53 protein-coding genes (1 of these 53 running past the window's edge) are annotated in these 56,726 nt (G+C 71.1%); 33 read left to right on the top strand and 20 right to left on the bottom strand.

All coding sequences use genetic code 11. From position 1 onward, the window contains the following. The 8 genes from map to truA form a co-directional block, all read left to right on the top strand. Positions 1-580: the 3' portion of a type I methionyl aminopeptidase gene (gene map, locus ABZX40_RS23910; protein WP_355741612.1), read on the top strand. 257 nt of this gene lie to the left of the window's left edge; 580 of the gene's 837 nt are visible here — the last part of the coding sequence; its start codon lies beyond the left edge, outside the window; the stop codon is at positions 578-580. Positions 581-744: 164 nt separating this feature from the next. Next, positions 745-966, top strand: coding sequence for a translation initiation factor IF-1 (infA, locus tag ABZX40_RS23905; RefSeq protein WP_003948620.1), 222 nt, complete (start codon positions 745-747; stop codon positions 964-966). A 65-nt stretch (positions 967-1,031) separates the two neighbouring features. Then, positions 1,032-1,145 (top strand): 50S ribosomal protein L36, encoded by a 114-nt coding sequence (gene rpmJ / locus ABZX40_RS23900; protein WP_003998809.1) that lies wholly within the window; start codon positions 1,032-1,034, stop codon positions 1,143-1,145. A gap of 220 nt (positions 1,146-1,365) precedes the next feature. Next, entirely contained in the window at positions 1,366-1,746 is a 381-nt protein-coding gene (gene rpsM / locus ABZX40_RS23895) for a 30S ribosomal protein S13 (protein ID WP_355741614.1), read from the top strand. 65 nt (positions 1,747-1,811) lie between these two features. Beyond that, on the top strand, positions 1,812-2,216 hold the full coding sequence (gene rpsK / locus ABZX40_RS23890) for a 30S ribosomal protein S11 (RefSeq protein WP_003956432.1): 405 nt from the start codon (positions 1,812-1,814) through the stop codon (positions 2,214-2,216). 118 nt (positions 2,217-2,334) lie between these two features. Further along, positions 2,335-3,357 carry a DNA-directed RNA polymerase subunit alpha gene (locus ABZX40_RS23885; RefSeq protein ID WP_003966937.1) on the top strand — a complete coding sequence of 341 codons (1,023 nt, stop codon included), beginning with the start codon at positions 2,335-2,337 and terminating at the stop codon, positions 3,355-3,357. Positions 3,358-3,527: 170 nt separating this feature from the next. Further along, a complete protein-coding gene (gene rplQ / locus ABZX40_RS23880; RefSeq protein WP_355741617.1) occupies positions 3,528-4,067 on the top strand; it encodes a 50S ribosomal protein L17 in 540 nt (179 codons plus the stop codon). A gap of 70 nt (positions 4,068-4,137) precedes the next feature. Then, positions 4,138-4,983: a tRNA pseudouridine(38-40) synthase TruA gene (truA, locus tag ABZX40_RS23875; protein WP_355741619.1), complete on the top strand. Its 846-nt coding sequence runs from the start codon at positions 4,138-4,140 to the stop codon at positions 4,981-4,983. A gap of 44 nt (positions 4,984-5,027) precedes the next feature. On the opposite strand, the gene ABZX40_RS23870 is transcribed toward truA, so the two are convergent. The 5 genes from ABZX40_RS23870 to ABZX40_RS23850 all read right to left on the bottom strand — a co-directional run bounded on the left by ABZX40_RS23870 (position 5,028) and on the right by ABZX40_RS23850 (position 12,537). Beyond that, entirely contained in the window at positions 5,028-7,061 is a 2,034-nt protein-coding gene (locus ABZX40_RS23870; RefSeq protein WP_355741621.1) for an acyltransferase family protein, read from the bottom strand. Positions 7,062-7,111: 50 nt separating this feature from the next. Continuing rightward, positions 7,112-8,209 (bottom strand): NDP-sugar synthase, encoded by a 1,098-nt coding sequence (locus ABZX40_RS23865; RefSeq protein ID WP_355741623.1) that lies wholly within the window; start codon positions 8,207-8,209, stop codon positions 7,112-7,114. 11 nt (positions 8,210-8,220) lie between these two features. Continuing rightward, positions 8,221-9,459, bottom strand: a complete 1,239-nt coding sequence (locus tag ABZX40_RS23860; RefSeq protein ID WP_355741625.1) for a hypothetical protein — start codon at positions 9,457-9,459, stop codon at positions 8,221-8,223. Positions 9,460-9,491: 32 nt separating this feature from the next. After that, a complete protein-coding gene (locus ABZX40_RS23855) occupies positions 9,492-10,943 on the bottom strand; it encodes a glycosyltransferase family 2 protein (protein WP_355741627.1) in 1,452 nt (483 codons plus the stop codon). A 709-nt stretch (positions 10,944-11,652) separates the two neighbouring features. Further along, positions 11,653-12,537 carry a hypothetical protein gene (locus tag ABZX40_RS23850; protein WP_355741629.1) on the bottom strand — a complete coding sequence of 295 codons (885 nt, stop codon included), beginning with the start codon at positions 12,535-12,537 and terminating at the stop codon, positions 11,653-11,655. 419 nt (positions 12,538-12,956) lie between these two features. Here ABZX40_RS23850 and rplM point away from each other — a divergent pair, with 419 nt between their 5' ends. The 3 genes from rplM to glmM all read left to right on the top strand — a co-directional run bounded on the left by rplM (position 12,957) and on the right by glmM (position 15,601). Continuing rightward, a complete protein-coding gene (gene rplM / locus ABZX40_RS23845; RefSeq protein WP_355741631.1) occupies positions 12,957-13,400 on the top strand; it encodes a 50S ribosomal protein L13 in 444 nt (147 codons plus the stop codon). Between the two features lie 42 nt (positions 13,401-13,442). Continuing rightward, entirely contained in the window at positions 13,443-13,955 is a 513-nt protein-coding gene (gene rpsI, locus ABZX40_RS23840) for a 30S ribosomal protein S9 (RefSeq protein WP_355741633.1), read from the top strand. Positions 13,956-14,242: 287 nt separating this feature from the next. Beyond that, the gene (gene glmM, locus ABZX40_RS23835; RefSeq protein ID WP_355741635.1) at positions 14,243-15,601 is read left to right on the top strand and encodes a phosphoglucosamine mutase; all 1,359 of its coding nucleotides are present in this window, start codon (positions 14,243-14,245) and stop codon (positions 15,599-15,601) included. Between the two features lie 89 nt (positions 15,602-15,690). Here glmM and ABZX40_RS23830 read toward each other — a convergent pair whose 3' ends face one another. The 3 genes from ABZX40_RS23830 to coaA all read right to left on the bottom strand — a co-directional run bounded on the left by ABZX40_RS23830 (position 15,691) and on the right by coaA (position 19,342). Beyond that, positions 15,691-17,160, bottom strand: a complete 1,470-nt coding sequence (locus ABZX40_RS23830; protein WP_355741637.1) for an FG-GAP and VCBS repeat-containing protein — start codon at positions 17,158-17,160, stop codon at positions 15,691-15,693. A gap of 202 nt (positions 17,161-17,362) precedes the next feature. After that, positions 17,363-18,298, bottom strand: coding sequence for a DUF389 domain-containing protein (locus ABZX40_RS23825; protein WP_355741729.1), 936 nt, complete (start codon positions 18,296-18,298; stop codon positions 17,363-17,365). A gap of 36 nt (positions 18,299-18,334) precedes the next feature. Next, entirely contained in the window at positions 18,335-19,342 is a 1,008-nt protein-coding gene (gene coaA / locus ABZX40_RS23820) for a type I pantothenate kinase (RefSeq protein ID WP_355741638.1), read from the bottom strand. Positions 19,343-19,570: 228 nt separating this feature from the next. Here coaA and glmS point away from each other — a divergent pair, with 228 nt between their 5' ends. Continuing rightward, positions 19,571-21,418, top strand: coding sequence for a glutamine--fructose-6-phosphate transaminase (isomerizing) (gene glmS, locus ABZX40_RS23815; protein WP_355741640.1), 1,848 nt, complete (start codon positions 19,571-19,573; stop codon positions 21,416-21,418). Here glmS and ABZX40_RS23810 read toward each other — a convergent pair. Further along, positions 21,379-21,609: a DUF397 domain-containing protein gene (locus tag ABZX40_RS23810; protein ID WP_355741642.1), complete on the bottom strand. Its 231-nt coding sequence runs from the start codon at positions 21,607-21,609 to the stop codon at positions 21,379-21,381. The two genes, glmS and ABZX40_RS23810, sit on opposite strands and share 40 nt — an antisense overlap. Before the next feature lie 8 nt (positions 21,610-21,617). Continuing rightward, complete coding sequence (locus ABZX40_RS23805) at positions 21,618-22,472, bottom strand: helix-turn-helix transcriptional regulator (RefSeq protein WP_355741644.1); 855 nt, start codon at positions 22,470-22,472, stop codon at positions 21,618-21,620. Between the two features lie 232 nt (positions 22,473-22,704). On the opposite strand from ABZX40_RS23805, the gene ABZX40_RS23800 reads away from it, so the two are divergent. The 8 genes from ABZX40_RS23800 (at position 22,705) to ABZX40_RS23765 (ending at position 29,377) form a co-directional block, all read left to right on the top strand. Then, positions 22,705-23,115: an ATP-binding protein gene (locus ABZX40_RS23800; protein WP_355741646.1), complete on the top strand. Its 411-nt coding sequence runs from the start codon at positions 22,705-22,707 to the stop codon at positions 23,113-23,115. Positions 23,116-23,194: 79 nt separating this feature from the next. Then, entirely contained in the window at positions 23,195-24,085 is an 891-nt protein-coding gene (locus ABZX40_RS23795) for a hypothetical protein (RefSeq protein ID WP_356008940.1), read from the top strand. A 9-nt stretch (positions 24,086-24,094) separates the two neighbouring features. Then, complete coding sequence (locus tag ABZX40_RS23790) at positions 24,095-24,466, top strand: holo-ACP synthase (RefSeq protein WP_355741648.1); 372 nt, start codon at positions 24,095-24,097, stop codon at positions 24,464-24,466. Positions 24,467-24,548: 82 nt separating this feature from the next. Continuing rightward, on the top strand, positions 24,549-26,003 hold the full coding sequence (locus tag ABZX40_RS23785) for an NAD(P)H-hydrate dehydratase (RefSeq protein WP_355741650.1): 1,455 nt from the start codon (positions 24,549-24,551) through the stop codon (positions 26,001-26,003). 49 nt (positions 26,004-26,052) lie between these two features. Continuing rightward, positions 26,053-27,219, top strand: coding sequence for an alanine racemase (gene alr, locus ABZX40_RS23780; protein WP_355741651.1), 1,167 nt, complete (start codon positions 26,053-26,055; stop codon positions 27,217-27,219). Next, entirely contained in the window at positions 27,216-28,415 is a 1,200-nt protein-coding gene (locus tag ABZX40_RS23775) for an alpha/beta hydrolase (RefSeq protein ID WP_355741653.1), read from the top strand. The genes alr and ABZX40_RS23775 overlap by 4 nt, the downstream gene beginning before the upstream one ends. Further along, positions 28,384-28,905: a tRNA (adenosine(37)-N6)-threonylcarbamoyltransferase complex ATPase subunit type 1 TsaE gene (gene tsaE / locus ABZX40_RS23770; protein WP_355741654.1), complete on the top strand. Its 522-nt coding sequence runs from the start codon at positions 28,384-28,386 to the stop codon at positions 28,903-28,905. The genes ABZX40_RS23775 and tsaE overlap by 32 nt, the downstream gene beginning before the upstream one ends. Positions 28,906-29,185: 280 nt before the next feature. Continuing rightward, a complete protein-coding gene (locus ABZX40_RS23765) occupies positions 29,186-29,377 on the top strand; it encodes a hypothetical protein (protein WP_355741656.1) in 192 nt (63 codons plus the stop codon). A gap of 73 nt (positions 29,378-29,450) precedes the next feature. Here ABZX40_RS23765 and ABZX40_RS23760 read toward each other — a convergent pair whose 3' ends face one another. Next, entirely contained in the window at positions 29,451-29,999 is a 549-nt protein-coding gene (locus ABZX40_RS23760; protein ID WP_355741658.1) for a hypothetical protein, read from the bottom strand. Between the two features lie 147 nt (positions 30,000-30,146). Between ABZX40_RS23760 and tsaB the strand changes: the two genes are divergently transcribed. The 9 genes from tsaB to ABZX40_RS23715 all read left to right on the top strand — a co-directional run bounded on the left by tsaB (position 30,147) and on the right by ABZX40_RS23715 (position 38,514). Beyond that, positions 30,147-30,800 (top strand): tRNA (adenosine(37)-N6)-threonylcarbamoyltransferase complex dimerization subunit type 1 TsaB, encoded by a 654-nt coding sequence (gene tsaB / locus ABZX40_RS23755; RefSeq protein WP_355741660.1) that lies wholly within the window; start codon positions 30,147-30,149, stop codon positions 30,798-30,800. A 77-nt stretch (positions 30,801-30,877) separates the two neighbouring features. Continuing rightward, complete coding sequence (rimI, locus tag ABZX40_RS23750; protein ID WP_355741735.1) at positions 30,878-31,486, top strand: ribosomal protein S18-alanine N-acetyltransferase; 609 nt, start codon at positions 30,878-30,880, stop codon at positions 31,484-31,486. Further along, on the top strand, positions 31,479-32,576 hold the full coding sequence (tsaD, locus tag ABZX40_RS23745; protein ID WP_355741662.1) for a tRNA (adenosine(37)-N6)-threonylcarbamoyltransferase complex transferase subunit TsaD: 1,098 nt from the start codon (positions 31,479-31,481) through the stop codon (positions 32,574-32,576). The genes rimI and tsaD overlap by 8 nt, the downstream gene beginning before the upstream one ends. Before the next feature lie 17 nt (positions 32,577-32,593). Then, positions 32,594-32,860: a hypothetical protein gene (locus tag ABZX40_RS23740; RefSeq protein WP_355741738.1), complete on the top strand. Its 267-nt coding sequence runs from the start codon at positions 32,594-32,596 to the stop codon at positions 32,858-32,860. Beyond that, complete coding sequence (locus tag ABZX40_RS23735; protein WP_355741664.1) at positions 32,847-33,614, top strand: DUF2071 domain-containing protein; 768 nt, start codon at positions 32,847-32,849, stop codon at positions 33,612-33,614. The genes ABZX40_RS23740 and ABZX40_RS23735 overlap by 14 nt, the downstream gene beginning before the upstream one ends. 99 nt (positions 33,615-33,713) lie before the next feature. Continuing rightward, positions 33,714-35,480 (top strand): MFS transporter, encoded by a 1,767-nt coding sequence (locus ABZX40_RS23730; protein WP_355741667.1) that lies wholly within the window; start codon positions 33,714-33,716, stop codon positions 35,478-35,480. 195 nt (positions 35,481-35,675) lie between these two features. Beyond that, a complete protein-coding gene (locus ABZX40_RS23725; RefSeq protein ID WP_355741741.1) occupies positions 35,676-36,671 on the top strand; it encodes an LCP family protein in 996 nt (331 codons plus the stop codon). A gap of 140 nt (positions 36,672-36,811) precedes the next feature. Continuing rightward, positions 36,812-37,168 (top strand): YciI family protein, encoded by a 357-nt coding sequence (locus ABZX40_RS23720; RefSeq protein ID WP_355741670.1) that lies wholly within the window; start codon positions 36,812-36,814, stop codon positions 37,166-37,168. Positions 37,169-37,287: 119 nt separating this feature from the next. After that, positions 37,288-38,514, top strand: a complete 1,227-nt coding sequence (locus ABZX40_RS23715) for a sigma-70 family RNA polymerase sigma factor (RefSeq protein ID WP_355741744.1) — start codon at positions 37,288-37,290, stop codon at positions 38,512-38,514. Positions 38,515-38,631: 117 nt separating this feature from the next. Here ABZX40_RS23715 and ABZX40_RS23710 read toward each other — a convergent pair whose 3' ends face one another. Further along, positions 38,632-39,801: a methyltransferase domain-containing protein gene (locus ABZX40_RS23710; RefSeq protein WP_355741673.1), complete on the bottom strand. Its 1,170-nt coding sequence runs from the start codon at positions 39,799-39,801 to the stop codon at positions 38,632-38,634. A gap of 126 nt (positions 39,802-39,927) precedes the next feature. On the opposite strand from ABZX40_RS23710, the gene ABZX40_RS23705 reads away from it, so the two are divergent. Further along, positions 39,928-40,821 carry a polysaccharide deacetylase family protein gene (locus tag ABZX40_RS23705; RefSeq protein WP_355741676.1) on the top strand — a complete coding sequence of 298 codons (894 nt, stop codon included), beginning with the start codon at positions 39,928-39,930 and terminating at the stop codon, positions 40,819-40,821. Further along, positions 40,818-41,603, top strand: coding sequence for a polysaccharide deacetylase family protein (locus tag ABZX40_RS23700; protein ID WP_355741679.1), 786 nt, complete (start codon positions 40,818-40,820; stop codon positions 41,601-41,603). The genes ABZX40_RS23705 and ABZX40_RS23700 overlap by 4 nt, the downstream gene beginning before the upstream one ends. Positions 41,604-41,646: 43 nt before the next feature. Here ABZX40_RS23700 and ABZX40_RS23695 read toward each other — a convergent pair whose 3' ends face one another. Continuing rightward, positions 41,647-42,276 carry a DUF4232 domain-containing protein gene (locus ABZX40_RS23695; RefSeq protein WP_355741682.1) on the bottom strand — a complete coding sequence of 210 codons (630 nt, stop codon included), beginning with the start codon at positions 42,274-42,276 and terminating at the stop codon, positions 41,647-41,649. Between the two features lie 545 nt (positions 42,277-42,821). On the opposite strand from ABZX40_RS23695, the gene groES reads away from it, so the two are divergent. Then, a complete protein-coding gene (gene groES, locus ABZX40_RS23690) occupies positions 42,822-43,130 on the top strand; it encodes a co-chaperone GroES (protein WP_055493212.1) in 309 nt (102 codons plus the stop codon). Positions 43,131-43,247: 117 nt separating this feature from the next. Then, a complete protein-coding gene (gene groL, locus ABZX40_RS23685) occupies positions 43,248-44,873 on the top strand; it encodes a chaperonin GroEL (RefSeq protein ID WP_355741685.1) in 1,626 nt (541 codons plus the stop codon). Between the two features lie 121 nt (positions 44,874-44,994). On the opposite strand, the gene ABZX40_RS23680 is transcribed toward groL, so the two are convergent. The 7 genes from ABZX40_RS23680 to ABZX40_RS23650 form a co-directional block, all read right to left on the bottom strand. Continuing rightward, complete coding sequence (locus tag ABZX40_RS23680; protein WP_355741688.1) at positions 44,995-47,133, bottom strand: DEAD/DEAH box helicase; 2,139 nt, start codon at positions 47,131-47,133, stop codon at positions 44,995-44,997. Continuing rightward, complete coding sequence (brxD, locus tag ABZX40_RS23675) at positions 47,130-48,503, bottom strand: BREX system ATP-binding protein BrxD (protein WP_355741691.1); 1,374 nt, start codon at positions 48,501-48,503, stop codon at positions 47,130-47,132. The genes ABZX40_RS23680 and brxD overlap by 4 nt, the downstream gene beginning before the upstream one ends. Beyond that, the gene (gene pglZ, locus ABZX40_RS23670) at positions 48,500-51,235 is read right to left on the bottom strand and encodes a BREX-2 system phosphatase PglZ (protein ID WP_355741693.1); all 2,736 of its coding nucleotides are present in this window, start codon (positions 51,233-51,235) and stop codon (positions 48,500-48,502) included. The genes brxD and pglZ overlap by 4 nt, the downstream gene beginning before the upstream one ends. Further along, entirely contained in the window at positions 51,235-55,140 is a 3,906-nt protein-coding gene (locus ABZX40_RS23665) for a hypothetical protein (protein WP_355741696.1), read from the bottom strand. Before ABZX40_RS23665 ends, pglZ begins: the two co-directional genes overlap by 1 nt. Before the next feature lie 86 nt (positions 55,141-55,226). Continuing rightward, positions 55,227-56,162 (bottom strand): hypothetical protein, encoded by a 936-nt coding sequence (locus ABZX40_RS23660; protein WP_355741699.1) that lies wholly within the window; start codon positions 56,160-56,162, stop codon positions 55,227-55,229. A 176-nt stretch (positions 56,163-56,338) separates the two neighbouring features. After that, a complete protein-coding gene (locus ABZX40_RS23655; RefSeq protein ID WP_355741702.1) occupies positions 56,339-56,485 on the bottom strand; it encodes a hypothetical protein in 147 nt (48 codons plus the stop codon). Continuing rightward, the coding region (locus tag ABZX40_RS23650) for a hypothetical protein (RefSeq protein WP_355741705.1) at positions 56,478-56,726 on the bottom strand (249 nt) is incomplete at its 5' end. The genes ABZX40_RS23650 and ABZX40_RS23655, both read right to left, overlap by 8 nt.

Here is a 56,726-nt window from a genome sequence, read left to right as displayed (position 1 = left end):
GAAGGACGGGGACATCATCTCCATCGACGCCGGCGCGATCGTGGACGGCTGGCACGGGGACGCCGCCTTCACCGCCTTCGTCGGCTCCGGTCACGCTCCGGAGCTGGTCGAGCTGTCCCGGGTGACCGAGGAGTCCATGTGGGCCGGGATCGCCGCCATGAAGCAGGGCGCGCGGCTGGTCGACATCTCGCGGGCCATCGAGACCTACATCCGCCGCCAGCCCAAGCCCGGCGGCGGTCGCTACGGGATCATCGAGGACTACGGCGGCCATGGCATCGGCACCCAGATGCACATGGACCCCCATCTGCTGAACTACGTCGACCGGCGCCGGGGCAAGGGTCCGAAGCTGGTGCCCGGGTTCTGCCTGGCCATCGAGCCGATGGTGTCGCTCGGCACCCCGCGGACCAAGGTGCTGGAGGACGACTGGACCGTGATCACCACGGACGGCACCTGGTCCTCGCACTGGGAGCACTCCGTCGCCCTGACGGAGGACGGACCGCTGGTGCTCACGGCCCCGGACGGGGGCAGGGCCAAGCTCGCCGAGTACGGAGTCACCGCAGCTCCCGATCCGCTGGCATAAGGATCTCCGTCCGCGGGCAGACTTGAGCGATTCGTCTTTACGGGTGTGCTTGGCGTAGACTGACTCGTCGGCTCTCGTGCGCCCGCATGTCTGTATGCGCCCCTCAGGAAACTAGGGGAGAAGCGCCGGGGTCGATCAAGGTAGTCGATTCCGAAGGGCGAAGCGTGGCCAAGAAGCAAGGTGCCATCGAGATCGAGGGCACTGTCGTCGAGTCTCTGCCTAACGCGATGTTCAAGGTCGAGCTCCAGAACGGCCACCAGGTCCTGGCACACATCAGCGGCAAGATGCGGATGCACTACATCCGTATCCTCCCTGACGACCGGGTCGTGGTGGAGTTGTCTCCGTACGACCTGACCCGTGGCCGGATCGTCTACCGGTACAAGTAGATCTTGCCCACGCCTCGTGATCTCTCGCGGGGCCGTCGGCAACTGACCCGGAGAACCTCAATCCCATGAAGGTCAAGCCGAGCGTCAAGAAGATCTGCGACAAGTGCAGGGTGATCCGCCGTCACGGCCGGGTCATGGTCATCTGCGAGAACCCGCGCCACAAGCAGCGCCAGGGCTGATCTCAGCGACCATCCCCTCTGCCTCCATCGCAGAGACTTCGCGCGACGCGAGCTGAAAATGTTCATACGCAGGACCCGAGCCGTCGCAAGCGGCTCGACACCCCCGGCTCGGAGGCCGGGGACCCAGTCCGTACCAAATCATCCGGATGTGATGTGGGTGAGGACGGCGGTTGGGAGTCGGTTCTGCGGAAGACCTCCGACGATCACCAGGAGCCATTGAATGGCACGCGTTTCCGGTGTTGACATCCCGCGCGAAAAGCGTGTGGAGGTCGCCCTCACCTACGTGTTCGGCGTCGGCCGGACCCTCTCGCAGGAGACGCTGGCTGCGACCGGCGTCGACCCCAACACCCGCGTTCGCGACCTCTCCGAGGAGCAGCTCGTCGCGATCCGCGAGTACGTGGACAACAACATCAAGACCGAGGGTGACCTCCGTCGTGAGATCCAGGCCGACATCCGCCGCAAGGTGGAGATCGGCTGCTACCAGGGTCTCCGTCACCGTCGCGGTCTGCCCGTCCGCGGTCAGCGCACCAGCACCAACGCCCGCACCCGCAAGGGTCCGCGTCGCGCCATCGCCGGTAAGAAGAAGCCGGGCAAGAAGTAGTCCGCAGCGGACTCGCCGTCCAGCGGTCTTCGCTGTAGGACCGACCACCTCCCGTAGGAGTACAGATGCCCCCCAAGGGTCGTCAGGGCGCTGCCAAGAAGGTGCGCCGCAAGGAAAAGAAGAACGTCGCTCACGGCCACGCGCACATCAAGAGCACGTTCAACAACACGATCGTCTCCATCACGGACCCGTCCGGCAACGTGATCTCCTGGGCCTCCGCCGGCCACGTCGGCTTCAAGGGCTCCCGGAAGTCCACGCCGTTCGCCGCGCAGATGGCCGCCGAGTCGGCCGCCCGCCGCGCCCAGGAGCACGGCATGCGCAAGGTCGATGTGTTCGTGAAGGGCCCGGGGTCCGGTCGTGAGACCGCGATCCGCTCCCTCCAGGCCACCGGCCTTGAGGTCGGCTCCATCCAGGACGTCACCCCGACGCCGCACAACGGATGCCGGCCGCCGAAGCGCCGCCGGGTCTGATCACCGGGCGCGTTTGAGGTTTTCGGGCGGTACGGCTCTTTCCGCCGTATCGCCCGTACCCTTAGTAGTGCATCAGGGCGTCAAATAGCGGGCGCCCCTGACTGAAGGAAACAGAAACATGCTGATCGCTCAGCGTCCCTCGTTGACCGAAGAGGTCGTCGACGAATTCCGCTCCCGGTTCGTGATCGAGCCGCTGGAGCCGGGCTTCGGCTACACCCTCGGCAACTCCCTCCGCCGGACCCTCCTCTCCTCGATCCCCGGTGCGGCTGTCACCAGCATCCGGATCGATGGCGTGCTGCACGAGTTCACCACCGTGCCGGGCGTCAAGGAGGACGTCACCGACCTGATCCTCAACATCAAGCAGCTCGTCGTGAGCAGTGAGCACGACGAGCCCGTGGTGATGTACCTGCGCAAGCAGGGTCCGGGTCTGGTCACCGCCGCCGACATCGCGCCCCCGGCCGGTGTCGAGGTGCACAACCCCGACCTGGTCCTCGCCACGCTCAACGGCAAGGGCAAGCTGGAGATGGAGCTGACGGTCGAGCGTGGCCGCGGTTATGTCTCCGCCGTGCAGAACAAGCAGGTGGGTCAGGAGATCGGCCGGATCCCGGTCGACTCGATCTACTCGCCGGTGCTGAAGGTCACGTACAAGGTCGAGGCCACGCGTGTCGAGCAGCGCACCGACTTCGACAAGCTGATCGTCGATGTCGAGACCAAGCAGGCCATGCGTCCCCGTGACGCCATGGCGTCGGCCGGTAAGACGCTGGTCGAGCTGTTCGGTCTCGCCCGCGAGCTGAACATCGACGCCGAGGGCATCGACATGGGTCCGTCCCCGACGGACGCCGCCCTCGCCGCGGATCTGGCGCTGCCGATCGAGGAGCTGGAGCTCACCGTTCGGTCGTACAACTGCCTCAAGCGTGAGGGCATCCACTCCGTGGGTGAGCTGGTCGCGCGGTCCGAGGCGGATCTGCTGGACATCCGCAACTTCGGTGCGAAGTCCATCGACGAGGTGAAGGCCAAGCTCGCCGGGATGGGTCTGGCGCTGAAGGACTCGCCTCCCGGGTTCGACCCGACCGCTGCGGCGGACGCCTTTGGGGCGGACGATGACGCGGACGCCGGGTTTGTGGAGACCGAGCAGTACTGACCGTTTGTGGCTGCGGGACCGTTGTGGCTGGTCGCGCAGTTCCTCGCGCCCCTGGGCGTGGGCCCTTCCGGACGTCTGAAACGGCGCCCGGATCTTCGACGGGCGACCGCCCGCTCGGATACTGACCTCGGTACCTGATACGGCCGGGGCAGAGACACAGGAGAGACATCATGCCGAAGCCCACCAAGGGTGCCCGTCTGGGCGGCAGCGCCGCGCACGAGAAGCTGCTCCTCGCGAACCTCGCGAAGGCGCTCTTCGAGCACGGTCGTATCACCACCACCGAGGCGAAGGCCCGCCGGCTGCGGCCCTACGCCGAGCGTCTGGTCACCAAGGCGAAGAAGGGCGACCTTCACAACCGCCGTCAGGTGCTCCAGGTGATCACGGACAAGAGCATCGTCCACACGCTCTTCACCGAGATCGGCCCGCGCTACGAGAACCGTCCGGGTGGCTACACCCGGATCACCAAGATCGGTAACCGTCGGGGCGACAACGCGCCCATGGCGGTCATCGAGCTGGTCGAGGCGCTGACGGTGCAGCAGGCGGCCGTCGGTGAGGCCGAGGCCGCGACCGCGCGTGCCGCGAAGGACGCCGAGGCGGCCGAGGCGGTCAACGAGACCGAGGTCGTCGAGGACGCCAAGGTCGAGGACGCCAAGGTCGATGTGACCAAGGGTGACGACGAGGCTCCGGCCGAGGAGTCCAAGGACGCGTAAGTGTTCTTCGGCGGGTCCGTTCCTTTTCAGGGGCGGGCCCGCTTTCCTTTGTGGGTGGAGAGGGAGTCTGGTGAGTGACGAGGTGCCGGACGGGTTCGTCCGGGTGCGGCTCGATCTGTCGTACGACGGGACCGGGTTCCGGGGGTGGGCCAAGCAGGCCGGGGGGCAGCGGACCGTCCAGGGGGAGATCGAGGACGCGCTGCGGACCGTCACGCGGTCGGGGGGTGTGTCGTACGAGCTGACCGTGGCCGGGCGGACGGATGCGGGGGTGCATGCGCGGGGGCAGGTGGCGCATGTCGATCTGCCGGTTCAGGTGTGGGGGGAGCAGCGGGAGAAGCTGCTGAAGCGGCTGGCCGGGCGGTTGCCCAGGGATGTGCGGGTGTGGGGGGCGCGGGAGGCGGCCGAGGGGTTCAACGCACGGTTCGCCGCGTTGTGGCGGCGCTATGTGTACCGGGTGGGGGACGCGCCGGGGGGCGTCGATCCGCTGCTGCGGAACCATGTGCTGTGGCATGACTGGGCGTTGGACGTGGGGGTGATGGACGCCGCCGCCAAGTCGTTGGTGGGGGAGCATGACTTCGCGGCGTACGCCAAGAAGCGGGAGGGGGCCTCGACCGTGCGGGAGATCTTCGACTTCGGGGTGCGGCGTACGGAGGCCGGGGTCGTGGAGATCGAGGTGCGGGCCGATGCCTTCTGCCACAACCAGGTGCGATCGATGGTGGGGGCGCTGCTGTTCGTGGGGGACGGGCACCGGGGGGTGGAGTGGCCGCGGGCGGTGCTGGACGCGGGGGTGCGGGACAGCGCGGTGCATGTGGTGCGACCGCACGGGCTGACGCTGGAGGAGGTCGCGTACCCGGCCGATGAGCTGCTCGGGCGGCGGCAACTGGAGGCGCGGCGGGTGCGGGGGCGGGTGCATTGAGGCTCACCGGGGGTCGGGAGCCTTGCCGCGCCTTCCAGTAGGGGTTACTTCTTGCTCAGCACCTTCTCGAAGGTCGGTTCCAGGAACGGAACCAGCGTGCGCGCGTAGCTCCCGGTCATATGGCTGTAGTCGAAGTAGACCACCTTGCCACCGACGACGGCGGGGCAGTACCCGTCCGCGCAGAACGCGGGGATGGTGTCGATGACCGTGGCGCCGTGCTCCTCGGCGACCTCGCGTTCCATGGCGCGAACCTCCGGATTGTCGATGACGTCCTCGGCCTTCGGGCTACAGGAAGCCAGTTCGTCGGCGTTCTCGGCCAGGCAGTCCGGGACGCTGAAGCCCGGGTAGGGCGTGTCCGTCAGATAGACGAGGTCCGCGCCGGTGGCCCTCAGCGTGTCGAAGGACTCCTCGGCGCCCTCGCGGGTGGCGGTCGGCTGGGCCCGGTTGGTGATCACGACGACGTCCGGCCGCATCTTGCCGATGTACTCCAGGGCGGACTTCCGCCAGGACACGCATTCGGTGTATTCGCGTCCGAGATCCTCGCGCGTGATCTTGTATGCCTCGGGGCTGCATCCGCCCTTCGCCAGGGTGACCATCCTGGCCCGGTACTTCTTGCCGATCTCATGGAGGGCGTTGCCCCACTGCCATGAGTGGGAGTCGCCGATGACGGCGACCGATATCTTGCCGTCGGGGTCACCGATGACACAGTTGTCACGCATGACGAAGGTCTTGATCTCGGTGTTGTCGATGCAGCCGTGCTCGGTCTGATCGTCCGGGGCCGCCAGCAGGTTGCTCTCCCCGACTCTGGGGGCCGCCCGTTGCCCGACGGCTGTCCGGACGGACTCGGTGCCTTGGAAGCCCGTTGCCGATGCGGAGTCCTCGGAGGTGTTGAGCGACAGGTTGAGCGGCACTACGTGCAGGGCGATCACCATGGCGGCGGTGGTGGAGGCGGTGAGTGCCCCGCCGGTGATCACACCGCGCCAGGGGGTGAGGACAAGCTTGACGTTGTTCCGGAAACGCCGTTCGACCATGTAGTGCATGGCCACGGCCAGCAGGAAGGACAGGACCGCCACCCGTAGCCGGTCCTGGAAGGTGAACTCCCGCTCGACCATGCTGGGCCACAGGATCAGCAGCGGCCAGTGCCAGAGGTACCAGCCATAGCTGACGTTGCCGATGAAGTTGAACACAGGATTGTCGAGGACCTTCTCCGCGCCGAGGCGGGGAGCCGCGCAGCCGCCGGCGATGACCAGGGCGGCGCCCAGCAGCGGGCCGGCCACCGCGTAGCCCGGCAGGGGGGTCTCCTCGCTGATGAGCATGGCCGTGACCAGGATGGTGCCCAGCCCCAGCCAGGTCATCACCGTCGCAAGTCCCGTGCTCATCCGGGACAGTGCCGGTGCCCACAGGGCGAGCAGCACACCGAAGGTGATCTCCCAGATACGGGTATGGGTGCTGAAGTAGGCCAGCGGCTGGTTGTCGGGCGTGGCGGTGTAGCCCATGAAGAACGAACCGGCCACCACGGCGATCAGCGCCAGCGCGACGAAGACCCGGTTCCGGAAGAGGAGACGGCTCAGCCACACCAGAGCCACCAGCGTGACCGGGGCGACGACGTAGAACTGCTCCTCGATACCCAGCGACCAGAAATGCTGGTACGGGGACTGGCTGCCGTCGTTGGCGAAGTAGTCGGTGCCGGTCTCCACAAGACGCCAGTTGATGAGGCTGACCGACGCGGCGAGTCCGTCGGACATGTACTCACGGAAGCGGAACGGGCTGACGTAGATCCAGGAGACCACCGCTGTGATGACGATGGTGATGGCCATGGGCGGTGCGATACGGCGAAAACGCCGGGCCCAGAACTTCGTCAGTGAGACCTTGCCGGTTCTGTCGATCTCGGCGAAGAGCTGGCTGCCGATCAGGAAGCCGCTCAGGACGAAGCTCACGTCCACGCCACCGTGGATGTCGAGGAGTCCGCAGTGCATGCTGACCACCATCAGGATGGCGACGGCACGCAGGCCCTGGATGTCAGGGCGGTATTTGCGGAGACGCTCGGTCTCCACTTCCTTGGTGCGGTGGCGGGACATGTTTCTCCAGTAACTGACGGACCGGTCGAGCCGTGGAAGGACGGGCGGTCTCAGTGGACCGTCGGGCAGGCGGCGGCCGTGCCGCTGACCCGGACGCCCTGGGCGGGGATACGGATGCCGCAGGCCAGCCGGAGCTGGGCGGGCAGTTCGTTGTCCGCGCCGACCTCCGCATGGCAGCCCACGACGGCCTCGCGGAGCACCGACCGGGCGCCGATGGCGGAGTCGTGGTCCACGACGGACTCCTCGATACGGGCGCCGGGCCCGAGGGTGACGTGCGCGCCGACGATGGACCGGTCGACCACCACGTCCGGTCCGAGGACGGCGTGCGGGCCGATGGCCGAGCCGCCGAGGACCCGGGCGGTCGGGTCTACCTGGGCGGTCGGGTGGATCAGGGCCTCGGCGGGCGGTCCCACCAGCGGGGAGCGGGCCCGGCCGGTGACCAGGTCGGCGGAGCCGTGGACGAAGGCGAGCGGGGTGCCGAGGTCGCGCCAGTAGTCGGCGGTGGTGTGGCCGTGGACCCGGCCGCCGCGGGCGACGAGCCGGGGGAACGTCTCCTGTTCGACGGAGACCTCGCGGTCGCCGGGGATGGCGTCGAGCACGGAGCGGCGGAAGACATAGCAGCCCGCGTTGATCTGGTCGGTGACGCACTCCGCGGCGGTCTTGGGCTTCTCCAGGAAGGACAGCACCCGGCCGTGGTCGTCGGTCGGCACCAGACCGAAGGCGCGGGGGTCGGCGACCCGGGTCAGATGCAGGGTCACCTCCGCGTCCCGTTCGCGGTGGGCGGCGAGGAGGCCCCGCAGATCGACGCCGGAGAGGATGTCGCCGTTCAGGATCAGCACCGGGTCGTCCGGTCCGCCGCGCAGCAGGCGTCCGGCGTTGCGGATCGCGCCGCCGGTGCCCAGCGGCACGTCCTCGACGGCGTAGGAGATGTCCAGGTCCTGGGAGAAGTCGCGGAACTCGTCCTCGAAGAGGGCGGCGAGGTAGGAGGTGGCGAACACCACGTGCCCGACCCCGGCGTCCATCAGCTTGGCGATCTGGTGCCGGATGAAGGAGGAGCCCGCCACGTTCAGCAGCGGCTTGGGGGTGTGGTTGGTCAGCGGGCGCAAGCGGGTTCCCTTGCCGCCCACCAGGATGATGGCTTCCTGCATGATTCCTCGGGTCAGCTAGCGGTGTCGGTGCCGGGGCCGGCGTAGTCGGAGCCGAAGCAGGACTTCACGGCCTTCTCGGTGAGCGGGCGTCCGGCGAAGTCGAGCCGGGAGGCGACCTCGTCGTCGGGCGGGGTGTTGGGGTCGTCGTCGAACCAGATCGACCACCAGTACACGCCCTTCATCCGGCGCTCCTGGACGACCTCGCAGACGGCGGTGTACCAGGTGGCCTGCACCTCGGGATTGACGGCCCGCTTGGTGTAGAAGTCGCCGGGGGCGTGGTAGGCGCCGTCCATGGCACCGATGCCTGCCTCGGCGATGGTGAGATTGGGCAGTTCGCCGGTGTCCTTCTTGTCCAGCCAGGTGTTCCAGCCGTCGACGAGTTCGTCGACCGAGGCGCTGTCCGGGACCTTGATGGGGAAGTAGGCGTCGACGCCGAGATGGCTGACCGGCATGTCGATCCGGCCGGAGACGTAGTTGTCCCAGTTGGCGTCGTAGGCGACCTCGCCCGAGTAGATCTCCTCGGCGTCGGCGACCAGGGGTGTCCAGCCCGGGTCGCCCTCCATGGAGTTCAGCTCGGTGCCGATGACGAAGGTGTCGGCCTTCAGCTTGTCGGCGGCCTTGAGGTAGGGCGTCAGCAGTTCCCCGTAGGAGCCGAACCAGGCGGAGCGGGAGTCGGGCTCGATGTTGCCGCGCCAGCCCTCGGGCGGGTCGAGGGCCGCCTCGTCCATGATCGGGCGGACGGTGGTGCGGAAGCCGGCGTCCTCGAAGACCGTCAGGACCCGGGACAGCCGCTCGGGGGAGGGGGTCTTGGGGCCGGTGGAGAGCGTGTCGGAGGTGATGCCCTCGGTGAAGAAGGGGAAGGACACCGACACCGAGTTCGCGCCGAGCCCGATCAGATACTTGGCCTGCTTGCGGGCCTGGGCCTCGATAAAGCTGGCGGAACGTTTCTTCTCTTCCTCCTCCCAGTAGATCTGCACACCCCACTGGGGCATGCCCTCCTTCCAGGGCTCGGCGACCTGGAGGCCGGAGGCCGTGGCGGGGGCGGAGCCGGTGTCGGTGCCGGAGCCGGCGGGTGCACCGGGGGTGCGCGGGGTGGGGGAGGGGGCCTCGGAGTCGTTGAGCACGATCTCCGGGAGGCGGGAGCCGGACTCCCAGCGCACGGGATGGTCACCGAGGACGAAGGGGGTGGCCAGCACCACGGTGAGCACGGTCACCGGGAAAATGGCGAGCAGCGGCAGTCGTGAACGCATGTCAGTTGTCTTCCGGGGGTCGGCCGGGCGGATCAGGCGGGCTTGGCGATCACGACGAACTTGTTCTCCTCGCGCTTGGCGAACTTCACGAAGCCGCGCAGACCGCCGAGGCCCTCCAGGACCGAGAACACGGGGATCATCGCGACCACGGCGATCGGCTCCCACCACTTGCGCCGTCCGCTGACCGAGGCGAGGGCGTTCAGCCGCAGGCCCTCCCAGTAGGTCCAGATGACATAGGCGAAGTTCAGGGCCCACAGGATGACCACGGACTGGGTCACCGGGGAGGTGTTCATGTCGTTCAGCAGCCAGCCGATGAGCAGGACGGCACCGATGTGCTGGAGCGGGCCGAGGATCCAGGTCGTCACACAGACCGAGAGGAACCAGCGGTAGCGCAGCGGCACGGCCCGGTTGAAGCACAGGGCGACCAGACCCCAGGCCCAGCGTTCCCGCTGCTTGATGAAGTCCTTGGCGTTGGCGGGGGAGGCGCCGTAGCAGCGGCCGTTGAACCAGTCGCTGCGGCCGGGGTACCTCCGGCAGAAGGTCAGGGCGAGCCGGGCGTCCTCGACGATCTCCTTGGGGCCGAAGTCCCAGCCGATCTCCGCCTCGATGGAGGCCCGCAGCACCAGCAGTTCGCCGTGCACCCCGGCGGCCGGGGTGCCGAGGCCGGTCAGCGCCCGGAAACGGGCGATGTCATCGGCGGGGCGGACGGCGTCGGCGAGCCAGGTGAACATGCTCACCGCGTTCTCGCGCGGGTAGGTCAGGATCCCCTGGGCCATGTGCTTGGCCTTGTCGGGGTGGGCCCGCCGCTGGCGGTTGATGAACTGGGCCAGCGCGGCGGCGGTGTCGGGGCCGACGCCGGTGTCGTCGTCCATGTGCAGCACCCAGACGTAGTCCAGTGCCTCGCCCTCCGCGATACGCAGCTCATGGGCGTAGTGGTTGGCGCGGGCCTTGAAGCGGGTGCCGTTGGCGGGGACGTAGTCCTTGGGCACCGTGATCACCCGGATCAGCGGGTGGGAGTCGGCGAGCCGGTCGATGGCCTCGGCGGCCTCGCAGCCCTCCTCGGTGAGGATGTCGACCCGCAGATACGGGAAGTACTCCGGGAGGTGCTCCACATAGGACAGGATCGAGCGCTCCAGCGCCGGATAGGTGTCGTGGCGTCCGATGGTCGGACAGAGCGCGATGAGGAAGTCCTGCTCGGCCGGGGCCGGCGGGGTCATCCGGTCGCTCTTGCGCACCCGGCGGCGGATCAGCCAGGCGCCCTGGATACCGACCAGCACACCGGCGACGGGCAGGGACCAGACGACGGTCAGGACCCAGCTCAGCGCGGTGGTGCTCGGGCGGTAGGTCCACAGCCCGAGAAAGGTCAGGAGGACGAAGGGCAGCAGGAACGGGAGGATGCCCGGCTTCCAGGACGCCGTACGTTTGGCCAGTTTCTGGCTCTGTCGCGAAGGCGACACTCCCCCGTTGACCAGTGACGATGCCATGTCGACTGCGGAACTCCCCTGAGATCGGTGGTGCGTTGAGGCAGCGACAGATCTCGGCCATGGCACACCGGGGCATGCCATGGCGCATTCACGTGGGTTCCCTGCCCCCCCAACGCCTTCTTTTGGCGCACTCGGCCCCATACCGCTCAGAAGCCCCCCTAGGCATCCAAAGCTCGGACCGAACAAGAGCACGATACTCGCACGTGTGAGTGGTCTATGAAACGGTTGCGAAGAATCTGTGGGTAAAAAATGCTCAGACGAAGGCTTGTGTCGTGATCGCGCGGGAAGAGTAGGAGGTCCGTTTCACATCCCCAGCAGCGTTTTTCCGCCAGGGCTCCGCGAGGTTCTCGTACGGGAGTGACTGTGCCCACAGGGTCCGGAGTGTCCGTGGTGTTTCGGCCAGAGTGTCCGGTTGTGCGCTGTGTTGTGCGCTGTGCCGCGCCCTGTTCGGGGGAGGGGGGAGGGGGAGGGGGAGGGGGCTCCGCGACGATCCGTCAGGCGCCGTAGCGGCGTCGGCGCGCTCCGCTTGCCGGGGGAGTCGGGGGGCTCGGCGCTCGCTCTCGGATCGCGGTCGCGCGGGTCGGTGGGGGCAGGGGTCTCCGGCTCCTCGGGTCCGCAGCAGGCCGAGTCGGCGTCGCATCCGTGCGGACTGTCCCTCTTTGCCCCGTCCCGTGTGATGTGGAGATTGTCACTCGGGGCGGGGGACGGGTCAGTCCGCGGCGGCCTCGGTGGATGCCTGGGCCTCGCCCCGGCGGCGGATCTGGCGGAAGGCGAACTCCGCCAGGTCGTCGCCGGTGGAGAAGACGGCGGTGTCCTCGGTGGTGACGTCCTTGCCGTCGGTGAAACCGGCCACCGTGAAGTAGGCGTACCGGCCGTAGGCGTTCGTCGTGGAGCGGCAGACCGCGGAGTTGCAGAACTGCTCGATCCCGCCGCCCGTCAGCGCGCTGACGATGCTGTCCTCGTCCGACTGGTCCTTGGCCCGGGTCGCCTGCGCCTCGGTGTCGAAGACGGCCACCCCGACCGTCACCGCGACCCCGTCCTTGACGTAGGAGACCCGCAGCAGCCGGGTGCAGTCGTTGTCGTCGAGGACCTTGGGCAGGGTGCCCTGGGCGGCCGAGGCGCAGTTGCTGGTGTCGGCCGTCGGGCCCTTCTTGTAGACGGTGTCGCCCATGGTCAGCTGGGTGCCCGGGAACAGGCTCTCCGCGCTGAGCGGGGCCTTGTCCTTGTCCTTGCTGGCGATGAAGTCCTTGGGGTCCAGCGGGGGCGGCGCGCTGGTCGGCTCGAACGACGGGGCCGGTCCCGAGCCGCTCGGGATGTCCGCCGTCGAGGGCAGCTGCGCACCGGAGCGGTCCGGTGACCCGCTGTCGCCGTTCGCGGACACCACGGCCACCGCCACCGCCGTACCGATCGCGATGGTGGCGAGGGCGCCGCCGCCGATGAACAGCAGACGGCGGCGCTTGTTGCGGGCCTCGGACGCCTCGGCGAGGGCGGCCCAGTCAGGTGTGCCGTCGTCGCCGCCGCTGTTCCAGGGCTGCTGGGAATGCGGTTTCCAGGGATCCCACTGGGACTGGGGTCCCCCCTGCCCGTAGCTCATGGGCCGCATCTTAGACGGGCCGGGCGAACGGGCGGCCCGGCTCAACAAGCCCTGCCGGTCGCGGCGTTCGCTCCTCCGGCCACCGTCCACGACCGCTTATCACCGGCAAAAGAGACATCCGGGGGTGGTTCGGCCCGGGGAACAGGGGGTGGCGTCGCGATACGTGGTTGCGGAGTAACGTTCTGTGCTGCTAGGGGCGGGTGGGCGCTCGTTTTGACCGTCAAATGCAGCCCAGGTATCCTGCTGGTTCGTTGTGTATTGGCTTGCTCACTCTCACGGGACGGGCCCTTACACCGGTCCACCGGGCCGATGACCAGCGACTCCACAACGCGGTATGCGTCGCCGCCGTGGGACCAGGCTGTCGTGATCGTTTCGGTGACCTTGTCAGGACCATTCACTCGAAGCGAAGGCTACGAACCGTGCGTACGTACAGCCCCAAGCCCGGCGATGTGACGCGCCAGTGGCACGTCATCGACGCTCAGGACGTCGTCCTGGGCCGTCTCGCCTCCACCACAGCGGCCATTCTCCGCGGCAAGCACAAGCCGATCTACGCGCCGCATGTCGACACCGGTGACTTCGTCATCATCATCAACGCCGACAAGGTGCACCTGTCCGGCAACAAGCGGACCCAGAAGCTGGCCTACCGCCACTCCGGCTACCCGGGTGGTCTGCGCTCCGTCCGCTACGACGAGCTGCTGGACAAGAACCCCGAGAAGGCCATCGAGAAGGCCGTCAAGGGCATGCTCCCCAAGAACACCCTGGGCCGTCAGATGCTCACCAAGCTGAAGGTCTACCGCGGCGAGAACCACCCCCACGCTGCGCAGCAGCCGGTTCCGTTCGAGATCACCCAGGTCGCGCAGTAATTCCGGCCACCCCCTAAGACTGAACAGAATCTGAGGAGCATCGTGGCCGAGACCACTGCCGAGCAGCCGCTCGAAGAGCTTGACATCGACAGCTACACCACCGAGTCCGAGGTCGTCGTGGAGGGTGAGTACACCTCCGAGTCCCTCGCCTCGCACTTCGGTGAGCCCCAGCCCGCCGCGGGCCTGGGCCGCCGCAAGAACGCCATCGCCCGCGTCCGGATCATCCCGGGCACCGGCAAGTGGAAGATCAACGGTCGCACCCTTGAGGACTACTTCCCCAACAAGGTGCACCAGCAGGAAGTCAACGAGCCCTTCAAGGTGCTGGAGCTCGAAGGCCGCTACGACGTCGTCGCCCGCATCGCCGGTGGCGGTGTCTCCGGCCAGGCCGGCGCCCTGCGCCTCGGTGTCGCCCGCGCCCTGAACGAGGCCGACGTCGACAACAACCGCGGCGCGCTCAAGAAGGCCGGGTTCCTGCGCCGCGACGACCGTGCGGTCGAGCGCAAGAAGGCCGGTCTGAAGAAGGCCCGCAAGGCCCCGCAGTACAGCAAGCGCTAAGCCGCAGGCTGGTCTGCTCGTACTCCGAACGCCCCGACGGCACGCCACTGTGCCGCCGGGGCGTTCGTTTTCTTGCGGACGCAGGCGTATAACGGCACAAGACGCTCAAAGGTTTGTGTGATCGGCTGATGCCATCGGCTGGTGCGCCATCAGCTGACGTGATCGGCTGACGTGATCGGCTTGTGTGATCGGACGGCCAGGCATCGCAGGCATGCCTGGAGGTGGGAGACGCGTGCGCGGGCCGCACCCGCACGGCTTCCGGTACTGACGCTTCCTCAGGAGGACCAGTGGGACGACTCTTCGGGACGGACGGCGTACGCGGTGTCGCCAACGCGGATCTGACGGCCGAGCTGGCGCTCGGGCTGTCGGTCGCGGCGGCCCATGTACTCGCCGAGGCGGGCACCTTCGCGGGCCATCGGCCGACGGCCGTGGTGGGGCGGGATCCGCGCGCGTCCGGGGAGTTCCTGGAGGCCGCGGTGGTCGCGGGCCTGGCCAGCGCGGGGGTGGATGTCCTGCGGGTGGGGGTGCTGCCCACCCCGGCGGTCGCCTATCTCACCGGCGCGCTCGGCGCCGACCTGGGCGTCATGCTCTCCGCGAGCCACAACGCCATGCCCGACAACGGGATCAAGTTCTTCGCCCGCGGCGGCCACAAACTCCCCGACGACATCGAGAACCGCATCGAGTCCGTCTACGAGGAGCACCGCACCGGCGCCCCCTGGGACCGGCCGACCGGCGCCGGCGTCGGCCGGGTCCGCGAGTATGTCGAGGGCTTCGACCAGTACGTCGCCCATCTGATCGGCGTCCTGCCGAACCGCCTCGACGGCCTGAAGATCGTCCTGGACGAGGCCCATGGCGCGGCGGCCCGGGTCTCCCCGGAGGCGTTCTCACGGGCCGGTGCCGAGGTCGTCACCCTGGGTGCCGAGCCGGACGGGCTCAACATCAACGACGGCTGCGGCTCCACCCACCTCGACCAGCTCCGCGCCGCCGTCATCGAGCACGGCGCCGACCTCGGCATCGCCCATGACGGGGACGCCGACCGGTGCCTCGCCGTGGACCACACCGGTGCCGAGATCGACGGCGACCAGATCCTCGCCGTGCTGGCGCTGGCCCTGCGGGAGCGGGGCGCGCTGCGGGCGGACACGGTGGTCGCGACCGTGATGTCCAATCTGGGCTTCAAGCTGGCCATGGAGCGCGAGGGCATCGCCGTGGTGCAGACCGGGGTGGGGGACCGGTACGTACTGGAGGAGATGAAGGAGCACGGGTACGCCCTCGGCGGCGAGCAGTCCGGGCATGTCATCATCCTCGACCACGCCACCACGGGTGACGGCACGCTGACCGGGCTGATGCTGGCGGCGCGGGTCGCGCAGAGCGGGGTGTCGCTGCGGGAGCTGGCGAAGGTGATGGAGCGGCTGCCGCAGGTCCTCATCAATGTGCCCGATGTGGACAGGTCACGGGTGTCGTCGTCAGGGGATCTGGCGGCGGCGGTCGCGGAGGCGGAGCGGGAGCTGGGCAGCAGCGGGCGGGTCCTGCTGCGGCCGTCGGGGACCGAGCCGCTGGTGCGGGTGATGGTGGAGGCGCAGGACATCGAGCAGGCCCGGACGGTGGCGGGGCGGCTGGCGGACGCGGTGAAGTCGGCGTTGGGGTAGATAGTCGCCGGGTGCGGTAGATGCTGGTGAGGTGAGCGGTCCGGGGCCGGGGAGGCCGCGGACCGCTCTTGCCTTGATGTCAGCCGGGGTCAGTCGGCGAAGTTGGCGCCGAAGAACGGGGTTCCCGTGGTCGACAGACCGGCGGCGGGGGCGGAGATCGCCCGGGAGCCGGTGGCCGTGATCCGGGAGCCGTTGGACGGGAGGTACGTCACCGCGCCGTCGCCGCCGTTCTCGCCGGAGCCCACGATCAGGTCGGCCCGGCGGTCGCCGGTGACATCGTCCAGCTTGACGTCCATGCCGAACCCGTCGTTGTCCTCGTTGGTGCCGGGGACTCCGGCCGTGTCCTGGGTGAAGGACTGGGCGCCGGTGGTGCGCAGACCGCTCGAGCCGCCGTACAGGACGGTGACCATGCCGGTGTCGTCGTCGTCACCGATGTTCTCGTAGACGGTGCCGATGGCCAGGTCGAGATAGCCGTCGCCGTTGATGTCGCCGAGGTCGAGTTCGTGGCCGAAGCGGTCCTTGGTCTCCGAGACGCTGGGGACGCCCGCCGTGTCCTGGGTGATGGAGGTGACCCGGCCGGGGCCGTCCTGCGTGCCGTACGTCACCCAGACCGTGCCGCCCTTGGCGCTGGTCTCGGGGTGGGTGTAGCCGTCGGCGGCCTCCCAGACGGCGCCGCTGACGATGTCGCCGTAGCCGTCGCGGTTGATGTCGCCGATGGCGGTGACGATGCCGGCCTTGATCCGCTGCCAGGTGTTGGTGTGCAGGCCGCTGGTGGAGCCGGGGAAGAGGTAGTTGCGGTTCCAGCCCTGGTCGCTGGCCGTCTCGTAGCCGTCGACCACCAGGTCGGTGATGCGGTCGCCGTTGACATCGCCCGCGGTGAGGTTGAGCGGGCCGAGGCCGGTGCCGGACATCACGGGCGGCTTGAGGGTGGAGCGGCCCTTGCCCGGGGTGCCGGAGGAGGAGAAGCCGCCCTTGAGGATGTGGACGGTCGAGGAGGTGGTGCCGACGGCGAGGTCGGCGCGGCCGTCGCCGTCGAAGTCGCCCGCGGCGACCGTGTTGCCCCAGCGGTCGTGGGAGCCGGGGGAGGGGTCGGCGATGGTGGCGCTCCTGCCGGTGAGCCCGGCGGAGGAGCCCCACAGGAGGATGACGGTGCCGCCGTCCTTGTCGCTGCCCATGTCCTCGCCGGGGGTGCCCACGACGAGGTCGTCGTAGCCGTCGCCGTTGAAGTCGGCGTAGGCGGCCTTGGCGCCGAAGGCGTCGCCGGTCTCGGCGGAGCCGGGGACGCCGGTGGTGTTCTGGCTGATGACGGTGCGCTTGCTGCTGGTGACGCCGGTGCCGGTGCCGTACAGGACGACGATCTGCCCGGCCTCCTTCTTGCCGGAGACGTGGGCGGCCTGGGCGGAGGTGGCGAGGTCGGCCCTGCCGTCCTTGTTGAAGTCGGCGCCCGGTACGTGGGTGGAGTCCGCGGCGGTGGCCGGGGCGGCGGTGAAGGTGAGCAGACCGCCCGTCAGGGCCGCGGCGACGGCGGTGGCGAGGGCGAGTCTGGGTCTCTGGTGCATGCGGGTTCTCCTGCTGCATGCGGGGACGCCTGGCGGGCGTCCGCGAAGGATGGGGTGCGGACCGCGGCACACGTTCACCGGGAAGTGCTCGGGAGCGCTTCCGTGGTGCACGGCGCGGTCGGCGATCAGGAGACCAGCATGGGGGCTCAAGGGTTGTACGGGACAACGGTTTTCTTCGGAGGGTGGAGGTGCTGTGGGTCCGTCAGGAGCGTTTGGCCGCCCGGGTGCGGGACCAGAACCACTTCTGGGCCAGCAGGGTCGCGGTGCCGGCGAGGAGGATGCCGAGGAGGTTGAGGAGGAGTTGCTCGGTGGAGCCCCAGGTCTGGCCGGGGTCGCCGTAGGCGAAGGCGACGGCGGCGTTGGCGGCGGCCGGGATGGTGGTGACGGAGATGGCGACGCCGACCAGGGCGCCGGACTTGGCGGAGGTGAGGGAGAGGGTGCCCGCGGCACCGGCCAGCACGGCGACGACGAACGAGAACCAGTCCGGGGCGTAGACGAACCCGGTCTGCGGGCGCTCGCCCTCCAACTGCTCCCGGGTGAACAGCCCCACGGCGTCCATGAAGACGCTGAAGCCGACCGTCACGATCATCGCCACCGCGAAGCCGACCAGCAGGGCGATCAGGGAGCGGGCGGCCAGCCGGGGCCGGCGCTGCACGATGGAGGTCGAGATCCCGGCCAGCGGACCGAACTCCGGGCCGACCGCCATCGCGCCCACGATCAGGATCGCGTTGTCCAGCACCACACCGCAGGCCGCGATCATCGTGGCCAGGGTGATGAACGCGAGATAGGTGACGGAGAGGGTGGACTCCTCGTGGGTGGCGTCGGTCAGGTGGTCCCACAGGACCGCGTCGGCGGCCTCGCCGGGAGCCTCCGCCTCGGCCTTGGTGCCGCGCTTGGACAGCGACAGATCGATGTTCTCCACGGAGATCGAGCCGGTGTCCTCGATGCCCAGTCCCTGGAGGCCGGTGAGCAGTTCGTCACCGGCCTCGCGGGCGACATCGCACATCACGACATCGCCGCGCGGGTTGCGGGCGGCGCCCTCCATCACCACGAGATGGGTGGTGCCGACGGTGTTCTCGATCAGTCGGACCACGTCGGCCGTCCGGTCGGCCGGGGTGATCAGGCGCAGATGCAGCAGCATGACGCCTTTCTAACAGGCGCCTCACCGACGTGCTCAGAGCTTCCGCAGGCTGAGCCGCTGCACCTTGTGGTCGGCGCCCTTGCGGATGATGAGGGTGGCGCGGCCCCGGGTGGGGGCCACGTTCTCGATCAGATTGACCTTGTTGACGGTCCGCCAGGTGGTGCGGGCGTAGTCGAGCGCCTCCTCCTCGGAGACCTGGGTGTATTTGCGGAAGTACGAGGAGGGGTTCTGGAAGGCGGTCGCGCGCAGCTTGCGGAAGCGGTTGAGGTACCAGCGCTCGATGTCCTCCGGCCGGGCGTCGACGTACACACTGAAGTCGAAGTAGTCGGCGAGGCCGACGCGGGTGCGGCCGTCGGTGCCGGGCAGGGCGGGCTGGAGGACGTTCAGCCCTTCGACGATCAGGATGTCGGGGCGGCGGACGACGAGCTTCTCACCGGGGACGATGTCGTACTTGAGGTGGGAGTAGACGGGGGCGGTGACCTCGTCCTTCCCGGCCTTGATGTCGGCGACGAACCGGGTCAGGGCGCGGCGGTCGTAGGACTCGGGGAAACCTTTCCGCGCCATCAGTCCGCGCGCCTCCAGCTCCCGCGTGGGCAGCAGGAAGCCGTCCGTGGTGACCCGCTCGACGCGCGGGTGCTCGGGCCAGCGGGAGAGCAGGGCCTGGAGGAGCCGAGCGACGGTCGACTTGCCGACCGCGACCGACCCGGCGACGCCTATCACGAACGGGGTGCCGGACTGGGAGCCCTGCTCGCCGAGGAAGGTGTTCAGCGCGCCGCGCAGGCCGTCGGTGGCGCCGACGTAGAGATTGAGCAGCCGGGAGAGCGGGAGGTAGATGTCCCGGACCTCGTCGAGGTCGATGACATCGCCCAGCCCGCGCAGCCGCTCGACCTCCTCGGCGGTGAGGGGCAGCGGGGTCTTGTCGCGCAGGGCGCTCCACTCGGCCCGGGTGAGGTCGACGTAGGGAGTCGCCTCCGGGCGGTTCCGGTGGGCGCTCCTGGAGGCCGAGGGGGTCGAGGGGGTCGAGGAGACCGGAGAGATCACAGTCCATTGTTACGGGAGTTTGAACGTGGGGGTGGGGTGGTGTGCGTCACGTGTCCCACGGGGGTGTCCCACGGGGCCGGGGTTGAGCGTGCCGTGTGTGTCCTGCGGGGCCGGGCTTGAGTGGGGGCGTGTGCTGGGCGGGGCCGGGGTTCGTACCACCGTGGGAATTTCCGATTTCGGGCACGGTGTGCCCCTTTGGTGGGGGATGTCGATCGTAGGCTGCGGGGTATGTGCGGAATTGTGGGATACGTGGGGCCGCAATCGGCTCTCGATGTCGTCATGGCCGGTCTGAAGCGGCTCGAATACCGGGGATATGACTCGGCGGGCGTCGCGATTCTCGCGGACGGGGGACTGGCCGGGGCGAAAAGGGCCGGGAAACTGGTCAATCTGGAGAAGGAACTCGCCGAGCGGCCCTTGCCGAGCGGGGCGACGGGAATCGGGCACACCCGATGGGCGACGCACGGCGGCCCGACGGACGGGAACGCCCACCCGCATCTCGACAATGCCGGCCGGGTGGCGGTCGTCCACAACGGCATCATCGAGAATTTCGCCGCGCTGCGGTCGGAATTGTCCGCCCGGGGCCACGCTCTGTCCTCCGAGACCGACACCGAGGTGGTCGCCCATCTGCTGGCCGAGGAATTCTCGTCCTGCGCGGATCTGGCGGAGGCGATGCGGCTGGTGTGCGCCCGGCTGGAGGGGGCGTTCACGCTGGTCGCGGTGCACGCGGACGCGCCGGACGTGGTGGTCGGGGCCCGGCGGAACTCTCCGCTGGTGGTGGGGGTCGGGGCGGGCGAGTCCTTCCTCGCCTCCGATGTCGCCGCGTTCATCGCCCACACCCGCTCGGCGATCGAGCTGGGCCAGGACCAGGTGGTGGAGCTGCGCCGGGACGGGGTGCGGGTGACCGGCTTCGACGGCCGTCCGGCGGAGGTCCGGGCCTACCACATCGACTGGGACGCCTCAGCCGCCGAGAAGGGCGGCTACGACTACTTCATGCTCAAGGAGATCGCCGAGCAGCCGAAGGCGGTCGCCGACACCCTGCTGGGCCGGATCGACGCGGAGGGCTCTCTGACGCTGGACGAGGTCCGTATTCCGCTCTCCGAACTCCGGGAGATCGACAAGGTCGTCATCGTGGCCTGCGGTACGGCGTTCCATGCCGGGCTCATCGCGAAATACGCCATCGAGCACTGGACCCGGATCCCCTGCGAGGTGGAGCTGGCCAGCGAATTCCGGTACCGGGATCCCATTCTCGGCGCGCGGTCGCTGGTCATCGCGATCTCGCAGTCCGGCGAGACGATGGACACGCTGATGGCGGTACGGCACGCACGGGAACAGGGCTCGAAGGTGCTCGCCATCTGCAATACCAACGGCTCGACGATCCCCCGGGAATCGGACGCGGTGCTTTATACGCACGCCGGTCCGGAAGTCGCCGTCGCCTCGACGAAGGCATTCCTGACCCAATTGGTGGCCTGCTATCTGGTCGCCCTGTACCTGGGCCAGGCCCGGGGCACGACCTGGGGCGACGAGATCCGGGGCGTCATCCGCGACCTCTCCGGCATCTCCGGCGCGGTGGAACGCGTCCTGGAGACGATGGAGCCGGTACGGGAGCTGGCGCGCACGCTGGCCGACAAGAACACGGTGCTGTTCCTGGGCCGGCACGTCGGCTACCCGGTTGCCCTGGAGGGCGCTTTGAAGCTGAAGGAACTGGCGTACATGCACGCCGAGGGCTTCGCGGCGGGGGAGCTGAAGCATGGGCCGATCGCGTTGATCGAGGACGATCTGCCGGTGGTGGTCGTCGTCCCGTCGCCGCGAGGCCGTTCCGTCCTCCACGACAAGATCGTCTCCAACATCCAGGAGATCCGGGCGAGGGGTGCGCGGACGATCGTGATCGCGGAGGAGGGGGACGAGGTGGTGGCGCCGTACGCCGACCACCTCATCCGGATCCCGGCGACGCCGGTGCTGTTGCAGCCGGTGGTGGCTGCGGTGCCGTTGCAGGTGTTTGCGTGTGAGCTGGCTACGGCGCGGGGGAATGAGGTGGATCAGCCGAGGAATTTGGCGAAGTCGGTGACGGTGGAGTAGGCGTCGCCGGGGGGCTTCAGGGCTTCTACGAAGGTGGTGAAGGCTCCGGCCGGGAAGGTGAGTATCGCTCCGGTCGGGGTCTTTGAGTCGCGGATGGCTATGTGGGTGGTGCCGTTGGCTACTTCCACGCAGCCGTTGCCTACGCCACCGCCAGAATAGGAGGACTTGCGCCAGATTTGGGGTGTGATCATGGGGAGCCTCACAGTTCCTTCGTAAGCTTGTGGATGAAGTCGCGGGATTCCCGGGGCGCGAGTGCCGCATCCTCAAGCCTGTGGAAGAGCGTTCGACAGCGACTGAGTTGGGTCTCGGCGTCCAGGTAGACCACACCGTGCGGGGCGTCGCGCACGATGGTGTCGAGCTTGGAAACGTGGCTGCCCACGTAGAGCATGGCGCTTCCAGCTCCCGCGAAATGGTCGAGGTCGAAGGGGATGACGCGCAACGTGATATGTGACGCCTCGGCGATTTCCAGAGTGAATGACAGCTGACGCAGGGCGGATGCGCGGTCGCCGACGCGGATGCGTAGGGCTGCCTCGTGAACCAGCGCCTTGTATGGGATCGGTTCGGGGCGTTCGATGATCGTGCGGCGCTTCATTCGGTGCTCCACCCAGCGCTCGATCTCGTTCTCGGGGAACTCTGGGTTGATGTACGAGAAGAGCGCGTGCGCGTACGCCTCGGTCTGGAGGAGGCCCGGGACGTGGATGAAGTCCGCGTCCCATCGATAGCTCGCGTGGTGCTCCAATTCGGCCAGGTCCAGGAAGGGCGTGGCCAGTTGCCCTCGGTCAGCTTCCCACCAGCCCCGCGAGCGGTCGGTCGCCATGGCTACCAGCGCGTCGATCAGCTCTGCGTCTGGGCAGCCGTAGATGGCGGCCATGCGTCGGAGACGCTTCTCGCTCACGCCCGACAGGGCGGATTCGATCTGCGTGATCTGGCTCGACGTGACCCCAAGGGCCGCCGCTGACTCACGTCCCGAAAGGCCCGCTGCGTTGCGCATCTTGCGCAGTTCCACGCCCAGGCGGATCTGACGTGCTGTGGGCTCGCGCCGCAATCCCGCCATGCACTGCTCCTTGTTCAACACGCCTACTGGCGCGACTCGTTCGGGGGTCAGGTTACGTGACCGGCTTGCGTTACCTCGAATTTGAGGTCTACCTTGAGTGACGCAACGCACACTCTGCGGATTCCCGGAGATGTCGGAAGTGCACCGCTATGCCCTGTCCCGCCCGGAGGGCTGACGCGGCGATGACACCGGCCCTGTCTCCGCCACCCCCCACCCCGAACGGAGTTGCCCTATGCCCGAAACCGAGTCCTGGGAGTACTCGCTCAGCATCCCCAACGACCTCCGCGCCGTCACCGTCTGCCGCCGCACCCTCCGCCTCATCCTCACCATCCACGGACTCATCAGCCTCGTAGACCTCGCGGAACTGCTCGCCGCCGAGTTGGTCTCCAACGCCGTGCGGCACACCAAGGGCCCCGCCGCCCTGCGGGTGAGCTGGTCCCCCGGGGTGCTGTGGATCGGGGCCTGGGACACCGACCCCCAGCCGCCCGAGCCGCGCTGCGCGCTGGACCTTCACCAGTTGGCCGAGCTGGAGGACGGACGCGGGCTGGAGCTCATCCGGGCCTGCTCCGACCGCTGGGGATGGCTGACCGGCGGTGGGGATCCCGGCAAGTACGTCTGGTGCCAGCTGAGTTCGGTGGCGTGAACGTTTTTCCGGAACTCGAACGAGTGAACATACCCGGCCTGGCTGGAACTTCAGCCCCGTACAGCGCAAAGGTGGTCACATGGTCACATCAGCCCATGAAGGCATGCACCGGATTTTTCAGGAGCGGCCCGAGATCCTGGGTCCCGTGTTCAAGGTGCTCGGGGTTCCGCTGTCTCCGAAGGTGACGGTGGACGCCATCACCACGGACGTGACGGAGACCCGCCCGCTCGAACGCCGCGTGGACACCGTGTTACGCGTCGGTCCGTCCGACGGCGAGGACTTCCTGCTCGCCATCGAGGCCCAGAGCGACAAGAAGGAGGCCAAGTCCGCGAGCTGGGCGTACTACGTCTCGTACCTGCAGTCGAAGTTCGGTCTGCCCGTGCTGCTGGTCGTGGTGTGCCAGGACCTGGCCACCGCGAAGTGGGCGGCGGGTCCCTTTGACTGCGGGACGCCGGGGTGGACGACCCAGCGGACGACCCCGTTGGTCGTGGGCCCGCACAATCTGCCCGTCATCACCGACGCCAGGACGGCCCTGAAGAACCCCGCGTTGTCCGCGTTGTCCGCGCTGGCGCATGCTCGCGGCCTTGAGAGTCAGGGTCCGGCCATACTGGAGGCAATCGCCAAAGCCCTCCAGCAGCTCCGGGAGACCGACCCCGGCAGCGCTGGATATTTCTTCGAATTCCTGGAGATCACCCTGGGGGACACCCCCTCCGGAGAAGAATGGAGTCGCATCATGACGTTCGTCAGCTACTTCCCTGGCAGGGGGACCGTCCGAGAGACGGCGTACCTGGAGGGCAAGGCCGAGGGCAAGGCTGAGGCCATCCTCCTCGTCCTGGACGTACGCGGCATCCCCGTTCCTGACGCAGTCCGCGAGCGCATCACCACCTGCACTGATCTCGACCTCATGGACATCTGGATGGAGCGTTCCCGGACGGTCGAGCGCGCCGAGGAACTCTTCACCGACTCGTAGAGTGCCCGGATGACCATCATCGGAGTCGGCATCGACGTCGCCGAGATCGACCGGTTCGCCGCGTCCCTGGAGCGGACTCCAGCGCTGGCGAACCGGCTGTTCCTGGAGAGCGAACTGCTGCTGCCCAGCGGCGAGCGGCGCGGTGTCGCCTCCCTCGCGGCGCGGTTCGCCGCCAAAGAGGCCCTCGCCAAGGCGCTCGGCGCCCCCGCCGGGCTGCACTGGACCGACGCCGAGGTGTTCGTGGAGGACAGCGGGCAGCCTCGGGTGAGGGTCACCGGGACCGTCGCCGCCCGAGCCGCCGTGCTCGGCGTGAAGTCCTGGCATGTGTCGCTCAGTCACGACGCCGGGGTCGCCTCCGCCGTCGTCATCGCCGAGGGATGACCACCGCCCGCGCCGCACGGCCCCCCGCACGGCCCCCCGCCCGACGCTGCACACCCCCCGCCTTCACGAGACACTCGTACCCATGCGTACTGCCTACAGCGTCGAGACCGTCCGTGCCGCCGAGCGGGAGTTGATGGCGCGGGTTCCCGAAGGCGCGCTCATGCAGCGGGCCGCCGCCGGGCTGGCCGCCGCCTGTGCCGAGTTCCTCGGGCGGGTGTACGGCAGCCGGGTCGTGCTGCTCGTCGGCAGCGGGGACAACGGCGGTGACGCCCTCTACGCCGGGGCCCGGCTCGCCCGGCGCGGGGCCGGAGTGAGTGCCGTGCTGCTGTCGGCCGGACGGGTTCACCAGGGCGGGCTGGCCGCGCTTCGGGGCGCCGGAGGGCGGGTCGTCGCCCCCGGTGACGAAGTCACGGCCATCGAGCGCGCCCACCTCGTCCTGGACGGCATCGTCGGGATCGGCGGGAAGGGCGGCCTTCGGGACGCCGCCGTGCCGCTCGCCGAGGCCGCCGCCCGGTCGCGGGCCGGGATCGTCGCCGTCGATCTGCCCAGTGGCGTCGACGCGGAGAGCGGTGAGGTGCGCGGGAGTGCCGTCCGCGCCGATCTCACCGTCACCTTCGGGGCCCATAAACCCGGGCTGCTGATCGATCCCGCCCGGGAGTACGCCGGGTCCGTGCGGCTTGTCGATATTGGGCTCAGGGGATGCCTCCCCAGCCCCCCCGCCCTTGAGGCGCTCCAGCATGATGACGTGCGGGCGCTGCTTCCGCTGCCCGGTGCCGAGAGTGACAAGTACCGGCGTGGGGTCGTCGGGGTCGCCGCCGGGTCCGGGCGGTATCCGGGGGCCGCCGTGCTCGCCGTCGCGGGTGCGTTGCGGGGTGGGGCCGGGGCCGTGCGGTATGTCGGGCCGGCTGCGGATGCCGTTATCGCTCGGTTTCCCGAGACGCTGGTCTCCGATCGCGGGCCCTCGCACGCCGGGCGGGTGCAGGCCTGGGTCGTCGGGCCCGGTGTCGGGGAGCAGGCGGGGGCGGTCGCCGAGGTCGTCGGCGAGGACGTGCCCGTGCTCATCGACGCCGACGGGCTGCGGCTCGCCGACCGGGACGCCGTACGGGCGCGGACGGCGCCCACCCTCATGACCCCGCACGCCGGAGAGGCCGCCGCGCTGCTCGGCGTGGCCAGGGAAGAGGTCGAGGGGGCGCGGCTGGCGGCCGTACGGGAACTCGCGGCGGCCTACTCCGCGACCGTGCTGCTCAAAGGGTCCACCACCCTCGTCGCCGACCCCGGCGGCGGTGCCGTACGCGTCAACCCCACCGGCACCGGATGGCTCGCCACCGCCGGGAGCGGCGATGTGCTCTCGGGGCTCGCCGGGTCCCTGCTGGCGGCCGGGCTCGACGCCCGGGACGCGGGCAGCGTGGCCGCCTATCTGCATGGGCTGGCCGGGCGGTTCGCCGCCGACGGGGCACCGGCCGGGGCCGATGACGTGGCCGAGGCGATCCCGGGCGCCTGGCGGGATGTAAGGGATGTGCGGGATGTGCGGGAGTGAGCGGTGCTCTCCCGGCCCTCACAGCACCCTCTGCGACACTGGACCCGTCATGACAGTCACCACGGAGAACGCCGCCCGCGCCCGAGCCGAGATCGACCTCGCCGCGCTGCGCGCCAACGTACGGGTCCTCAGAAGGACCGCGCCCGGGGCGCAGCTGATGGCGGTCGTCAAGTCGGACGCGTACGGGCACGGGGCCGTGCCGTGCGCCCGCGCCGCGCTGGACGCGGGGGCGACCTGGCTGGGCACCGCCACCCCCGAAGAGGCGCTGGCGTTGCGCGCGGCGGGGCTGCCGGGGCGGATCATGTGCTGGCTCTGGACACCCGGCGGGCCCTGGAAGCAAGCCGTCGAAGCCGATATCGATGTGTCGGTGAGCGGGATGTGGGCGCTGGAGGAGTTGCTCGCCGCCGTCCGGGGGGCCGGTACGCCCGCCCGCGTCCAGCTCAAGGCCGACACCGGGCTCGGCCGCAACGGCTGCCAGCCTGGTGACGACTGGGCCGCGCTGGTGGACGCCGCGCTGCGCGCGGAGCGCGAGGGGCTCATCCGGATCACCGGCCTCTGGTCCCACTTCGCCTGCGCCGACGAACCCGGCCACCCCTCCATCGCCGCCCAGCTCACCCGCTTCCGCGCGATGCTCGCCGAGGCCGAGGCCAAGGGCGTCACCCCCGAGGTGCGGCACATCGCCAACTCCCCGGCCACCCTCACCCTCCCCGAGGCCCACTTCGACCTCGTCCGCACCGGGATCGCCGTCTACGGCATCTCCCCGAGCGCCGAGATCGGCACCCCCGCCGACTTCGGGCTCCGCCCGGTGATGACGCTCTCCGCCTCCGTCGCCCTGGTCAAGCAGGTGCCGGGCGGACACGGCGTCAGCTACGGCCACCACTACACCACCCCCGGCGCCACCACCCTCGGTCTCGTCCCCGTCGGTTACGCCGACGGCATCCCCCGGCACGCCTCCGGTACCGGCCCCGTCCTGGTCGGCGGCAAGTGGCGGACCGTCGCCGGGCGGATCGCCATGGACCAGTTCGTGGTCGACCTCGGCGGCGACGAACCCCCGCCCGGTACCGAGGCCGTCCTCTTCGGCCCCGGCGACCGCGGCGAACCCACCGCCGAGGACTGGGCCCAGGCGGCGGGGACCATCGCGTACGAGATCGTCACCCGGATCGGGACCCGGGTGCCGCGTGTCCATCTGCACGGGGAAGGCGGGGGCGGTTCGTGAGTGAGAGCGGGGGCGCCGGGACCAACTGGCGCAAGGCCACCGGGATCGCCGGGGCCGCCATAGGCGTGCTCGCGGCGGGCGCGGCGGCCGGGGTCGCGATAGAGCGGATGACCGTCGGGCGGGGGATACGGCAGAAGGCCCGCCTCGCGCTCGACTCCGCCGGGCCCTACGGATCGCTGCGCGGCAACCCGGGCACCGCCGACGCCGACGACGGCACCGCGCTCTACTACGAGGTCGATGAGGTGGAGCCGGAGGAGGGGGACGGGGGGCGGCGGCGCCGGTTGTTCGGGCGTAAGGCGCCCGCGCCCGTCACCGTCGTCTTCAGCCATGGCTACTGCCTCAACCAGGACTCCTGGCACTTCCAGCGGGCCGCGCTGCGGGGGGTCGTGCGGTCCGTCTACTGGGATCAGCGCAGCCATGGGCGCTCCGCGCGCGGGGTCGCCCAGATCGAGCGGCGGGAGGCGGTCAGCATCGATCAGCTCGGCCGGGATCTGAAGGCCGTGGTCGACGCCGCCGCACCCGAGGGGCCGATCGTGCTCGTCGGGCACTCCATGGGCGGGATGACGGTCATGGCGCTCGCCGCGCAGTTTCCCGAGCTGATCCGGGAGCGGGTCGTCGCCGTCGCGCTGGTCGGGACCTCCGCCGGGCGGCTCGGTGAGGTGAGTTTCGGGCTGCCGGTCGCCGGGGTCAACGCGGTGCGGCGGGTGCTGCCGGGGGTGCTCAAGGCGCTGGGGCAGCAGGCCGAACTGGTGGAGCGGGGGCGACGGGCGACCGCCGATCTCTTCGCCGGGATCATCAAGCGGTACTCGTTCGCCTCCCGGGACGTCGACCCGGCGGTGGCCCGGTTCGCCGAGCGGATGATCGAGTCGACGCCGATCGATGTGGTCGCCGAGTTCTACCCGGCGTTCACCGAGCACGACAAGAGCGAGGCGCTGGCCCTCCTCACCGCACTCCCGGTGCTGGTGCTGGCCGGGGTCAAGGATCTGATCACCCCCAGCGAGCACAGCGAGGCCATCGCCGACCGGCTGCCCGACGCCGAACTGGTCCTCGTCCCGGACGCCGGGCATCTGGTGATGCTGGAGCATCCCGAGGTGGTCACCGACCGTCTCGCCGACCTGCTGACCCGGGCGGGAGCCGTCCCGGCAGGAGCTACCGTGGGTGGCTATGGAAGCAGCAGCACCGGGCAGACCCGCTGACCCCGTTCACTCCGTCGAGCTGACCGTCACCTCACCCGAGCGGATGCTCGACCTGGGCCGCAGGCTGGCCGCCCTGCTGCGGGCCGGCGACCTGGTGATGCTGACCGGCGAGCTGGGCGCGGGCAAGACCACCCTGACCCGGGGACTCGGCGAGGGCCTCGGGGTGCGCGGCGCGGTCACCTCACCGACGTTCGTGATCGCCCGGGTGCATCCCCCGCTCGGTGACGGGCCGCCGCTGGTCCATGTCGACGCCTACCGGCTGGGCGGCGGGCTGGACGAGATGGAGGACCTCGACCTCGATGTCTCGCTGCCGGAGTCGGTGATGGTGGTCGAGTGGGGCGAGGGCAAGGTCGAGGAGCTGACCGAGGACCGGCTCCAGCTCCTGATCCACCGGGCCGCCGGGGAGACGGCGGACGAGGTACGCCGGGTCACGCTGAGGGGGATCGGGCCGCGCTGGGACGGGGCGGATCTGGAGTCGCTGGGCGGCTGAGCGATAGGACTCCGTCCCGGTGACCGGTTCGACCGCCGTCGCGCCGACCGGCCGACCGTCGTCCGGCCGTCGCGCTGACCGGCCGACCGCCGTCCCGCCGACCCACCGCCCCCGCCGACCGACCCGTCCCCCACTCCGGCGTACTTTCCGACAACCCGTCGGCAAGATATTGCGTTCGCCCCGTTCCCCGTGGTCACATGGTATCCCGGGCGTAGTTAGGTTCACCTAACCAGTGGATCGGCCACGCTCACTGCCCGCCCCCGAACCTCAGGAGGCGTCCATGTCGGCCACGGAACGTACCCCGCAGCCCCAGCCGAGGCCCCGCGCCGCCGGGGTGGTGTCCATGCGCGAGCTGCTCGCGTCCTGCGCGGCGGCGGAGCTGATCTCCACCCCGCCGCCCCCGCCCGAGCCGGTGAACCCGGCCGCCCGGCCCCTCAGGCAGTCGGCCCCGCCGCCCTCCCGGGCCGCCTGACGCTCGGCAGAGCAGCGCCCCGCCGCCCTCCCGGGCCGCCTGACGCCGCTCGGGGCACAGGGAACAGCGCCGCTCAGCGGATCACGACCACCTTCGCGCCGATCGTCGCGAACTCCCACAGCACATCCCCGTCCTCCCGCGTCTCCCGGATGCCCCCGGTGCGCAGTGCCGGGTCGGGGACCGGCGTCGTACCGTCGACCGCCGCGCTGAAGCCGATGGCGACCCCCTCCACCGAGGTGAAGCGCACCACGTGCTCGATGGGGGCGCCGTCGGAGCCGACCGCCCGGTTTGAGCGGGAGCTGACGGCGTAGGAGCCGGGCTCCGGATCGACCATCGACGGGGTCACCATGAACGTCCGGGTGACCCGCTCACCGGGGGCCACCAGCCACACCCGGTCGTCGTCCAGCGAGTACACCACCCGCTCCCCGCGCCCGCTGCCGCCCGGCAGCGCGGTCGGGTGCTGTTTGTCGCGCGGGGCCCTGGGCGCGTCGGCCGGGGTGGACGCCTGGGCGCCGGGCAACCGGGCGGGGGCGCTCGCGGACGCCTGGAAGGCGAGGACCCCGACCGTCCCCAGGGCCGCCGCGGTGAGCCCGGCCACGATTCCCGAGCTGCTGCTTGTCACCGTCGCCCACCTCCGCGTAGTACCTGGTCGTACGGGTGTGACACGCGTTCCCGGGTGCCGGGCCCGCGCCTCCCGGCGACCGTAACAGCCACCGGGCCGCCGACCCGGACGGCAGTGCGCGCCTCGCGCTCGCCGTACGCTGTTTGCGTGCTCTTGCTCGCTCTGGATACCGCCACCCCCGCCGTCACCGTCGCCCTGCACGACGGCACGGACGTCATCGCCTCGTCCAGCCAGGTCGACGCCCGCCGCCACGGCGAGCTGCTGCTGCCGGCCGTGGACCGGGTCCTGTCCGAGGCGGGGCTCGGACTCGACGCCGTCACCGCGATCGTCGTCGGGACCGGCCCCGGTCCGTACACCGGACTGCGGGTCGGGCTGATGACCGCCGACACCTTCGGCCTCGCCCTCGGCGTCCCCGTGCACGGTGTGTGCACCCTCGACGGCCTGGCGTACGCGGCCGATCTGCCCGGCCCCTTCGTGGTGGCGACCGACGCCCGCCGCAAGGAGGTCTACTGGGCCCGGTACGCCGACTCCCGCACCCGGCTGACCGACCCGGCCGTCGACCGCCCCGCCGATATCGCCGAGCGGGTCGCCGGGGTCCCCGCGGTCGGGGCGGGCGCCCTGCTCTACCCGGAGACCTTCCCGGCCGCGCACCAGCCGGAGCATGTCAGCGCCGCCGCCCTCGCCGCGCTGGCCGCCGAGCGGCTCGCGGCGGGGGTGGAACTGCCCGCGCCCCGCCCGCTGTATCTGCGCCGCCCGGACGCGCAGGTCCCCAAGAACTACAAGGTGGTCACGCCGAAGTGACCGAAGTGACCGGAGCGGCTGAAGTGCCCGAAGTGCCCGAAGTGGCCGACACCGTCGGGGGCCCCCGGCTGCGCGAGATGCGCTGGTGGGACATCGACCCCGTACTGGAGCTGGAGAAGGCGCTCTTCCCCGAGGACGCCTGGTCGCGCGGGATGTTCTGGTCCGAGCTGGCGCACGCGCGCGGGCCGGAGGCGACCCGCCGCTATCTGGTCGCCGAGGACGGCGGCGGACGGGTGGTCGGGTACGGCGGGCTGGTCTGCGCCGGTGACCAGGCCGACGTCCAGACCATCGCCGTCGCCCGGGAGCTGTGGGGCAGCGGGCTCGGCGCCCGGCTGCTGACCGAGCTGCTGCGGGCCGCGACCTCGTTCGAGTGCACCGAGGTGATGCTCGAATGCCGGGTCGACAACGCCCGCGCCCAGAAGCTGTACGAGCGTTTCGGCTTCGAGCCGATCGGCTTCCGGCGCGGCTACTACCAGCCGGGGAACGTGGACGCGCTGGTGATGCGGCTCAGCGACCCGGTCGGTTCCCTGAACGGCGCCACCCCCGCCACCACAGCACCCCCCGCCACCGCCGCACCCGGCACCGGCGTACCCGGCGCGGGCCCCTCGGGGACCGCCGAACGAGGAACCGAGAGCCACGAGGGCAACGAGAGCAGCAACGAGAGCAACGAGGGCAACCATGGCTGACGAACCCCTGGTCCTGGGAATCGAGACCTCCTGCGACGAGACCGGTGTCGGCATCGTGCGCGGGACGACCCTGCTGGCCGACGCCGTCGCCTCCAGCGTCGACGAGCACGCCCGCTTCGGCGGCGTCGTCCCCGAGGTCGCCTCCCGTGCCCATCTGGAGGCCATGGTCCCGACGATCCAGCGGGCCCTGAAGGACGCCGGGGTGAGCGCCCGGGACCTCGACGGCATCGCGGTGACCGCCGGTCCCGGGCTCGCGGGCGCCCTGCTGGTCGGGGTGTCGGCGGCCAAGGCGTACGCGTACGCGCTCGGCAAGCCGCTCTACGGCGTCAACCACCTCGCCTCGCACATCTGCGTCGACCAACTGGAGCACGGCCCCCTCCCGGAGCCGACGATGGCCCTGCTGGTCAGCGGCGGCCACTCCTCCCTGCTGCTCTCCTCGGACATCACCTCCGACGTCCGGCCGCTCGGCGCGACCATCGACGACGCGGCGGGCGAGGCGTTCGACAAGATCGCCCGGGTGCTGAACCTGGGCTTCCCCGGCGGGCCGGTCATCGACCGCTACGCCCGCGAGGGCGACCCGGACGCCATCGCCTTCCCACGCGGACTGACCGGCCCCCGCGACCCGGCCTACGACTTCTCCTTCTCCGGGCTGAAGACCTCCGTGGCCCGCTGGATCGAGGCCAGGCGGGCGGCGGGGGAGGAGGTGCCGGTACGGGATGTGTCGGCGTCCTTCCAGGAGGCCGTGGTCGATGTCCTCACCCGCAAGGCGGTCCGCGCCTGCAAGGACGAGGGCGTGGACCATCTGATGATCGGCGGGGGCGTGGCCGCCAACTCCCGGCTGCGGGCGCTGGCGCAGCAGCGCTGCGAGGCGGCCGGGATCCGGCTGCGCGTCCCCCGCCCGAAGCTGTGCACGGACAACGGGGCGATGGTCGCGGCGCTCGGCGCGGAGATGGTGGCCCGCAACCGCGCGGCCTCGGACTGGGATCTCTCGGCGGACTCGTCCCTCCCGGTGACGGACCCGCACGTCCCCGGCCACTCCCACACCCACGACCATGTGCACGAGGTCAGCAAGGAGAACCTGTACTCGTGACGACGACGGTGGCGCTGATGTGGGAGGCGCGGGCGGTGCCGGGGCGGGGCGCGGAACTGCTGGCGTGGGCGCGGGCGCAGCCACTCGCCGGGGAGCCGCTGCGCCGGGAGTTCTTCGCCGCGCCCCAGGACCGGGTGCTGGTGGTGACCTGGTGGGACGCCCCGTACGAGGCGGAGCTGCCCGAACTGCCGGAACCGGACGGCGAGTTGGTGACCCGTACGGTGCACCGGTGGCGTTTCGAGTCGGCGGGTGTGGAGTACGGTCGGCCGCATGACCGCTCCTGAGGAGGTGACCCCGGACGCCCCGGGGGTCATACGGGTGCCGCTGCTCACCCAGCAGTGGCTCGACCTGGCCTTTGTGCACTGGGCGGTGGACCCGGCGGCGGTGGCCCCGCTGCTGCCGCCCGGGACGGCGCCGGACACCCACGAAGGGGTCACCTACGTCGGACTGGTCGCGTTCCGGATGCACCGGGTGGGCTGGTTCCGGCTGCCGGGAGTGCCGTATCTGGGCAGCTTCCCGGAGACGAACGTCCGGCTGTACTCGGTCGACGGCCAGGGCCGTCGCGGGGTCGTGTTCCGCTCGATGGACGCGGCGCGGCTGATCCCGGTCGCGATGGGCCGGGGCCTGTTCCGGCTGCCGTACCTGTGGTCGCGGATGACGGTCCGGACGGAGGGGGATGCGGAGGGGGACGTCGTCCGGTACGCGAGTGCGCGGCGCTGGCCGGGGCCGCGCGGGGCGTACTGCCGGCTCGCGGTGCGGCGCGGGGAGCGCATCGCCGAACCCACCGGCCTCGAACACTTCCTCACCGCCCGCTGGGGCATGCACAACGCCTTCTTCAACGGGGCCGCCTACCTCCCCAACGACCATCCCCGCTGGCCGCTGTACCGCGCGGAGCTGCTCACCTGCGAGGAGAACCTGATCGAGGCGGCGGGCCTCCCGGCACCGCAGGGACCCCCGGTGAGCGTCCTGTACTCACCGGGCGTGCCGGTACGGCTGGGGCGGCCGGGGCTGCGGCCGGCGGGGATTCCCACGCCGTAGGGACGGCTCCGCACCTTGCGGTGATCGCGTCCGGCCACGTAGAAAAGTGCGGGTCCAGGGCGTTTGCGCCCCGATTCTCGTTGCGGGGGAGCAGTACGCATGCCGAAGACACCGGAAACGCCGGAGACGCCGGAGACATCGGGCACTTCGAAGACACCGGGCACTTCGAAGACACCGGGCACTCCGCAGTCACCGCAGTCACCGAAGGCCAGGGAGACCGGGAAGGCCAAGGAGACCGGGGAGACCAGGGAGACCCGCCCCGCCCCCTCCACCTCCGCCTGGGCCCCGCTCGCGCTGCCCGTCTTCCGGGCGCTGTGGATCGCCCAGTTCGTGTCCGGCGTCGGTACCTGGATGCAGACCATCGGCGCCCAGTGGCTGCTGCTCGGGCACGGGGCCGCGCTGGTCACCCTCGTCCAGACGGCCTCCACCCTGCCGATGGTGCTGCTGGCGCTGCCCTCCGGGGTCCTCGCCGACCGGTTCGACCGGCGCCGGCTGCTGGTCGTCGCGCAGTTCGCGATGGGCGCGGTCGCGGCTGCCCTCGCCGTGCTGGCGTTCGCGGACGCGCTCGGGCCCGCCTCGCTGCTCGCCCTGACCTTCCTGCTGGGCTGCGGCACCGCGCTGATGGCCCCTTCCTGGCAGGCCGTCCAGCCCGAACTGGTGGCCCGCGAGCAGCTCGCCCAGGCGGCGGCGCTCGGCGCGGTCAACATCAATCTGGCCCGTGCCATCGGACCGGCCGTCGGCGGGGTGCTGGTCGCGGCGGCGGGCGTGGGCTGGACCTTCGCCTTCAACGCCGTGTCCTATCTCGGCATCGTCGTCGTCCTGCTGCTGTGGAAGCGTCCCCGGGAGGCCGCCGAGGTCGAGCCGGAACGTTTCTTCAGTGCGGTGCTCGCCGCCCGCCGCTACGTCTGGAACGCCCCCGGTGTCCGCCGGGTCCTGCTGCGCACCGCCCTGTTCGTCCCGGGCGCCGCCGCGCTGTGGGCGCTGCTGCCGCTGATCGCCGCCGACTCGCTCGGCCTCGGCTCCGGCGGCTACGGGGCGCTGCTGGCCGTGGTCGGGGCGGGCGCGGTCGTCGGCGCGCTGCTGCTGCCCGCCCTGCGCAAGGTGCTCGGCGCCAATGGCATCCTCGCCGGGGGTGCCGTCCTGGTGGCCGTGACGCTGGCCGTTCTCGCCACCGTCCGCGTCCCCTGGGTCGCCGCGCTCGCGCTGCTGCCCGCCGGGGTGGCCTGGATCGCGGTGCTGTCGGTCCTCAACGCGGCCGTCCAGATCCGGCTGCCCGGCTGGGTGCGCGCCCGTGGCCTCGCCGTCTATCTGCTGGTCTTCCAGGGCGGCCAGGCGCTGACCGCGCCGCTGTGGGGCGGGCTCGCGCAGGGGACGGGGCTGCGGGTCACCCTGCTGGCCGCCGGGGCGCTGCTGCTGCTCGCCGCCGCGACGGTCCCCCTGCTGCCGCTGCACGACGCCGCGCACATCGACCCGTCCCCCTCCAACCACTGGCCCGCCCCGCCCGTGGTGTACGAGCCCGGCCCGGACGACGGCCCGGTCCTGGTCTCGATCGTCTACCGGGTGGACCCCGCCGACCGGGCCGCCTTCACCGCCGCGATGGCGAGGGTGGCCCGCTCCCGCCGCCGCACCGGGGCACTGACCTGGGGCCTGTACGAGGACGCGGGTGAACGGGGCCGGTTCATCGAGAACTATCTCGTCGGCTCCTGGGCCGAGCATCTCGCCCAGCACCACACCCGGACGACGGTCACCGACCGCCGCGCCGAGGAGGCGGCCCGCGCGTTTCTGCTGCCGGGGACGCGTCCGGAGACCACCCACGCCCTCGACGCCACGACCGGCGTCCCGGCCGACGCCGAACGGGTGCCGTGACCGGCGTCCGGGTGCCCTGACCGGCGTCCGGGGCTTAGAAGTCTGAGATTTTCCGAAGAAAAGCCTTACGACCAGCGGTCGTTGTAACAATTCGGACTTAAGTTCGTTGGTGTGACGGCAGACGACGAGCACGGCGGGCATGGGGACGAGGGCGAGGGGAAGGGCCGGGCTGAGGGCCGCCGGCGGCGGGGCGCGCTGAGAATACTGGGCCTCGCGACCGCCGCGATCGTGGTGCTCGGCGCCGCCGCGGGCGGCTGGGTCTACTGGAAGCTCAACGACAACATCACCAGCGTCGACATCAACAGCGCGCTCGGCGACAACCGCCCCGCCAAACCGTCGCCCACCCCCTCGACGGGCGCGGAGGGCGCCGCCGCCCCGCTGCCCGGCGAGGCCCTGAACATCCTGGTGCTGGGCTCCGACTCGCGCAGCGGCGCGGAGAACCAGCGGCTCGGCGGCGGCGACAGCGACGGCGCCCGCTCGGACACCGCGATGGTGTTCCACATCGACGCGGGCGGGACGTCCGGCCAGGTCGTCAGCATCCCCCGCGACACCCTCGTCACCCGGCCCGCCTGCCCGCTGCCGGACGGCGGGGAGTCGCCCGAGCGGCACGGGGTCATGTTCAACACGGCGTACTCGGTCGGCGGCCCGGTGTGCGCGGTCAAGACCGTCGAGTCCTTCACGGGCGTCCGCATGGACCACTATCTGGAGATCGACTTCGCCGGGTTCGCGAATCTGGTGGACGCCATCGGGGGCGTCACCGTCACCGTCGACCAGGACATCGACGACGAGCTGTCCCACCTCACCCTGGACGCCGGTACCCACACCCTGGACGGCGAGCAGGCCCTCGGCCTCGCCCGCACCCGCTACGGTCTGCCCGGCGGCAGCGACCTCGCCCGGATCGAACTCCAGCAGCAACTCGTCAAGGCCCTCCTCGCCCAGATCTCGTCCACCTCCCTGCTGACCGACCCGGCCAAGCTGTACGAGGTCGCCACCACCGTCACCGCCGGCCTCACCACCGACACCGGGCTGGACTCCCTGACCGAGCTGATCGGCTTCGGCGAGAGCCTGCGCGCGCTGTCCCCGGACGCGCTGGAGATGGTGACCCTGCCCGTCGTACGGGCGCCCTCGGACCCCAACCGGGTGGTGGCGGACGAACCGGAGGCGAGGCAGCTGTGGGAGTCCCTGCGCTGAGCGCCTGAGGCCGTTCGGAAAATAATCTCGCGAGCGTGTCGATCCCCGGTCTCCCCGATCGACGCACAGGGTGAGAGGCGGAAAAGAAACAGGAACCCGCCCCACCCGAGAAGCGAGAAGCGAAAGAAAGCGAGCGTCCCATGCCGCGCTACATGTCCATGATCCGGATCGACGAGAAGAACGCCCCCGAGGGCGGCCCGAGCAATGAGCTGATGCAGCGGATGGGGGTCCTGCTGGAGGAGATGACCAAGGCGGGCGTCATGCTCGACACCGGCGGTCTCACGTCCACCGCCGAGGGCACCCGGGTGCACTGGGAGGGCGGGAAGATCTCCGTCACCGACGGCCCCTTCACCGAGACCAAGGAGGTCATCGGCGGGTACGCCCTGTTGCAGTGCAAGGACCGCGCCGAGGCCGTGGAGTGGGTCACCCGCTTCCTGAAGGTGCACGAGGAGTACTGGACGGTGACCTGCGAACTGCGGGAGATCGTGGCGGGCTGACCTTCACTCGTGATCGTCCGGCCGTAATCGTTTGGCGCCCGGCGCCGCGCGGTGTTCGATGGGGAACTGTGAACGCACAGCCCCCCGGAACCCCGCGCGGCGCGGCCGACAGCACCGAGATCCCCGGAACCGTCGAGACCGTCTTCCGGCTGGAGTCCCCCCGGATCATCGCGGCCGTCACCCGGATCGTCCGGGACATCGGCATAGCCGAGGAACTGGCCCAGGACGCGCTGGTCGCCGCCCTGGAGCAGTGGCCGCGCGACGGAGTGCCGGGCAACCCCGGCGCCTGGCTGATGACCACCGCCCGGCGCCGCGCGATCGACCTGGTGCGCCGCCGTGAGAACTACGCCCGCAAGCTGGCCGAGATCGGCCGCGACCTGACCGACGTACCGCCCCCGCCGGAGCCCTCCGACCCCGAGGACATCGACGACGATCTGCTGCGTCTGGTCTTCACGGCCTGCCACCCGGTCCTCGCGCCCGAGGCGCGCACCGCGCTCACCCTGCGGCTGCTCGGCGGCCTCACCACGGCCGAGATCGCCCGCGCCTTCCTGGTCCCGGAGCCGACCGTCGCCCAGCGCATCGTCCGCGCCAAACGCACCCTCGCCACCAGGAACATCGGCTTCGAGGTGCCCTACGGCGCCGACCGCGAGGCCCGCCTCGGCTCGGTCCTGGACGTCATCTACCTGATCTTCAACGAGGGGTACGCGGCCACCGCCGGCGACGACTGGCTGCGCCCGGCGCTGTGCGAGGACGCCCTGCGGCTGGCCCGGCAGCTCGCCGCGCTGATGCCGAAGGAGCCCGAGGTGCACGGGCTGGCGGCGCTGCTGGAGTTCCAGTACGCCCGCACCGCGGCCCGGACCGCGGCCGACGGCACCCCGATCCTCCTCAAGGACCAGAACCGCCGCCGCTGGGACCGCCTCCTCATCGCCCGGGGCGTCCACGCCCTGACCCGGGCCGACGCCACCGCCACGGGCGCCCCGGGCCCGTACGCCCTCCAGGCCGCCATCGCCGCGAGCCACGCGCACGCGTACACCTACGAGGAGACCGACTGGCAGCGCATCGCCACGCTGTACGCCCTGCTCGCCGCCCGCGCCCCGTCCCCGGTGGTGGAACTGAACCGCGCGGTGGCCGTCTCCATGGCCCAGGGCCCCACCGAGGCCCTGAAGATCGTCGACGCCCTGGCCCCCGCCCTCCCCGACTACCACCTCCTCCCCAGCGTCCGAGGCGACCTCCTGGAACGCCTGGGCAGGGAGGAGGAGGCGAGGGCCGAATTCACCCGGGCGGCCTCACTGACGGCCAACGAACAGGAACGGAACCTATTGCTCCGAAGGGCTCGGGACTTGTAACTCCATGGGGGCCGACGCCTTGCTTCTAGGGGCGCTGGGGGTACCCCCTCTGGGGGTGGGGGTGCCCCCTCTGGGGGAGAACTGCGCGCTCAGCCCCCACTACCCGCACCCACCCCCCTACACCGGCCGCCCTACCAACATCGCCGGCGCCCCATCGACCCGCGTCAAGAAAACCGTCGCCGCCCCCGCCCCCCGAGGCCGAACCATCCGCCGCAACTCCTCCGGCCCCACCGCCGACCCCCGCTTCTTCACCGTCAGATTCCCCACCCCCCGCTCCCGCAGCAACGCCTTCAGCCGCTTCACACTGAACGGCATCCGATCACTGATCTCGTACGCGCTGGCATACGGAGTACTCCGCAGTTCGTCCCCCGTGACATACGCGATCGTCGGATCGATCAGCCCCCCGCCCACATCCTCGGCGACCTCCGCCACCAGATGCGCCCGGATGACGGCCCCGTCGGGCTCGTACAGATAGCGCCCGACCGGCCGCACCGCCGGATCCGGCAGCCCACGCCCCACCAGGCTGTACGGCCCCGGCAGCAACGTCGCCCGCACCGCCCCCGGCACCGCCGCCCCCGCCCCGAACCACAGCAGCGCCTCCTTCACATCCCCCCCGTCCGAGATCCACTCCGCCTCCGCGCCCTCCGGCACCGCCTCGTGCGGGATGCCGGGCGCGACCTTGAGCGCGGCGCACGGCGCACGGCGGGCCGCGGCCACGGCCCAGGACAGCGGCGGCGAGTACGCCTCCGGATCGAAGATCCGCCCGCGTCCGCCGCGCCGGGCGGGATCCACGAACACCGCGTCGAAGCCCGACACCTCGACCTCCGTGACATCGGCCTCCCGTACCTCGATCAGGCCGGTGAGTCCGAGGGCGTCGGCGTTGGCGCGGGCGGTGGCGGCGGTGAGCGGGTCGCGGTCGACGGCGAGGACCCGGATCCCGGCGCGGGCGAGGGCGATGGCGTCCCCGCCGATGCCGCAGCACAGATCGGCGACCGAGGTCACCCCGGCCTCCCGCAGCCGCGCGGCGCGATACGCGGCGACGGAGGCCCGGGTCGACTGCTCGACCCCGTTGGGGGTGAAGTACATCCGCCCGGCGTCCTCGGCCGCGAACTTCGCCGCCGCCCGCTGCCGCAGCCGCGCCTGGGCGAGGGCGGCGGAGACCAGCGGGGCCGGGTGGCTGCGGCGCAGCCTGGTGGCGAGGGCGAGTTCCCCGGCGGGGTCGGTGTCCCGCACCTCGTCGAGCAGGGCTTGGCCGTCAGGGGTGAGAAGCGGATCGAGGTCGTTCACCGGGTCATTGTGGGCCAGTCGGTGGATGGTGCGCGCCCGGCGGCGGTGTCGGCGGGGTCGTGGGGGGTGGGGCTGGGAGGATCCGGCGCCATGGGAGAAGTCGTACAAAAAGATAAAAACAGGGCGATGGATGCGAGGGGTGGTCTGCGGCTGGCGACCGCCGGACTGGCCCTCGCCGCGGTGGCGTCCCTGGCCTCCGCCTGCGGCGCGGACGACCGGTCCGCACGGCCCGCCCCCGGCCAGCAGCGCCCGGAGCGGCTGAGCGCGGCGGACCGGGCGGCGAAGCAGCGGGCCGTGCGGCAGGCGCAGATCGCGGCGGCCAAGCGCTGGGGCCTGGAGCGGCCCCCGCTGGTGGTGCCCGAGCCCCCGGCCCACAAGCCGGTGATCACCACCCGGGAGGGCTTCGAGGTCGAGGGCCATGAGGCGGAGGACCTGCCGCCGGTCTTCACCACGATCCCCACCAAGGAGAAGATCGTCTTCCTCACCATCGACGACGGGGCCGAGAAGGACCCGGAGTTCCTGCGGATGATGAGCGAACTGAAGGTGCCGTACACCGCCTTCCTCAGCGACTACCTGGTCAAGGAGGACTACGGCCACTTCAAGCAGATGCAGTCCCGGGGCGTCGGCCTGAACAACCACACCCTCGACCACCCCTATATGCCGGGCCTGTCCTACGAGGAGCAGAAGCAGCAGATCTGCGGGATGCAGAACGTGATCGAGAAGCGCTACGGCAAGCGCCCGCTGCTCTTCCGCCCGCCGTTCGGCAACTACAACAAGGACACCCTGGTCGCCGCCAAGGCGTGCGGGATCAGCTACGCCCCGCTGTGGAGCGAGGAGGTCTTCGTCGACCGCTGGGAGTACCGCGAGTGGGACCGCGATCTGCACCCCGGTGACATCGTCCTCAGCCACTTCCGGGGCACCGACGACTGGGACGGCACCATGCCCGACATGATCCGGGTCTTCCTCGACAAGGTCACCGAGAAGGGCTACGCGGTCGCCCGCCTGGAGGACTACCTGTGAGGCACCGGCTGCTGGCCGCCGCGCTGCTGCTGCTGACGGTCTCGGCGGCCGGCTGCGGCCGGGGCCCCGGCCCGTCGGCCTGGGTGGAGTCGGCGGGCGGCGGCGGCGCGGGCACAGACGCCGCGTCCCCCTCCGGCTCCCCCCGGACCCCCTCTGGCTCCCCCCGGGCCCCCTCCGGCACCCCCCGTTCCTCCCCGCAGTCCCCCCGGGTCCTGTCCCGCGTCCCGACCCGCGACAAGGTGGTCTTCCTGACCTACGACGACGGCGCGGAGCGCGATCCGCGGTTCGTGGAGATGGTGCGGGAGCGGCGGCTGCCGGTCAGCCTGTTCCTGACGGACAGTGTGGCGGGCCCGGGATACGGCCACTTCGCCCGGCTGCGCGCGGTCGGGGCCACCCTCCACAACCACACCATGGACCACGCCGCCCTGCGCGGAATGCCGTACGCCGGTCAGCGCGCCGAGATCTGCGGCCAGCAGAACAAACTGAAGTCCCGCTTCGGCATCCGCCCGGCCCTGCTGCGCCCGCCCTACGGCATGTACGACGGGACGACACTGAGGGCGGCGCGGGACTGCGGGGTCGAGGCGCTGGTGCTGTGGCGGGTGACGGCGACCGACACCGACACCCACTTCACCGAGGGCCCGCACCGGCTGCTGCCCGGCGACATCATCTCCGTCACCCCGGACGAGACCCCGGGCCCGACGCTGGTAGCCCGCACCACCAGGCTCCTGAAGGAGATCGAGGACCAGGGCCTGCGGGTGGGCCGCCTGGAGGACTACGTCTGACCGACGCCCCCGGCCCAGCCCTCCGGCGCCCGGCACCGCACGCTCAGCCACCCTGGCCGACACTGCCCATGGCGCCGACCCGCACCGCGGAGCCGGACCCGTCCTCCGTGACGGGCAGGGTGCCGCCCGGCCACTCGACCTTGTAGACCTCGGTCTCGTTGGGCGGGGTCACCCACAGCGTGCTGACGCCGACCCCGGAGCCGCCCGAGTCGTTGAGCGGGTGGAAGACACCGAAGTAGGCCGACTCCCCGCCCTTGAGGACGGTCGGTTCACCGGCGTCGCCGCTGCGCTCCGCGGACAGGGTGCCCGCGTCGGTCTCCAGGTCGACGCCCGCGAACCCGGAGAGCAGGCAGTCGCTGCCGCTGATGTTGGCCATCTCCACGGCGACGGTGCCCTCGGCGTCGCCGTCGACGGTGGCGTCGGACGCGGTGATCTCCAGTTCCTCGACGGTGCAGTTGGTGACACCGGCGTTGCCTTCGGTGGTGTCCGTACCGCCGGTCCCGGTCTCGGTGGCCGTGTCCTGCGCACCGCCCTGCTTGGCGGTATCCGAGCCGGAGGCGGCGGCGGGGGTGGGGTCGCTCTCCGCGGAGGTGCCGTCCTCGCCCTGGCAGGCGGTGAGCGAGAGGCTCGCGGCGACGGCGAGGGCGGCGAAGGTGAGCTTGCGGATGCGCATGGTGTCTTCCTCGGATTCGAGCGGAAGTTCGGATTCGGTGATGTCTGCGGTGCCGAGCGTCCCGGCGTTCCGATCACCATGAGCGGCCCGGCCGGGAGTCCCGTTCCGTCCGGCGACCGCATAGGACACCCCTGTGACACACCCGTCGGCCCGGAACCCGCCACCCGGCCGGACCCGGCCCGCCCCGCATGGGGTTTCCGCCCCTGCGACGGACGTCCCGCCCGCCACCGCCCGCTGGGACAGACCCGTGACCCGGCCGTTCCTGAACCCGGGCAGGGCAGTTGACCCACCAATGACCCACCGTGGACGCCGCCCCGAACCCCCCGCACCCCCCCGGCCGCCCCCCGTCCACCCCCTCCGCGCCCGGCCGGGATTAGCAGTCCGCTTGACCGAGTGCTAATCGCGGTCATAGTCTCGGGTCTGGCACTCCCCCCTGGAGAGTGCCAATACGCGACGGGCAGGTCCGGCACCCGCGACGACGGATCCACCTGGTCGCCACCTCAGACAGTTAACCCCGTGAGATCTCCGAAGGGGGAGGTCGGATCGTGACGACCGCCAGCTCCAAGGTTGCCATCAAGCCGCTCGAGGACCGCATCGTGGTCCAGCCGCTCGACGCCGAGCAGACCACGGCCTCTGGCCTGGTCATCCCGGACACCGCGAAGGAGAAGCCCCAGGAGGGCGTCGTCCTCGCCGTCGGTCCGGGTCGCTTCGAGAACGGCGAGCGCCTGCCGCTCGACGTCAAGACCGGCGACATCGTGCTGTACAGCAAGTACGGCGGCACCGAGGTGAAGTACAACGGCGAGGAGTACCTCGTCCTCTCGGCCCGCGACGTGCTCGCGATCATCGAGAAGTAGTTCTTCACCTCAGAAGTTCCTCTACTGCGCCCCTGGCCCCCCGCGACCATCAACTCGACAGGGCGCCCGGGGCGCAGTGTCTTTTCCACCCCAGAATTCCGAGAGGCTCACGCTGTCATGGCGAAGATCCTGAAGTTCGACGAGGACGCCCGTCGCGCCCTTGAGCGCGGCGTCAACAAGCTGGCCGACACGGTGAAGGTGACGATCGGCCCCAAGGGCCGCAATGTCGTCATCGACAAGAAGTTCGGCGCCCCCACCATCACCAACGACGGCGTGACCATCGCCCGCGAGGTCGAGATCGACGACCCGTACGAGAACCTCGGCGCGCAGCTGGTGAAGGAGGTGGCGACCAAGACCAACGACATCGCGGGTGACGGCACCACCACCGCCACCGTGCTGGCCCAGGCCCTGGTGCGCGAGGGTCTGAAGAACGTCGCCGCGGGTGCTTCCCCGGCCGCCCTGAAGAAGGGCATCGACGCGGCCGTCGCCGCCGTCTCCGCGGATCTGCTGGCGACCGCCCGGCCGATCGAGGAGAAGTCCGACATCGCCGCCGTGGCCGCGCTGTCCGCGCAGGACCAGCAGGTCGGCGAGCTGATCGCCGAGGCGATGGACAAGGTCGGCAAGGACGGTGTCATCACCGTCGAGGAGTCCAACACCTTCGGTCTGGAGCTGGACTTCACCGAGGGCATGGCCTTCGACAAGGGCTACCTGTCCCCGTACTTCGTGACGGACCAGGAGCGGATGGAAGCGGTCCTGGAGGACCCGTACATCCTGATCCACCAGGGCAAGATCGGCGCCATCGCCGACCTGCTGCCGCTGCTGGAGAAGATCATCCAGTCCAACGCCTCCAAGCCGCTGCTGATCATCGCCGAGGATGTCGAGGGCGAGGCCCTCTCCACCCTGGTGGTCAACAAGATCCGCGGCACCTTCAACGCCACCGCGGTGAAGGCCCCCGGCTTCGGCGACCGCCGCAAGGCGATGCTCCAGGACATGGCCGTCCTCACCGGCGCCACGGTCATCTCCGAGGAGGTCGGCCTCAAGCTCGACCAGGTCGGCACCGACATCCTCGGCACCGCCCGCCGGATCACCGTCACCAAGGACGACACCACGATCGTCGACGGTGCCGGTGACAAGTCCGAGGTCGAGGGCCGGATCTCCCAGATCAAGGCCGAGATCGAGAACACCGACTCCGACTGGGACCGCGAGAAGCTCCAGGAGCGCCTCGCGAAGCTGGCCGGCGGCGTGTGCGTGATCAAGGTCGGCGCCGCCACCGAGGTGGAGCTGAAGGAGAAGAAGCACCGTCTGGAGGACGCCATCTCCGCGACCCGCGCCGCGGTCGAGGAGGGCATCGTCTCCGGTGGTGGCTCCGCGCTCGTCCACGCCGTGAAGGTCCTGGAGGACAACCTCGGCAAGACCGGCGACGAGGCCACCGGTGTCACCGTGGTCCGCAAGGCCGCCGTCGAGCCGCTGCGCTGGATCGCCGAGAACGCCGGCCTGGAGGGCTACGTCATCACCTCCAAGGTCGCCGAGCTGGAGAAGGGCCAGGGCTTCAACGCCGCCACCGGCGAGTACGGCGACCTGGTCAAGGCCGGCGTCATCGACCCGGTCAAGGTCACCCGCTCCGCCCTGGAGAACGCGGCCTCCATCGCCTCCCTCCTCCTGACGACCGAGACCCTGGTCGTCGAGAAGAAGGAAGAGGAAGAGGCCCCGGCGGGCGGCCACTCGCACGGCCACTCGCACTGACGAACCACCGCGATCACCGGAGGCCCGGTACCCCCCCCGAGGGGTGCCGGGCCTCCGGCGTGCCGCACGGACGGCGGGCCACGCCGACCGTCCGGGAGCCGCAGCCCTCAGTTCTCCGTCCTCAGTCCTCGGACCGCACCACGAACCGCGCCGGTTCCGCCAGCACCGCCCTCGCCCCCTCCAGGTCCGCCATCCGCGCGGCGAGGGTGGCCTCCGCCAGCCGCTGCGGCAGGGCCTCCGCGAACTTCAGCCCGCGCACGGCGTTCGCGTTCACCTCGGGCAGGGTCAGCCCCGTCACGGCATCTGCGCGAGCCACCTGCCAGGTCCCCGGATCGACATCGTCGCGCAGCCGTACGAAGCGGTCGTCGAGGATGCGGTGCGGGAGGACGACCGAGGGCAGTGACGCGGCCAGGGTGGCGTTCGCGCGGTGCCCGGCCCAGGTCCACCAGCGCACATCGCTGTCGCCCCGCCGTGTGACGATGCTTCCCGCGGGGTGCACCACGTCCAGGAAGGTCTCCCGTGCCTCGGCCAGCTTCGCCTCCGCCCGGCGGGTGAGCCGTACCGGCGGATCGCCGCCGAGCAGCACCTCACGGGCCGCTCGGGTCAGGGTGAACGAGCGGACCCGGTCCGGCCCGAATCCGCTCCACTTGGCCCGCCCGCCGTCCTCGGTGGGCTCCACGAAGCAGCGCCTGCGCCGCCAGTCGATGTAGGTCACCAGCCAGCTCCGCCCGGCAAGCAGCAGCTTGCGCGGCCCCGCGACGTCCTCGGTGAGCAGATCCGGGTCCGTGCGGCCGATCTCGGTCCGCCCGCTGAGGACGGTGAACTCCGGCGGCGCGGTGAAGGAGGCCGTGAGATTCATGAAGTGCCGCGCACCGAATCGGCGTTCCGCCTCCGGCCCGATGAACAGCGTGCCGCCGTCCCGCTCCAGATAGCCCTGCTCCACGAGATGCCGTACGACGGGCTCGGCGCCGCCGCCGAAGGCGTCCAGGCCGCCCCACCACTCCTGCCACAGGTTCTCGCCGACGCGGCCCTCCTGAAGGCACAGCGCGAGCATCTGCTGCGCCGCCAGATGCCGGGGCTCGGGCGGTGCGGTGACCGGCTCCACCCACCCCCGTGACCAGGCCAGCAGCAGGGCGCAGGCGGACAGGAACCCGGCGTCGGTGAGGGCCAGGAACAGACAGTTGCGGTCGGTTCCGGGGCGCCGTCCGGTACGGCCCAGCCGCTGGAGGAACGAGGCCACCGTGGCCGGTGCGTCGAGCTGGATCACCCGGTCCAGGTCACCGACGTCGATGCCGAGTTCGAGCGTGCTGGTCGACACGATCACACAGTCCCGTGCCTCGGCGAACGCCTCCTCCGCGCGCCGCCGCTCGTCGGCGGAGAGCGAGGCGTGCGAGAGAAAGGTGGTGACCCCGCGCAGCCGGAGCTGCTCGCCCAGTTCCTCGACGGTCCGCCGGCTCTCGCAGAACACCAGACGCTTCTCGCCCCGGTGCAGCGCCGCCAGGACGGTGGCCGCGTTGGCGACGGACCCGACGAAGTCCAGCTCGATGTCACCGGGCGGGCGACCGGCCTTTGCCCGTGCCGTGCCGGGCAGGGTCACACCGGGTGCGACGACCTGCCCGGTCCGCTTCCCGCGCCCGGAACCCTGGAGCCAGTCCAGGAGTTCGTGCGGGTTGCCGACGGTGGCGGACAGCCCGACCCGCTGCACCGGCCGTTGGGTGACCTTCTGGAGCCGTTCCAGGACGGCCAGCAGATGCCAGCCCCGGTCGTCCCCGGCGAAGGCGTGCACCTCGTCCACGACCACGGTGTGCAGCCCGGAGAAGAACGCCCGATGGTCCACGTTGGCGCTGACCAGCATCGCCTCCAGGGATTCGGGGGTGGTGAGCAGCAGGTCCGGCCGCTGGGCGAGGATGCGGCGGCGTCTGCTGGTGGCGATGTCGCCGTGCCACAGCTCCGCGGTACGGCCCACCCAGCCCGCGTACTTCTCCAGCCGCGGATGCAGATTGTTGAGCAGTGCCTTCAGCGGTGTCACATAGAGGATGCCGGTGCCCTTCCAGCCGTGCCGCTGGGCCCGGGTGAGCAGCGGGAACGCGGCGGCCTCGGTCTTGCCCCCGGCGGTCGGCGCGAGCAGTACGGCGTCCTGCCCGGCCAGCAGCGGCCCGATCGCCTCCTGCTGGAGCGGACGCAGGGAGCGCCAGCCGAGGGAGTTGACGATGTGGTGGGTGAGGATCGGATCGAGAAGATCGAACGCGTCCGCGCTCACGGCAGCTCCAGCTCCACGTCTCCCGCGCCCGCCGCCGCGTTGCGCTCCACCTCGTCCAGCTCCGCGGTGTTCACGGTGAGCGTGTAGTGGACGCGGGGATCGAACTCGGCGAAGGTGTCGACCCGGTCGAGGACGTCGGCGACCAGTTTGCGCAGATACAGCCGGGGGGCGATGCCCGCCTTGCCGCCGAGCGAGCCGGTGACCGCACGGGCGAGTTCGTCCAGGTACGTGTCGTCGGCCCGCGCGGCGATCCGCTCCGGATGGCGGGCGGTGGCCTCGTACACGCCTCGTACCTTGCGCCCCAGTTCGCCGAGGGAGGCCAGGTCGAAGCCGGGCAGGCGGAGCTGGACCGCGCGGGGGGAGTCGAAACGCGGGTCGGTGGTGAAGTCGGTCGCGAGGCGCTGTGCCAGCGGGGCGAGGCGCTGGACGCCCTGCTGGCCGTCGTAGAAGGCGGGGGTGCCGGTGATGACGAGGAACAGGCCGGGGAAGCGCCCGGCGTCGATCTCGTCCAGGAGCTGGCGCAGCGCGTTCAGGGACTTCTCCCGGACATCGCCGCGCACCCGCTGGAGGGTCTCCACCTCGTCCAGGACGAGCAGCAGCCCGGGGTGCCCGCAGTCCCGCAGGACGGTCAGCAGTCCCTGGAGGAAGCCGAGGGCCGCGAAGTGGTCGAGGTCGCCGCGCACCCCGGCGGCGCGTTTGGCGGCGGCGGCCACCGACTTCTGCCCGCCGAGCCAGGCGATGAGCGCCTCGGCGCGGGCCCCGTCCCCGGTGGCCACGGCCTCGCGGTAGCCGCGCAGGGCGGCGGAGAAGGCGGGGGTGGTGCGGGCGACCTCGGCCAGCCGCAGTTCCAGCAGGGCGTCCACGGCGTTCGCGAGCGCGGACTCGTCGTTCTCGTCCACGTCCCCGCCGTCGAGGATCTCCTCCTCCAGCGCGTAGAACCAGGAGTCGACCACCGCGCGCAGGGCCGAGGGCGGGTGGGTGGCGGTGGCCAGCCGTTCGGTGAGCCGGCGGTACACCGTCTCCAGCCGGTGCAGCGGGGTCTCCGTCTCGGAGATCTGCACCTCGCTGACGGCCAGTCCGCGCCGCTTGGCCCGTTCCGCCAGCCAGCGGGCGAAGAACGTCTTGCCGGAGCCGTACTCGCCGCGCAGCGCGTGGAACGCGGAGCCGCCCCGGGCCACGGTGGCGAGGTCGTCGTCCAGGGCGTCGGTGAAGCGGTCCAGGCCGACGGCGAACAGCCCGAGCCCCTGCTGGGGCACGGTGCCGCGGCGCAGCGCGTCGACCACGTCCCGGGCGCGGGCGGGACTGACCTCGGGTGCCGGGGCCGCAGCCGGAGCCGGGGGCGGGGTCTCGGGGATGTCCGGCGGATTCACGGTGTGATGTCTCCCGGGAACTGCTGGCGCAGGAGTTCCCTGTCGAGGTGGACGGTACGTCCGGACTCCACGAGCTGGAGCACGGGATAGCCGTCGATGTTGAGCAGGCGTTCGAGCACGGTCACGAACCGCTCCGGGTTGCGCTGCGACTTGCCCGTGGCCGCCTGGGCCGCCGCCGCGACCGCCGCCGGGGAGAGCTTGCCCCCGGCGTCGAGCAGTGCGTCGAGCGCGGCGGCCACGGCCGTGTCGGAGGGCGGCAGCCGGACGAACTCGCGCTGGGTCCGGTACGGGGCGCTGCGCACGGTCCGCTCGCCGGGTGTGCCCCGGCCGGGCTGGGCGAAGAGCCCCTCGGCCTGCGGTTCCGGCTTGCGTCCGGCCCGGCCTCTGACGGGCGGCTCGGACGACGGGGGCTCGGGGCGTTCGGTGCCACCGCGCCACCAGTCGGGGGCGGTGTCCTCGGCCGGGAGGACGGTCCATCCGGCGGGGATCTCACTACCGGCGGCGACGAACGCCAGGACGGGCACGGTGACCTCGGCGAGCGAGGCACCTCCGTGGTATCCGGCCTGGCGTGCCGTGTAGCGCACGTCATCGCGCCAGGCGGCGGTGATCCGCCCGCCCGCGGCCTTGACCCGGGGCCCGGCGAGCGCGGTCTCGCCGGGCTGGGCCGGGCCGGTGCGCCAGCGGGCGCCCTGGACGTTCTCGGCGGCGGTGATCCCGTGGTCGCGGGTGCTGCGGTCCAGGACGTGCCCGTGGTCGGAGACCAGCAGGACGGGCCGACCGGCGCCGAGCGCCGCGTCGAGCAGGTCGGCCAGCTTGGCGATGTCCCCTATCCGCCACTGGCCCCGGCCGCTCTCCCGGCCGTCGGCGAGCGCGTCGTCGACGGTGTTGAGGATGACGCCGACGACGGTCGTCTCGTCGGCGAGCGCACCGAGCAGCTCGGGGGCGAGCCGGTGCCCGGCCGTCCCTTCGTAGCTCCCTTTGTGGAAGAGCACCGCCTCGCGGCGCCGCTTCTTCCAGAAGGCGGTGAACCCGGCCCGCTCCACGTCCTGACCGCCTTCCGTGGCCGTGCCGCTGAGCAGCGAGGCCCGGCTGACCCGGGTGACGGTGGGCAGCATGGCGACGGCGGCGAGCCGTCCCGGACGGCGGCCCGCTTGGGCCGCGGGCACGACTTCGAGCCAGGTCCGCCGGTCGAGTCCGGCGGCGAGTTCCACGGCGACATCGGCGCTCATGCCGTCCAGCACCAGGATCAGTGGCCGTCCGCCGTCGCGGGCGAGCGGTGAGGCGGCCTCAGCGAGGACGTCCTCGATCAGCAGCGCACCGTGGGGTGCCTGCTGCGAGGCGGCCTCGGTCCACACGGCCAGCACCTGCGCGAACCGCTCGTCCACCTGCCGCCGCCGCTCCCGCACCCGGCCGATCAGCCGGTGGTACGCCTCCCCGACCTCGCTGTCCCGGGAGGCGTCCCCCTCGGCGAGTATCCCGATGGCGAGGTCCACCCACCCGGTGGACTCCAGGTGCTGGCGCACGCCCTGACCGACGGAGTCCACCGTGGGCCGGGGGGCGTCCAGCCAGCGCAGCAGCCGTACGGCGGTGCGGGCCCGCTCGGTGGACTCGGCGTGGACCACGGCGAGCTGATGGTCGGCCAGTTCGCGCAGCGCCGACTGTGCCGGGCCGGGCCGCCCGTCGAGCGCGGCGGCGACGGCCCGCAGCCGGTTCCGGTAGCCGGAGGGCAGCAGACGGTCCCCGGCGAGCAGCCCGGTCAGCCTGGCGGTGTCGGCGAGCTGGTCGGCGCGTTCCAGGACCGTCAGGACGCGGGTCCGGGCGGTCTGTCCGGCCTGGCCACCGGCCTCGGCCTGGGCGAGCCACCGGGAGAGCACGCCGGTCGCGGCGGACGCGTAGGGGCCGAGCGCGTCGAACGAGCCGAGGGCCCGCCCGAAGAGCGTGCCGAGCGCGAATCCGGCGTCGGCCGCGGCGGGACAGGCCAGGGCGGCGGAGGCCAGCGCGCCCAGCGGGAGGGCGTCGCTGCCGCGCCCGTCGGCGGCGAGGGCGAGCAGGGTGGGCGCGGCGGGCCCGGTCGTCTGCTCCAGCCAGTCGGCCAGTCCCGCCCGCTCGGGTTCCGGCAGCTCGGCGAACCGCCGGGGACCGGCCGATCCGCGGCTCCAGGCGAAGACCGTGTCGGCGTCGACGTCCAGCGTCTCGTCGCTGGTGTCGCCCAGGCCCACCCGGGCGGCGAGCAGGGCGCGTACGGCCCGGTCACGGGTCAGTACGGAGCCCGCGCGCGGCCAGCCGCCGGGGGGTTCGGCCTCCAGCAGCGCGTCCAGCAGCCAGTGTTCCCGCACCATCCGGGTGTCGAGGTCACCGGCTCCGAACAACTGCTTGACGATGTCGGCGCGCTCGACGGCCAGGGGCCTGCGCCGCACCGCGTGTCCGCGCAGGTCCCAGCCGATCTGGTCGGCGGGGACCCGCCCGGTGACCACGAGGACGCTGTCCCCGCCCGGGTCGGTGTCGGTGAGGTGCCGCCGCCAGGCGTCGGCGATGCCCAGCGGCGAGTCCTGCGCGGTGACGTGCACCCGGCGGGCGCCGCCGTCCACCTGGACCGTGAACTCCCGCTCCTCCTCGCCGCCCGCCCACACAGCGTCGACCAGGACGAGCCGTCGATCACCGGCCCGCGGCAGTTCGGCCTCCAGCAGCACTTCGATGGCCCGCCGCCCGGCGGCCGGCCGGACCGGCGCCATCAGCGCTCCTCGTCGAAGCTGTCGGCCCCGGCGGACGGTTCGACCGCCTGCCAGCGGATCTCCACGGCGCCCTCCGGGTGCGCGGCGAGATAGGCACGGATGTCGTCCCGTACGTCCGCCAGTTCACCGGCGAGCAGTTCCTCCAGCGGTGTCGCCCGGGAGGCGGCGATGACCCGGCGCCCCGCCCCGCCCGTGGCCGACGCGGGCGCCACGGGTCCCCCGGGTCCCGCGGGCGTGCCCCCCGGCTGCCCGCCGGAACCCGGCCCGTCCGTCCCCGGATGCGAGGTCGCCACCTCGGGATCGCTGACCCGTACGTCCTGCGGTCCCGGCGTGGGCTCCGCGGGCCGGGGCGGTACGGCGACCGTCTCCACCCGGAGCGCGTCGTTGATGATCGCGTTGGCCCGCTCGCCCGCGTCGCCGAGCACCGGGATCAGCGAGCGCTGGAACTCGGAGTCCCGCGCGGCGAGGGTGATCTCGGCGAACAGCCGCCGGGCCCGGTCGCCCACCCCGTCCTCCCGGCCGATCAGCCCCCGCACATTGGTCAGCGCGGGCCAGGCCGCGCCGTCCAGGGCCCGCAGCACGTCCCCGGCGCTTCCGGCCGCCGTGTTCAGATCCCGCGCGGAGGCGGTGTACGAGGCGGCTGCCAGCTCTTTCACCAGGGCGGTGGCGTCGTTGCCGTGCCGGGTGAGCCGGGCGAGCAGTCCGGCGGCCTCCCGCAGGATGGCCGTACGGGGAGCGGGGTCGTCGGGGGTGTCGAGGCCGAGCAGCGGAGCGTGCCGCTCCAGGGACGCCCGGACACCCGAGACGTCCTTCTCCCACTGTTCCACCCTGGCCCGCAGGTCCTCGGCGAGCCGGTTGACGCTGCGCGCGTACATCTTCGGCTTCGCGGCGACCCCGAACAGCTGGGCGGCCCGCTCCCGAGCCGTCGCGTACTCCTCGTCGCTGGGCAGCGGCTGCTCCCGCAGCGACCAGCCGGGCCCGATCTCGTGCAGGGCGGGCGCCTCCCGTTCCGGCCCGCCCTGGAAGGTCCAGGCCCGGTCGTCGAGCAGCGCGTAGGTGGCGATCAGCAGATTCCCGGTGAGCCGGTCGAGGCCGCCGAGCCCGATGTCCTTGGTGATCCAGCGGCGGATGTCCTCGACGCCGAGATCCCTGCGCTGGTTGTGCGCGGCTGCCGCCTGGTTGATGCGCGCCCGCCAGTCCTGCCGCATGACGAGCGGACCGTCGTGGACGGTGCCCAGTTCCAGGGGCTCCACGATCCGCTTCACCGTCCGCAGATGGTGGCTGTCGACGTTCTGCGCCCGGCCGCCCTCGTCCATGGCCCGGGTGATCCACTCCAGGGCGGTGCGCAGTTCGGCGGGCGACACCGCCTTGCGCTGCCCCTTGCCGTCGGGCCCGAAGTCCGGGTGCTTCGGATACAGCGCGGAGAACATCCCGTCGGCGAGATGCTGCACATTCGCGTCGAAGCCCTTGCCGCCCTCCTCGCGGGGCTGCGCGAACTCCGGCTGGAGCGACAGCACATGGCGCCCGTCCGGCACCTCGGGCCCGGGGTTGGAGTCGGTGGGCCGGGCCAGCCCGTACACCTCGGCGAGCGCCCCGGTGAGCTGGTCGCTCAGGGTGTCGCGGGCCACCTCCAGTTGCCGCCGCACCTTGGCCCGGTCGTCGGGCGGGAAGTTCCCGGTGTAGTCGGTGAGCCGGTCGCGCTCCAGCAGGAAGATGATCCGCATGAGCCGCCCGAGCTGTGCCCGACGCTGGTCGGAGAAGAAGTCGGTGAGCCACACCAAGGTCGGGGCGGTCACCCCGTCCTTGCGCAGCTCCTCCACCCGGTGGAAGTCGTCACTGGGGAAGTGATCACCGTCATCGAACGGATAATCAAGAACGAACCGTACATTCCCGGCCGTGGCCGGGGTGAACATCTCGTTCGGCAGATCCCCCCGGTCCCGCACATTGCCGAACACGAACTCGGCGACCCGCCGCGTCCCCCGCCAGACGACCTCCCTCTCGGCGACGAACTGCCCGTCGCGCACCCCCATGGCCTCCCACAGCCGGTCGCGCAGCCACACCCGCCGCACACCGGCCTTGTCCTCCTCGGCCACGGCGTCGAGCAGCGGCTCGATGTCAAGATCGGACAGATGCAGCGAGAACACCGGGTCGGTCTCCCCGTCGGACCGCAGCTCCGACGGAAACGCGGCCTGGAGATCCCGCATCCGCCGGATCACCACATCACCGGCCGGGACGGTACGGGACCGGACCGAGCCATGGTTGAGCGCGGCCAGCCGTGCCCCCGACAGCCGCCGCAGCGCGGGCACGTCCGGCGCGAGCGAGCCCAGCAGCAGGGTCTTCACGAACCGGTCGTCGGCCCGGAAGTCGGTGTGGGTGTCCGAGCCGTACTTCTCCAGCAGATGGGCGCGCGCCTTGCCGTAGAACCGCACGGCGGCATCGGACTCCTGCTTCAGTTTGTCGGTGAACGCGGCCCCGGTCCCGTCCACCAGTACGTCCCACAGATCACCGAGCGGAATGAGCTGCCCGACGGTGGCACCCGCGTTCTTCACCAGCAGCAACTGCACCAGCTTCAGACCGGTCCGCTCCCGCTGGAGCGCGCCGGACAGCGCGACCAGCACATTGAGCAGCGCCGGGGACAGCGGGTACACCGCCCGGAAGTCGCCCCAGTCGGAGTGGGTGGCCCCGCCGCCGTCCAGCAGGATGTCCTTGACCTGCTGATTCGACCGGTCGACCCCGGCGAAGGCGGTCTCCAGCACCGCTTCCTTCCCCGGCCGCGGCTTGAGCACCCGCTCCTTGATGATCTCCGGCAGGTTCCGGTCCTCGAGATCGACCGTGTCGAACCGCTCGTTCAGATACTCAAGGGATCTTTCCATCGCTTTCACATCGGCCCCGAGCACATCGGACCCGACGAGCTGCGACAGATCCCGCTGCCGCGAGATGAAGGACACGATCGGCACCGGCCGGTCCGCGTCCCCCGACTCGATCAGCTTCACCAGCTTCTGGATCTCGTTGTTGACGAAGGTCCGGTCCCGCATGTGCGCCTGGAGCCACAGCACCAGCTCATCGAGGAACAGCACCACACCGTCGTAGTTCAGCGCCTGGGCATGGCGGCTGATCGCGGAGAGCCCGTTCTCCAGCGGTACGTACTTGGCGGCATCGCCGCGCGCGCTCTCGGCGTACGCCTGCATGGGCCCGCTGAGCAGCGCGGACACCAGCCGCTCCCGCCGGGCGTCCCCGGCGGGAGCGCGGAAGGCGTCGTCCAGCTCACCGGAGGTCCATGCCCCGCCGGACCCGATGACCTGAAGCTCGTCATCGTCGTCGCCGTCCCCACCCGTGCCCCCCTCGACGGGCAGCAGCCGGACGAAGGCGTCGTCGCCGAGCTGCTCGCGCATCCGCCCGGCATCCGCGAGCAGGGAGTCGGACCGGAAGACGGTAGGGGTGGGCGCCTCCGGATGCTGGGCGCGGATGGCCCGGACATACCCTCCGAGCAGGGCCTCGTCCAGGTTGGCCGCGCCGACCAGGTGGTACGGCACCATGAGGAACCGCCTGCCGCGCAGCCACTCGTCGTGCTCGGCGATGACCTCGCGCAGCCGGGGCTTGGCCCGCGCCGAGGGATCCCCGTTCAGGACGGCGTGCAGCACGGTCAGGAAGTGACTCTTACCGGCACCGAAGGAACCATGAAGATAGGCGGCGTACGAGGTCCCGTTGCGCACCGCGCCCCGCACCAGCTTCAGCGCCTTGCCGAACTGCTCCTGGAGCTGGGGGGTGACCACATACTCCTCGACCCGCGCGGTCGTCTGCCCGGTGAACCCCTGGGACAGCTCGACCTTGAAGTCGCCGGCGTACACGTCCTCCTTGATGTCGAGGACGTCCCTCAGTACGGCCGTTGCGGCGCCTGTGGCCATCGGCTGCTCCCGCTCCCCTTGATGTCCGTCGCGAACCTGCCCAATCCTGCCAGGTCCGGACAGGCCGGGGACCGGACCTGAGCGGATCAGCGGCGCAAGGGCGGAGGCAGGGGGAGACAGCGGGGACAGAGGGTCTCGTCGGCGAGTGGCCGGAAGAGGGTGGGTTGGAGGTGATGGCCTGCGCACTCCCGGGTGCGGGTGAGTCGGGGGGAGAGGCGGAGGGCGGGTGTGGGGGGAGGTGGCGGTGGCGCCTGGGCTGCCTGGGCTGCTCGGGCTGTTTCGGCTTCCGGAGGGGGAGGGGTGTGGCTGAGGAGATGGCGCAGGAGGCCGCCGGGCCGGTGGACGGGGGTGCCGTCGTCGGGGAGGCCGCGCAGGATGTGCGTGCGGATGGCGGTGGGCGGGTGCCCGGCGCTCAGCCAGCGGTCGGTGAGCTGGGCCAGCTCGGTGTGCATGGCGGCGGGGATGTGGCGGAGGGCGGGGGAGAGCCGGGGGTAGGCGGCGGCGAGGGCTCGGGCCTCGGCCGAGGGCTCGATGGGCGGAGCGGGAGGCTCGGCGGGGGGTTTGGGGGGTTGGTTGGGGGTGTTCTCAGGGGGTTCTGTCTTGGGATAGCGGTCGGTGGGCGGGGTGGTCGGCTGACCGACGGCCGGTAATGCGGGACTCGGTGGGGGCGGGGGCGTTTGAGCCAGGAGCCTGGCGGCTTCGGCGTCGTTCAACGGGACGCTGGAGACGAGCTGTTGGGTGATCCAGTGACCGCCGGGCCCTTGGAGCCGCCGCTCGTGCACGAAGCCCTCGTCCTTGAGCTGCCGTTTGGCGCGGGTGAAGGCGCAGGCGCCGATGTGGGCGCGTTCGGCGGTACGGGAGAGGGGTTCGCGGGTGCCGTCGGGGAGGGAGAGTTGCCAGGTGAGGAGGCGGACGGCATCGGAGGAGAGGCGGGGGTGCCGGATGATGTCGTGCGAGAGCTGGGTGTAGGCGCGCGACGGCGCGATATGGTGCCGGTACATCACGGTGGAGTCGGTTTCCATTCGTGGTTCAGGCCCTCGCCGTCGGTTGCAGCCGATGCGGGGGCCGTACTTTTTTACGTTTCTGGGGTGACCGTACAGCACGGGATGTGTGTGGGCGGACGCGTTGAGTGAAGAGAGTGGCGGGGAGCGTACGCCCACACGACTCGATGCGCGCTGGTACGAGCCTTGTCGCGGCCTTACCGGGAGTGGGCCAGGACGACGGACATCACGAAGGCGAAGACCGAGGACCAGACGAGGAGCATGAGGGCTCCGCTCCAGAGGAGGCCATCGGAACTCCTGGGTGGCGGGGGCTTCTCCTTGGTGGTCGGGGGTTGTTCAGTCACGGGTGAGGCCCGTGGGTGGGGCGGGGACGAGGCCCGCCGGGAGGTGGGTGCGGCGGGCGAGTCGGGCGCGGATCAGCCGGTCGCGTTCGGGGCGGCGGATGTTGTCGGGGTCGGCGGTCCAGGGGCGGCCGGGTTCCAGGGGGCGGAGGAGGTAGCCGACGACCTCGCCGATGTCGTCGGTGGCGGTGTCGAGGACGGTTTCGCCGGTGAGGGGTCGGTGGGGGCGGTCGGCGAGGATGCT

The sequence above is a fragment of the Streptomyces sp. NPDC004610 genome, from assembly GCF_040609715.1.
GTDB lineage: Bacteria > Actinomycetota > Actinomycetes > Streptomycetales > Streptomycetaceae > Streptomyces.
The sequence above is the reverse complement of the archived record's forward strand: the minus strand, read 5'-3'. Positions and strand labels throughout refer to the sequence as shown.

Coding starts and splice junctions, on each gene's coding strand:
- ABZX40_RS23860 (WP_355741625.1), bottom strand. CDS start 9,459: ATGCGTTCACGACTGCCGCTGCTCGCCATTTTCCCGGTGACCGTGCTC.
- glmS (WP_355741640.1), top strand. CDS start 19,571: ATGTGCGGAATTGTGGGATACGTGGGGCCGCAATCGGCTCTCGATGTC.
- ABZX40_RS23740 (WP_355741738.1), top strand. CDS start 32,594: ATGTGGGAGGCGCGGGCGGTGCCGGGGCGGGGCGCGGAACTGCTGGCG.
- ABZX40_RS23735 (WP_355741664.1), top strand. CDS start 32,847: ATGACCGCTCCTGAGGAGGTGACCCCGGACGCCCCGGGGGTCATACGG.
- ABZX40_RS23695 (WP_355741682.1), bottom strand. CDS start 42,276: ATGCGCATCCGCAAGCTCACCTTCGCCGCCCTCGCCGTCGCCGCGAGC.
- ABZX40_RS23785 (WP_355741650.1), top strand. CDS start 24,549: ATGCGTACTGCCTACAGCGTCGAGACCGTCCGTGCCGCCGAGCGGGAG.
- tsaE (WP_355741654.1), top strand. CDS start 28,384: ATGGAAGCAGCAGCACCGGGCAGACCCGCTGACCCCGTTCACTCCGTC.
- ABZX40_RS23805 (WP_355741644.1), bottom strand. CDS start 22,472: ATGGCGGGATTGCGGCGCGAGCCCACAGCACGTCAGATCCGCCTGGGC.
- ABZX40_RS23790 (WP_355741648.1), top strand. CDS start 24,095: ATGACCATCATCGGAGTCGGCATCGACGTCGCCGAGATCGACCGGTTC.
- rpmJ (WP_003998809.1), top strand. CDS start 1,032: ATGAAGGTCAAGCCGAGCGTCAAGAAGATCTGCGACAAGTGCAGGGTG.
- ABZX40_RS23870 (WP_355741621.1), bottom strand. CDS start 7,061: ATGTCCCGCCACCGCACCAAGGAAGTGGAGACCGAGCGTCTCCGCAAA.
- pglZ (WP_355741693.1), bottom strand. CDS start 51,235: ATGGCGCCGGTCCGGCCGGCCGCCGGGCGGCGGGCCATCGAAGTGCTG.
- ABZX40_RS23765 (WP_355741656.1), top strand. CDS start 29,186: ATGTCGGCCACGGAACGTACCCCGCAGCCCCAGCCGAGGCCCCGCGCC.
- groL (WP_355741685.1), top strand. CDS start 43,248: ATGGCGAAGATCCTGAAGTTCGACGAGGACGCCCGTCGCGCCCTTGAG.
- ABZX40_RS23665 (WP_355741696.1), bottom strand. CDS start 55,140: ATGGCCACAGGCGCCGCAACGGCCGTACTGAGGGACGTCCTCGACATC.
- ABZX40_RS23795 (WP_356008940.1), top strand. CDS start 23,195: ATGGTCACATCAGCCCATGAAGGCATGCACCGGATTTTTCAGGAGCGG.
- ABZX40_RS23865 (WP_355741623.1), bottom strand. CDS start 8,209: ATGCAGGAAGCCATCATCCTGGTGGGCGGCAAGGGAACCCGCTTGCGC.
- ABZX40_RS23830 (WP_355741637.1), bottom strand. CDS start 17,160: ATGCACCAGAGACCCAGACTCGCCCTCGCCACCGCCGTCGCCGCGGCC.
- tsaD (WP_355741662.1), top strand. CDS start 31,479: ATGGCTGACGAACCCCTGGTCCTGGGAATCGAGACCTCCTGCGACGAG.
- rpsK (WP_003956432.1), top strand. CDS start 1,812: ATGCCCCCCAAGGGTCGTCAGGGCGCTGCCAAGAAGGTGCGCCGCAAG.
- rplQ (WP_355741617.1), top strand. CDS start 3,528: ATGCCGAAGCCCACCAAGGGTGCCCGTCTGGGCGGCAGCGCCGCGCAC.
- rpsM (WP_355741614.1), top strand. CDS start 1,366: ATGGCACGCGTTTCCGGTGTTGACATCCCGCGCGAAAAGCGTGTGGAG.
- ABZX40_RS23730 (WP_355741667.1), top strand. CDS start 33,714: ATGCCGAAGACACCGGAAACGCCGGAGACGCCGGAGACATCGGGCACT.
- rimI (WP_355741735.1), top strand. CDS start 30,878: ATGCGCTGGTGGGACATCGACCCCGTACTGGAGCTGGAGAAGGCGCTC.
- ABZX40_RS23705 (WP_355741676.1), top strand. CDS start 39,928: ATGGATGCGAGGGGTGGTCTGCGGCTGGCGACCGCCGGACTGGCCCTC.
- ABZX40_RS23850 (WP_355741629.1), bottom strand. CDS start 12,537: ATGAGCTACGGGCAGGGGGGACCCCAGTCCCAGTGGGATCCCTGGAAA.
- ABZX40_RS23810 (WP_355741642.1), bottom strand. CDS start 21,609: ATGATCACACCCCAAATCTGGCGCAAGTCCTCCTATTCTGGCGGTGGC.
- ABZX40_RS23855 (WP_355741627.1), bottom strand. CDS start 10,943: ATGGCATCGTCACTGGTCAACGGGGGAGTGTCGCCTTCGCGACAGAGC.
- ABZX40_RS23800 (WP_355741646.1), top strand. CDS start 22,705: ATGCCCGAAACCGAGTCCTGGGAGTACTCGCTCAGCATCCCCAACGAC.
- ABZX40_RS23885 (WP_003966937.1), top strand. CDS start 2,335: ATGCTGATCGCTCAGCGTCCCTCGTTGACCGAAGAGGTCGTCGACGAA.
- alr (WP_355741651.1), top strand. CDS start 26,053: ATGACAGTCACCACGGAGAACGCCGCCCGCGCCCGAGCCGAGATCGAC.
- ABZX40_RS23720 (WP_355741670.1), top strand. CDS start 36,812: ATGCCGCGCTACATGTCCATGATCCGGATCGACGAGAAGAACGCCCCC.
- ABZX40_RS23660 (WP_355741699.1), bottom strand. CDS start 56,162: ATGGAAACCGACTCCACCGTGATGTACCGGCACCATATCGCGCCGTCG.